This window comes from Pseudomonadota bacterium (assembly GCA_016195085.1).
In the GTDB taxonomy this organism is placed as follows: domain Bacteria; phylum Pseudomonadota; class Alphaproteobacteria; order SHVZ01; family SHVZ01; genus JACQAG01.
The window spans coordinates 57,672-115,342 of sequence record JACQAG010000012.1 but is presented as its reverse complement, the minus strand read 5'-3'; the positions used below and the strand labels follow the sequence as shown (position 1 = coordinate 115,342).

Here is a 57,671-nt window from a genome sequence, read left to right as displayed (position 1 = left end):
CGCCTTGCCGCTGGCGATCGGCGGCGCCGCCCTGGCCGCGCTCGCCATCGGCGCGCTCGCGATCCGCACCAGCGGCGTCTACTTCATCATGATCACCTTGGCCTTCGGGCAGATGCTGTTCTACCTCTTCCACGATACCAAGATCGCCGGCGGCGCCGATGGGCTGTTCATCGCCGCGCGTCCGGTCGTGGCGGTCGGCGGGATCGCGCTCCTCCAGCTCGATCATCGTCCGAGCCTCTTCTATGCAACCCTTGTGGCCATGGCCGCCACATATCTCTTTCTGGGTATCGTCAGCCGCGCGCCTTTCGGCAAGGCGATCGAGGGCATCCGGGTGAACGAGCAGCGCATGCGCGCGCTTGGCTACGACACCTATCTCCACAAGCTCGTCGCCTTCGGCTTGTCGGGTGCCCTCGCCGGCTTTTCCGGCTTCATCTACGCAACCCAATACACCTACGTGAACCCGGCCTTGTTCTCCTGGCACCAGTCCGGATTGGCCTTGATGATGGTGATCCTGGGGGGCTTGCGCTCACGCCTGGGTCCCCTCGTCGGCGCCTTCGCCTTGGTGCTGATCGAGGAGCTGGTGCAGGCCTGGACCACCCATTGGCTGCTTCTCATCGGCGTCTTCGTCATCTCCGTCGTGCTGACGCTGCCCAATGGCCTCGTCGATCTGCTGCCGCGGCTGCTGCCCCGCGACCGGCGTCGCGGGGTCGCCGTGGATGCCTGAGCCCATTCTCTTGGCGAGTGGCCTCACCCGCCGGTTCGGCGGGCTCGTCGCCGTCGATGCGGTGGCGCTGGCGCTGGCTCCGGGCGCAGTCCATTGCATCATCGGACCCAACGGCGCCGGCAAGACCACGCTCATTAATCTTCTCTCCGGCGACCTGGCACCCGATGCCGGCGAGATCCGCTATGCCGGCCGCGACATTGCCGGCTGGCCCACGCATCGCATCGCGCGCCTCGGCATCCAGCGCAGCTACCAGAAGACCAACATCTTTCCCGAGCTGACCGTCAGCGAGAACGTCTGGCTCTCCGCCCAGGCCCGGTTCGCGCGCCAGATGCGGTTCTTCAGTCCGGCCCACCGCCTCGCCGGTGTAGCCGAGCGCGTCGAGGCTTCCCTCGAGCGCATCGATCTCGCCGCCCGCGCCAGCGTGCCCGCCGGGATCTTGAGCCATGGCGAGCAGCGTCAGCTCGAGATCGGCCTCATGCTGGCGGCGGAACCCGATCTCCTGCTCCTGGACGAGCCGATGGCCGGGATGAGCGCCGATGAGACAAGCCGCATGGTGACACTCCTCAATCGTCTCAAAGGCGCGCACACGCTGCTCCTGATCGAGCATGATATGGACGCCGTCTTCGCCGTGGCCGATTCCATCACCGTCATGGTGAACGGTGCCGTCCTGGAGACCGGCCTGCCGGAGACGATCCGCCGGAGCCCGCGCGTGCGCTCGGCCTATCTCGGCGACGGCGAGGGCCCCTGATGACCTCCGGCACCCTCGCCGCGCGCACACCCATCCTCGCAGCCGAGGGTTTGCACGCACATTATGGCCCAAGCCATATCGTGCGCGGTGTCGACTTCTCCGTAGACGCCGGCGAGACGGTGGCGCTGATGGGCCGCAACGGCATGGGCAAGACCACGTTGCTGCGCAGCATTCTGGGCCTGATGCGCCCGAGCGGCGGCAAGGTCATGATCGACGGACGGGCAATGACCGGCGCCAAAACCCATCGCATCGCCCGCGCCGGGATCGCCTTCGTGCCCGAGGGTCGCGGCATTTTCCGCAATTTGACCGTGCGCGAGCACTTGGCGATGGCGGCCTATGGCGGCAGGCATGCCGCGGGCGGCTGGACGTTGGAACGCGTGCTGGAGCAGTTCCCGCGGCTCGGCGAGCGCCTCGGCCATCTGGGAGAGCGGCTGTCCGGCGGCGAGCAGCAAATGCTGACCATCGGGCGCGCGCTCATGACCAATCCGCGACTCCTGATCCTGGACGAGGCGACCGAGGGCTTGGCGCCCCTGGTGCGGCGCGAGATCTGGGCCGTCATCCATCGCCTGAAAGAGGCCGGGATGGCATCGGTGATCGTCGACAAGAATGCAACCACCTTGCTCGGCCTCGCCGACCGCATCGTGATCCTGGTCAAGGGCCAGGCGGTGTTCACCGGCTCCAGCGCCGAGCTCAAGGCCAAACCGGATGCCATGCATGCCTATCTCGGGATTTGACCATTTGCGCGCCGCCGGCCTCGGTGCGGCGCTCATCCTGCTGTTGCCGGCCGCGCTCGCGGCGCAAGAAGCAGGTCCGAAGCTGCATCCGCAGGCGAGAGAAGCGGTGGCGAGAGCGGAGGCGGCGGCTGCGAGCGCGCGGAGCGCCGGTGATCGTGGCCGGCAGGCCGCGGCAGCCGCTTTTGCCGCCTCGCGCGCGGCCGCCAACGCCGCCAGGGAGGCGGAGAGCTTGCCGCCGTCCAGGCGGGTGATCCGCGACTATCCCAATGGCGATCACATCGAAGGCGAGTTCGAGAACGATCGCCCGAATGGGCTGGGCGTCGTCAGCTTCGCCCGGGGCATGCATTATGAGGGCATGCTGGAGGACGGAATGCCCAGCGGCTTCGGTATCATGCAGCTCGCAACCGGTGAGCGTTACGAAGGCGAATTCGGCGATGGCCAGCCCAAAGGCCATGGCATCATTCACTTCGCCAACGGCGAGCACTACCAGGGGCAAGTCCAAGGCGGCGAGCGCAACGGCGTCGGGATCTATTTCTTCTCCGACTCGGAGATCTATGAGGGCGAATTCCACGACACCAAGCCCGACGGCCATGGCGTCATCGAATTCGCCAACGGCCAGCGCTATGAAGGCGAGATGCGGGGCGGCGACCGGGAAGGTGCCGGTGTCTTCTACTTTCCCACAGGCGAGCGCTATGCGGGCGACTATCGAGCCGAAATGCGCCATGGCATCGGCGCCGTCTTTCGTCCCGACGGCACGATCGAGCAGGGTATCTACGAAGATGGCGCGCTCAAGACCCCGCTCCAACCCTGACGGACGATCGTTGCCAGGGGTCGCCCACCCATGAACTTCCGGCAATTCGAAGCGATTTACTGGATCGCCCGTCTCGGCAGCTTCCATGCCGCAGCACGGCATCTCAAGACCTCGCAGCCGGCGATCTCGGCCAGGATCCGGGAGATCGAGCGCGAGCTCGGAGTCGAGCTGTTCGACCGCAGCGGACGCAGCGCTCGGCCGACGGCCAAGGGTCACGAGCTTCTGCACTATGCCGAGCAGATCATGGCGATGTCGGCCGAGATCCAGCAGCGCGTCGGCACCAAGGAGGCGCTCTCCGGCCTGGTGCGTCTCGGCGTGACCGCCGTTCCCGCCGTCACCTGGATGCCCACTCTGCTGAGAAGGCTCGCCCGCACATATCCCGGCATCGTCGTCGAGTTCGCCGTCGATTCCAGCGAGACCTTGCAGGCGCGGATGCTCAGGGGCGAGCTCGACGTCGCCTTCATGGCCGGACCGATCAGCTCGCCGCAGGTGACGGCCGAGTCTTTGGGCAAGGTGGACATGGCCTGGCTCGCCAGCCCCGATCTCGGTCTGCCGCTGGCACCGATGAGCGCTGCCGACATGGCGCTCTGGCCGGTGATCACCGATGCAAGCGGCTCGCATCTCAACGAGCTGGCGACCGAGTGGTTCCGCGCCGAAGGGGTGGAGCCCGGCCGCCACCACAGCTGCTCCAGCCTCTTGACCCGCATCCAGCTGGCGGTGGCGGGTCTCGGCGTGGCGATGGGCCCGGCTTCGGCCGCGAGCCGCGAGCTCGCCGCCGGAACCTTGCGGGTGGTGGCGACGAGGCGGCCCTTGCCGGCGATGGAATACCGCATCGTCTATGCCGGCATCGGCTTGTCGCCGGCCGCAAAGCTGGTGGCCCTGCAGGTCAAGGACTTGATCGGCGAGACGCGCGATCTGCAGCTCTACTATTCGCCGGAGGCCTTCGGGCGCTAGGCTGAAACGCATCGAGGAAGGACCAGACTGCCATGGACAACGCCATCGAGATCGTGCTCGCCGACTACGACGCGCGCGCCGCCGCCGAGCATAAATTGATGCAAGAGCTGCCGCCGAAGGAGCTCGCGCGGCGCATCGATGAGTTCCTGATCTCGGTCGGCCCGAACACCGGCCGGCTGATGAACCTGCTGATCAAGGAGGCGAAGGCGCGAACCATCCTCGAGCTCGGCACCTCCTACGGCTATTCGGCGATCTGGTTGGCGGAGGCCGCAAGGGCGACCGGCGGCAAGCTCATCAGCTCAGACGTCCACCCGGGCAAGCAGGATCATGCCCGCGCCCAGCTCGCCAAGGCCGGTCTTCTCGACTATGTCGAATTCCGACTGGGCGATGCGCGTAAGACCATCGCCGCGCTGGAAACGCCGCTCGACTTCGTGCTCATCGATCTGTGGAAGGAGCTCTACATCCCCTGCTTCGGCAGCGCCTTGAGCCGCGACGCCGCCGAAACGACCGGCTAGCGGCCAGGGGTGGGTCGGGGTGGGGGTGATCCTCACCCCCTCCCAAATCCACCCCCGGTCAAGCGCGAACAGTTCGGCGCTGCCCGAAGCATCCATGCCTCGGAATGCGGCAAGGTGATGGTCCTGCGTGACCTCCAGGGTGCTCGACCGTGACCATCACCGTTTTCATCCGCTACCAGCTCGACCCCTACAAGCGCGACCTGTTCGAGGAGTATGCGCGCAACTGGCTCAGCATCATTCCCCGCTGCGGCGGCCAGCTCCAGGGATATTGGATGCCCCATGAAGGCACCAACAACATCGCCATGGCTCTCATCTCCTTCGACAGCCTGGCGACTTACGAGGCCTACCGGGCTCGCCTCAGAACCGACGAGGCCGGTGCCAAAAACTTCCACTACGCCGAGGAGCACCGCTTCATCCTGGCGGAGGAGCGAAGCTTCCTGAGACCGGTCGGCTGACCCGGGCAATTCCGCTCGCGGCCTCGTGATTGCTGCCGGGTGCGGCCCGAGGCTATGCTCGGCCACGCGGACGGATCGCCGACGACAAGCGAGCGCACCTGATGAGGGGCCGCTTCCGGTCGGGACCTCGCTCGCAGCCCCTGTTGATATCGGGAGGATGTCTCGGATGACGGAGTCATTCTCGCTCAAGGTGAATGGCGTCCAGCACCGGCTCGACGCCGATCCCGACATGCCGCTCCTCTATGCGCTCCGCAACGAGCTCGGCTTGAACAATCCGCATTTCGGCTGCGGGCTGGCGCAATGCGGCGCCTGCACCGTGCATCTCGATGGCTTTGCCATCCGCTCCTGCCAGACCCGGATCGCGGACGCCGCCCAGGGCGAGATCGTCACGCTCGCCGGACTCGGCACGCCTGCCAATCCCCACCCGCTGCAGCGTGCCTATGTCGAGGAAGCGGTGCCGCAATGCGGCTACTGCATCAACGGCTGGATCATGACCGCGGCCGCATTTCTCAAACAGAACCCGAAGCCCAGCGACGCGGAGATCCGCGACGCGCTGACCGGGCTCAAATGCCGCTGCGGCACCCACATGGCGATCCTGCGCGCGGTCAAGCGCGCCGCCGAGATCGGTTAGGGAGGCGGCGATGGCGCCCTTCGATGCTCCCGGTCTGTCGCGTCGCTCGCTCATCCAGGGCGCCGGCTTGTTGGTGGTCTCCGTCGCCTTGCCGCTGCCGCACGGGCGCAGCGCGGCTCTGGCGGCAGCGAGCGGGAAGCCGCCGCTCACCCCTGACCAGCTCGATTCCTGGCTCGCTATCGCCGATGACGGCATGGTGACGGCTTTCTTCGGCAAGATGGACATGGGCCACGGGCTCGACGTGGCCATCTCCCAGATGGTGGCCGAAGAGCTCGACGTGGCGCCGGACCGGGTGACGGTGGTGATGGGCGATACCGCAACCAGCGTCAATCAGGGCGGGGCTAGCGGCTCGACCGGCGTGCAGAACGGCGGCAGGCAGCTTCGCTATGCGGCGGCGGAGGCGCGCCGCGTGCTCGTCGGTCTTGCCGCTGAGCGCTTGGGCGTTCCGGCCGAGAGCTTGAGCGTGACCGACGGGACCGTGCACCCGAGCGGCGATCCGGCGGGCGGGCTTTCCTATGCGGCGCTGCTGGCCGGCAAGAGCTTCGAGGTGAAGCTCGAGTGGAACGGCAAGATCGGCAACGATCTCTTGGCCATCGGCAAGGCTAAACCGAAGGCCCCCCAGCAATACCGGGTGGTCGGCAAGCCCCTCCCCCGCCGCGACGTCGCGGCGAAGGTGTACGCCCAGCTCGATTATGTGACCGACGTCAAGGTCGACGGGATGTTGCATGGAAGGATGATCCGGCCAGCCGTCGCCGGCGCGGTGCCCATCAAGGTCGATGCCGCATCCATCGCCGATATCCCCGGCGTGCGCATCGTCCACCTGAAGGATTTCTTGGGCGTGGTCGCCCCGAAGGAATGGGATGCGATCCGCGCCTCCGAGCGCCTCAAGGTCACCTGGTCGGAGGCGCGCCCGCCCTTCCCGCGCTTCGAGGAGCTCTACCAGCACATACGCCGGGCCCAAGTCACCAGGCGCGAGCAGGCGGGCGATCCGGCGGCGGTCGCGGCCGCATTCGCCCGCGCGGCGCGCGTTGTCGAGGCGGAGTATGAATGGCCGTTCCAGTCCCATGCGAGCATGGGGCCGGCCTGCGCCATCGTCGATGCCGGCACCGACCAGGCGACCTTGTGGACAGGATCGCAGAAGCCGCATTTCGCCCGCGACGGGGTCGCCCGCATCCTCGGCCTGCCGCCTGAAAAGGTGCGCGGCATCTGGGTTCCGGGACCGGGATCATATGGCCGCAACGATGCCGGCGATGCCGCCCTCGATGCGGCCGTCCTCTCCAAGGCCGTCGGGCGCCCGGTCAGGCTCCAGGGGATGCGCCATGAGGGTCATGGCTGGGATCCGAAGGCGCCGGCTTCGATCCACCGGGTTCGCGCCGGGCTCGACCGCGACAATGCGGTCATCGCCTATGAGTTCATCAGCAAGGGCTTCTCGCGCCTCGACATCGACTCGAACGAGAGCAATCCCGGCCACAGTCTCGCCGGCCAGCTCATGGGCTTGCCCTTGACCTCGATCCAAGCCTTCGGCATGCCGGCGGAGTCCTACGGCTTCGCCAACAAGCTCATGGCCTGGGAGACCATTCCGCCTCTCTTGGAGCGTGCCTCGCCGCTCCGCACCTCGCATCTTCGCGATCCCTTGGGCCCGCAGCTGCACTTCGCCAGCGAATCCTTCATCGATGAGATCGCCGCCGCCATCGGCCAGGATCCCCTTCGCTTTCGCCTGGCCCATGTGAAGGATGCGCGCGACGTCGCGGTCATCAAGGCCGCGGCAGAGCGGTCGGGTTGGGACGAGCGGCCGTCACCGAAGCGCGCCGGTGCCAGGGGTGAGGTGGCGACCGGCCGCGGCATCGGCTATGCCCAGCGCGGCGGCACCATCGTCGCCGTCGTGGCCGAGGTCGAGGTCGAGCGCAAGAGCGGCCGGGTCTGGGCCCGCAAGTTCACGGTTGCCCATGATTGCGGCCAGATCATCAACCCCGAAGGCCTCAGGCAATGCATCGAGGGCAATGTCGTGCAGGCGATCAGCCGCTCGCTCTACGAAGAGGTCATCTTCGATGAGCGCAGCGTGACCAGCGGCGACTGGCTCGCCTACCCCATCCTCGACATCGTCGATACGCCCGAGCGCATCGACGTGGCGCTCATTGACCGTCCCGAACTGCCGCCGGCCGGCGCCGGCGAGCCGGCGACGCGACCCGTCACCGCGGCCATCGCCAACGCCATCTTCGATGCCACGGGCGTGCGCTTGAGGCGCGCACCCTTCACGCCCGAACGGGTGCGCCAGGCCTTGTCGTAGAACACACCCCAGCCATCGAGGGTGTAGCGCGACGACTACGACGCCCAATCCTCCCCCGTCGAAGCCGGCGAGGGAGGGTGCGGAGATGCGTCATCTCATCCCCCGCGTATGAACTCCATGAGTTGGTGCTCCATCCGGGGCCGTACGACACCGAATTTTCGCACAAGTCAGGTGCCGGGCGCTTCATGGCAACATGGTCAGAGTGACTGGTTGGCAAACCGCCAAACGGCGGTCCTTGGTTTCGGGCCACGCCATTGATGCTGCGATTATAAATCTTCTTGGCGCCGCGCACCGCAGATGATCGCTCGTCGGCCTTACGCGAATAGAGAATAGGACGACGATAGCGCAGAAAATTCGTGTCGGAATGAGCCTCATCCTTATCCTCATTCGCGTCGATTCCTGCAGATGTTGGAGATGCTTTGCCGCTTGACCTTCCGACGGTGGCAAGGTTTAGCCTCACCTACAGATGTTTCGTCAATCTGCCAGATCGGCGGCGAAAGGCGCGTCAAACCAAGGGGATGACGATGTCGGAGACGTTCGCGGTAAAGGATATTCACTGCACGGGCTGCGCCAAGAAGATCACGCAGGCGATCACGGCGGCCGAACCCGGTGCGCGCGTGGAGGTCAATATCGAGCAAGGCATCGTCACAGTCGATCCGATCAAGGATCGACGTAGCATCGTCGCTGCGATCGAAGGAGCAGGATATGCCCTCGCAGACAATCGACCCTCGGCGGCCGGATGAGAGAGCGGCACGACCTGGGAGAAGAACAACGACAGGAGGCGATCATGCGTGGAACGAGATTGGCATGTGGAGCAGCAATTGCCGTCATGCTCGTCTGGTCCGGTTCCTTAGCTGCGGGCCCGAACGACACAGTGAATGCCGTCAAGCAGCGCGGCCAGCTGCTCTGCGGCGTGAGCACGGGTGGATCGACAGGCATGAGCACCCTCGACAGCCAAGGCAATTGGCAAGGCTTCGAGGTCGATTTCTGCCGGGCCGTGTCGGCGGCCCTGCTGGGCGACGCCGCGAAGGTCAAGTTCGTGCCGCTCGAGTTCAAGAACGCGTTTACCGCGCTGCAGTCGGGTGATGTCGACATCCTCGCGCGCACGGCCACTTGGACCTACACGCGCAACACCGAGCTCAACCTCGATTGGGCCGGTATCTACATGTATGACGGCCAGGGTTTCCTGGTCTCCAAGACGCTCGGGGTGAAAAGCGGTGCGGAGCTGAATGGCGCATCGATCTGCGTCGCGGGGGGATCCACCTCGGAGCTCAATCTCGCGGACTATTTCCGTACACGCCGCATCACCTACACGCCAATCGTCGGCAATACCCGCGAGCAGAGCCAAGCAAACCTCGAAGCGGGCCGCTGCGACGCCTACACGAACGAGCGCGGCGGGCTGGCCGCGAGCCGGACCGCGCTTAAGAACCCCGACGGCTTCGTCATACTGCCGGACGTGTTTTCGAAGGAACCGCTCGGACCCATCGTACGCAAGGATGATCCACGCTTCCGCGACATCGTTGCCTGGACACTCAACATGCTGATCGCGGCCGAGGAGCTGGCCATCACCCAAAAAGCGGTGACGGAGCTGGCGGCTGCGTCGCCCAATCCGGAGATCCAGCGAATGCTTGGCAAGACCGGGAGCTTCGGGCCAAAGATGGGATTGGCTGAAGACTGGGGCGTGAAGGCGATCCTTGCGGTCGGAAACTACGGCGAGATGTACGATCGAAACTTGGGCGAGGGGAGCCCGATCAAGCTGGCTCGGGGCCCGAACCGCCTTTGGAATGACGGAGGACTGTTTTACGCTCCGCCGTTCCGCTGAGGGGCAGCGACCGGTTATCTGTCAGATGAGCCGAGCTAAGATTACCGGCTCAGTCTTGGAGGACCAGCATGCCTGAGGACGGGCATGACTGACGTATCCGCCGGCCCAGGCCGCGATTGGCGACCCGTACGCCGATTGCTGCTCGGGCTTGGCTATCAGGCAGCCGCGGTCGCGGCGGTGGCGGCTCTTCTCGCCTATTTTGCTCTCAATGCGGCGGAAAATCTTGCTACGCGAGGTCTCCATCTCGGTTTCGGCTTTCTCTCGCAAGAGGCGGGATTCCGCATTGGCTTCAGCATCATCGACTTCACCGAAGCCGACTCATATGGGCGTGCCTTCCTCGTCGGTCTCGTCAATACCTTGCTGGCCGTCGCCATCTCCATCGTACTCGCAACCGCACTCGGATTCGCAATCGGCATCGCGCGTCTCTCCACGAATTGGCCGCTGTCCCGCCTGGCGCTCGGCTACGTAGAGCTCGTTCGCAATCTGCCGCTGCTGCTGCATCTCTTATTCTGGTACAACGTAGCCCTGCGCGCGCTGCCACCGGTACGCCAGAGCCTCTCTCTGGGCGGACTCGCCTTCCTCAACAACCGCGGCATCCTCCTACCCCGGCCGGTTCTGGAAGCTGATCTCGCCGGGGCGCCTTGGTCATTCTTGGCCTGGGCTGCCATAGCGGTTTTCGTCTGGGTCTGGAATAAGCGTCGTCAGGCAGTTACCGGCGAGGCGTTCCCGGCCGCTATGGTCATTTTTCTCCTCGTTTCGGGAACGGCGCTCTTACTGCTGGCAAGCGGCCTCGCGTCCTTGACATGGGAGCTGCCCGTACTGAGGGGATTCGATTTCACCGGGGGACTCAGGCTCACCCCCGAGCTCGCAGCCCTCATATTCGCGCTCACGGTCTACAATGCCTCCTTCATTGCCGAGCTCGTCCGCGGCAGCATCTTGGCCGTCGACCAGGGACAGACCGAGGCGGCAAAGGCGCTCGGCCTCGGTCGAGGTCGAATACTTCGTCTCGTCGTGATCCCGCAGGCGCTCCGGGTGCTGATCCCGCCCTTGTCGAACCAATATCTCCACCTCCTTAAAGCGTCCTCGCTCGCGACTGCGATTGGCTATCCCGATCTGGTCAACGTATTCACCGGCACCGTGCTCAACCAGACTGGCCGCGCGATCGAGATCGTGCTGATCACCATGCTCGTCTACCTGACGCTGAGCGCGGTGGTCGCATTGGCGACCAACGTCTATAACCGGCTGGCCGCGATCGTGGAGAACTGAGCGCCATGTCGCAGCTCTCCTATCCGGTCTCGTCCGACACGACACCACGCCCCACCACCGCTTCCCTGAGCATCGGCGCCTGGACCAGCCGCAATCTATTCGCCGGTCCCGTGCATATCGCTCTCACCATTGCGATCGCAATTCTCGCGTTCTATGCCGCCAAGTTCCTGGCTGACTGGGCCTTCCTAGACGCGACCTGGGTTGGCGGCCGACGGAGCGATTGCACCGGTGGTGGCGCCTGCTGGGCTTTCGTCGTCAATCGGTTTGGTCAATTCGTCTACGGCTTCTATCCTCCGCCGCAACGCTGGCGGGTCGACCTCGTGATGGCGGCGCTGGCTGGAGGCATCGCTGCCCTGCTCCTGCCGTGGACGCCGCGCAAGCGGCTGATCGCCGTCACCATGCTGACCGCGTCTCCGTTGGTCGACTTCTGGCTCCTGCGCGGCGGCCTGCTCGGGCTCGCCCCGGTGGAGACCGACCGCTGGGGCGGACTCATGTTGACCTTGGTCGTCGGCGTCACCGGCGTCGTCGGTTCGTTTCCGCTGGGCATCGTGCTGGCGCTGGGCAGGCGTTCCGAGCTACCGGCGATACGCCTGATGTCAGCAGCCTTCATCGAGCTCTGGCGCGGCGTGCCGCTGGTGACGGTCCTATTCATGGCGACGGTGATGCTGCCCTTCTTCCTCCCGCACGGCGTTCGATTCAACGAGCTTGCGTTGGCCCTCATAGGCATCACCGTATTCGCTGGCGCCTTTCTAGCCGAGGTCATCCGCGGCGGCCTGCAGGCGGTTCCCCGGGGCCAGTATGAAGCGGCGTCGGCCCTTGGGCTTGGCTATTGGCAGACGACGGCCATGATCGTGCTGCCCCAGGCGCTGGAGAAGGTCATTCCCGGCATCGTCAACAATGCGATCGCGCTCTTCAAGGACACGACCTTGGTGATGATCGTCGGACTCTTCGACATCCTCAATATCGCCGCCGCCGGCGCCGCGGATCCGCTTTGGCTTGGCTCGAACGCCGAAGGATATGTCTTCGTCGGCCTCGTGTTCTGGCTGATCTGCTTTGGATTATCGCGCTATAGCCAGGCCGTCGAGCGACGGCTCAACGCCGACCAACGCCGATAACGAGCAGATCAAGAAAACCGGCGATCGACCAGCGGGCGGGAGTCGCATGAGACGGCCATGACCTATCAGATCAACAACGGCTTGCGTGGTTTTCAATGCTTGAAATGCGCAACGGTCCTTCCCGTCGCCGACTACCCCACGGGCTGCCCCAACTGCCTGGCGGCGGACTTTCCGGCGAGCGTCAAGCCGGTCTACACGTCGACAGGCAAAGCGCCGAGGGCCGGTGGCAGAGGCGGAATGGCGCGCCATGCCACCCTGCTCCCCTACATCACATTTCCAAGCCTCGGCGAGGGCGATACACCGCTGGTTGAGGTGCCTGGGCTCGCGATGGAGCTTGGCCTGGCGGCGTTGCACGTGAAATGCGAGTCGCAATCGCCGACGGGCTCGCACAAGGATCGAATGAGTTGCCTGGTCGTGGCGCGGGCGGTTGCAACCGGCGCACCGGCCATCGTTGCCGCCTCCAGCGGCAATGCCGGTGTCTCGGTTGCGACCTATGCCGCCGCGGCCGGTCTTCGCTGCGTGATCGTGACCACGCCGGCGATGAATCCGATCTGGCGCCGGGCCATCGAGATCACTGGCGCGGAGCTTGTGGCAACCGAGCGCAGCCTCGATCGCTGGCGACTGGTGTCTGACCATGTGCGGGCCGAGGGCTGGTTTCCAGCAACCAACTTCATCGATCCACCCGTGGGCAGCAATTGCTGGGGCGTCGATGGGTACAAGACCGTTGCCTTCGAGCTCTTCGATGAAGCAGGTGCCGACGGCCACGATTTCGTCCTGGTGCCGACCTCGCGTGGCGACTTGCTTTGGGGAATCTACGAGGGATATCGGGTTCTGCTCGAAGAGCGGCGGATTCAGCGCATGCCGCGCCTGGTTGCCGTCGAGCCGCATCCGCGGCTGACGCGCGTGCTCGCGGGCGAAGACCACCGGGGCGCCTTTCCTGGCGAGTCCGCGCTGTCTTCGATTGGAGGATCGACCGTCGCCTGGCAAGCCGTGCTCGCCCTCAGATCGTCTGGAGGAGCTGCCATCGCAGTCTCGGAGCCGCAGGTACGTCGAGATCAAGAGTGTTTAGCGCACGCTGGCTTGTATTTGGAACTGTCCGCCGCTGCCACGCTCACGGCGCTGCGAGGACTGCGCGAGGATGGCACCATAAAGCCCGGCGCGCGTGTTGCTCTGATCGGAACCGCGAACGGCTTTCGCGAAATGCCGGAGAGCCCGAAAAGACCAATTGAGCTTGCCAACGTCTGAGCCCAGCTGGTCCTAGCCAGCGACCGTTAACCCTGCCATGGAGGCACGCCCGACGGGGTACCCCATGTCCTATCCTGAGCCGCGAAATCCCGGCGGGGTGAGCCTAGCGGCACCCAGCCAATGGCTCGAATGCTCGGATTCCCATTGACTTAGGGCGTCGATGCGCCCATATGTCGTCCAACTTCGCTTCGGCATGTTTTGCCATTTCGCCCCTCTGCCCGCACGCGGATACCCGCATACGGACACCGGGCGTCCAGCCATTAACATTCCGATGAAGCATGGATCGCTGCCCAGCGACGGAAGTCGTTTGTCCGGCGCGTCCACGGCCATGCGCCGCCATGACGGCGGCGCGCGCCGTTCATTACAAGAAAGACTTCTTGAATCATGCAGTCGTTTTCCGAACTCCCCCTCATTCAACCCTTGCTGAGCGCGCTTGCGGCCGAGCAATACACCAAGCCAACGCCGATTCAGGCCCGCGTCATTCCGCTCCTGCTCGAGGGCCGCGACGTCGTCGGCTGCGCCCAGACCGGCACCGGCAAGACCGCGGCCTTCGCGCTGCCGATCCTGCAACTCTTGAGCAAGAGCCCGCGGCGCCCCGCGCCGCGCACCGCGCGCGCGCTCATCTTGGCTCCGACCCGCGAGCTGGCGAGCCAAATCTCCGACTCCTTCGGCCGCTACGGACGCGAGCTACCGCTCCGCCGCGCCGTCATCTTCGGCGGCGTCGGCCAGCGGCCCCAGGTCGATCGGATGGCCCGCGGCGTCGATATCCTGGTCGCCACACCCGGCCGCCTTCTCGACCTCATGAACCAGGGCCATGTTCGCCTCGACGGCCTCGAGCTGTTCGTGCTCGACGAAGCCGATCGCATGCTCGACATGGGCTTCATCCATGATGTGAAGCGGATCGTGGCGAAGCTGCCTGAGAAGCGCCAGACATTGCTGTTCTCCGCGACCATGCCCGATGCCATCGCCAGCCTCGCCAAGACCTTGCTCAAGAATCCGGCGCGGGTCGACGTAGCACCCTCGGCAACCACCGTGGAACGGGTGGAGCAGCGGGTCATTTTCGTCGATCGGCAGCAAAAGCCGGCGCTGCTCTTGTCGGTGCTGGCAGAGCCCGATGTGGCCCGCGTCCTCGTCTTCACCCGCACCAAGCATGGCGCCGACCGGGTGGCAACGCAGCTCGAGCGCGCCGGCGTCAGCTCGGGTGCCATTCACGGCAACAAATCCCAGGGCGCCCGGCAAAAGGCGCTGGCGGATTTCAGGGATGGCCGCGCGCGGGTGCTGGTGGCAACCGACATTGCCGCCCGCGGCATCGATGTCGACGGGGTGACCCACGTGATCAATTTCGATATCCCCAACCTGCCCGAAAGCTACGTCCATCGGATCGGCCGCACCGCCAGGGCCGGTGCGGCGGGCATCGCCATCTCCTTCTGCGATCATGAGGAGCGCGCGTTCCTGCGCGACATCGAGCGGACCATCAGAATGACGCTGGCCCCGATGGAAGGCGGCGAGCCTCAGAGCAATGGACGGACGGCACCGGCGCATCCCGCCTTTTTGACGAAGCCGCGCACCGCAGGCGGATGGCGCCAGTCGCGCGGCGGCGAGCGCGGCCGCACACGGCCGCGCCACCACGCCGGCTGACCTGCCGATCCCGGCGCCCGCACCGGCTCTCGCTTAAGGGTGCAGGTCGGGCCTGGGGGCGAGCGTGTCGGCCTCGGCCGGGGCCGGATCGCCGCCGGGATAGCCCGCCGCGTAGGTTGGCTTCGCCACGGGATAAACGGCACTCTTGAGCTTCGTTCCGGCGACGGCGATGCCGTTGGGCTCGGAATAGGGCGAGCGGTCGAAATGCGGGGTTGCCACCGCCACGCGGTGGCCCTTGCGCTCAAGCGCCGCCTTGACCTTGGCCCCGAACCTCCCGTCGATGAGCAGATCGTCGGTCTCGGCATGGAGGCGCGGTGCCTGCACCGCCTCCTGCAGCGACAGCCCGAAATCGAGATAGTTGACGATCGACTGGGCAACCGCGGTCCAGATGCGCCGCCCGCCCGACGCGCCGATTGCCGCCTTCAGCCGTCCGGCGCGAAGGATGAGGATCGGCGTCATGTTGTTGAGGCCGGCCTTGCCGGGCGCCACCGAGTTGATGGTGCCCGGCAGCGGGCAGAACCAACCCATGGCGTTATTCATCATCACGCCGACCCCGGGATTGACCACACCGGAATAGCCGTAGTTGGTCTGGGTCAGGGACACCGCATTGCGCTTGCGGTCGACGACGGTGATGTGGGTCGTGCCGCGATCGTCGGCGGCACCGGCCGGCTTCGGGAAATTCCGCGGCCGCACCTGGCCCGCCCGGCGCCACGGATCGCCGGCGAGCGGCTCGCCGGCCCGCCGGGTCGAGATCAAGGCGGCGCGGCTTGCCGCATAATCCTTGCTCGCGAGCTCGGTCAAAGGCGCATCTTGGTGGTCGCCCATGAAGGTGAAGCGATCGGCGGCGGCGAGACGAATGGCCTCGGCCACGAGATGCAGCGCCTCGGGCCTGCCCCAGCCGATCCGTGCCAGATCGAAATGCTCCAGGATGTTGAGGATCTCCACCACCGTGGTGCCGGCGGTCAGATGCGGCATGGCGATGAGCCCGTGGGCGCGGTAGCGGCTGCGGATCGGCTCCATGACATGGGCGCGGTAGTGCGCCAGGTCGGCGGCCCTCAGCGTGCCGCCGTTCCTGGCGCAGTCATCGCCGATCATCTCCGCGATCTCACCCTTGTAGAATCCGGCCGGCCCCTTCTTGGCGATGATGCGCAAGGTGCGGGCATGGTCCTTTTGCACGAAGCGGCCGCCGACCGGGATCGGCTGGCCGCCGGGATAGTAGACCTGTGCCGTTCCCTTATAGGCTTGGAAGGTCGCCCGGTCCGCGACCGAGGCCAGCGTGAAATGATGGCCGACGGGGAAGCCCTCTTCGGCCAACCGGATCGCCGGCTGCATCGCCTGGGCAAGATCCATCGTGCCCCAGCGCTCCAGCGCCAAGGCCAAGCCGGCGACGGTGCCGGGAACGCCGATCGAGCCGTAGCCCTTGGTGTTGGCGTTGCCCTTGACCTCGGGCCAAGCGAAGCTGCGGGAGAAATGGCTGCCGGCCGCCTCCAGCTCGCCGCCGGCGGGTGCCAGCTTGTACATATCGGGACGCGCCAGGCCCGGCGCCGGCATGCTGTAATAGACCGACGCCGCGTCATCGTCGGCAAAATGCAGCACCATATTGCCGCCGCCGCCGATGCCGTTCATCAAAGGCTGCAGGACCCCCATGGCGAAGGCGGTGGTGACGGCCGCATCGACGGCATTGCCGCCGCGCTCCAGCACCTCGACGCCGATCCGGGCACCCAGCGGGTGCTGGGCCACGACCATGCCGTCGCTGACGGTGAGCTCTTCATGAGCGAGCACGGGACGGCTGAGCTGCATTGGAGTCTCCGGACGGCGATTGGTGGGAATGAGCAGGGATGCTCGCGACGCGGTCTGCAGCCTATGCCACGCTCTCGGCATCGGGCAACGAGAGGGATCGTGGTCAGAAGCTTGCGAAGCTGCGGCTCTAGCGCGCCGCATCGGCGGCTGCGGGCATTGTCATCGGGACTGGAATCCATCCCAGTCGCTCCCGCCAATCTGCGGGCAGGCCCCGGAAGCGCGCGAGGCTGATCGGGGTCAGATTGGCGAAGGAGCAGCCTCCATCGCGGACCAGCTCCATGATCACCCGTCCGGTCGCCGGCGATAGGCCGAAGCCGACGCTCGACATGGTGGCGAGCACGGCGTTGCTCGGGTCCTGCAGCCGATCGATGACCGGCCTGCCGTCGGGCGTGTTCTCGACGATGCCGCCCCAGCTGCGGATGATCCGGACATGGGCGGCCTTCGGAAACATCTCGGCAAGCCTGCGGCCGAGATGCCGGAGAAGCGAGGTGGTGACCCTGGGCGGGGTCTGCATGCCGTCGATCTCGATCCATTCATGCGGACCGCCGCCATAGGCGAGGTTGCCGCGCAGCGTCTGCCGGCCATAGAGCCCATTGCCGTCGACCCCGCCGTAGCGCATGAGCGGCACCGGCTCGGTCACGATCATCTCGACCCTGGCCGGTGCCAGCGGGAGCTCGGCACCGAGCATGGCGGCGAGAAGACCGGTCTGCGGCCCGGCGGCGATCACCAGGATCTCGCAGCCGAAGCGACCCCGGTCGGTGACCACCTCGCAGACCTTGCCGGCCTTGACGGTGATGCCGGTCACCGTCGCGTGCTGCAGGATGCGACCGCCGTGGTCCTCGAGCGCCCAGGCATAGGCTTGGGTGGTGCGCTGCGGATTGGCGTGGCCGCCATAGTGGCAGAAGAGGCCGCCCACGGCGTTGTCGCCGACCAACGGCACCAGCTCCGCCAGGTTCTTGCGATCCAAATAGTCGCATTTGAAGCCCTGGCCGTCGGCGATGGCGGCGATGCGGTTGAAGCGCTCCATCTGCGCGTCGTCGAGCGCCACGCGGATGCGGTGGCGTTGGTATTCCGTCGGGTAGCCCAGGAGCTCGTCCATTTGCGGCCAGAGCCGCTGCTCCTCCATGAAAAACGGGCTATAGGCGTGGGTGGCGCCGCCGCCATTGCGGCCGGAGGCTTCCCAGCCGACGATGCCCTTGTCCAGCACCAGCACGTCCACGCCCGAGCGCGCCAGCCACCATCCCGCGCTCAAACCGGTGACACCGCCGCCGATGATGACGACGCTGGCGCCGGTCTTGCCGCTGGCGGCCGCTTCGGGATTGCGCTCCGCCATCCTATTTCCCCGAAGGGGTCGAAGGCTGCTTGGCACCCGGCACCGCCGGCGAGACCGGGTCCATCTCCCAATGGGGTGTGAACTGTGTGGGGATGCCGAACCAGATATCCCAATGCTCGCGCATTGCCTCGGTCTCCTCGTGCGGCCACAGCACGCTCAAAGGCAACGGCCGGATCGGCGCGCGGTAGCTCGCCAACGGAATCTGGTCGACCGGCACTCCGGTTGCGCTCGCCAGCAGCATCTGCACCTGCTCGCGGCAGCGACGACCCTGGCAGGGCCCCATCCCGGCTCTGGTCAGCCGCTTCACCTGGTCCTGATTGACGGGTCCGTCTTGGGCGAGCGTCTTGAGCGTGCGCCCACGCATCTGCGAGGAGCCCCATTTGAGGTAGGAAGGCGGCCTGAGCTCGACCAGGTCGCCGCGGCTAACATCCTCGCACTGGCAGACATGAACCTCCCAGCCGCCGACGGCGATCTCGATCCGAAGCCACTCCTGCCAGTAGGGGTGAATGGCCGCGGGCGAGTCGAAGTCGGATGAGGGAATCGCCTGCCGGAGCGCCGTCGCGGCATCCGCGCCGACTGCGCCCAATTCCGCCGCCGCCGCAAGTCCGGCGCGGCGCCCCTCGGCGACCGCGAGCTCCGGATGCAAGACCTTGGCCTCGAAGACGCCGGCGCAGTCGCCGATGGCGCGCACGCAACCTTGCGTGGTTCGACCGGCGTCGTCGATGACCGGCACATAGCCGCCGAGCTCGGAGCGAAAGTGTAGTCGGCAGCCAAGCACGTCCAGGAGCTCGACATTGGGAACGAGACCGATGGCGGTGACGATGCTGTCACAGGCGATCTCGACCTCGCTCGAGGGGATCGGCGCGCCGGCATCGTCCAGACGCACCAGCACGGCGGAAGCGACCTCCGTAGCACCCCGCGCTTGGCTGATCGCATGGCGGGTCATGAGGGGAACGCCGTGCCGCGCGAGCTTCTCTCGTAAGTCCGCCGGTCCGCGCACAGAGGCTTCGATCTCGACCAATGCGGCGACGGTCAGCCCGCCCTCGAGGGCGGCCAGCGCCATCTCCAGGGCGGGTGCGCCCGAGCCCAGGATCACCAGCCGGCGTCCGTCGAAGGCCTTGTAGCGCCGGATGAGAGCCATCGCACCAGCAACGCCCATCACGCCCGGCTTCTCCCATCCGGCAAAGGATAGGCCGAGGTCGCGGGCGCCGGCGGCAACGATGAGATGCTCGAAGCTCACCATCCAGGAGCGGTCCTCGTCGGCGAGCCCCAGCATGGGCTTTTGCAGCGTGCGGACCGTCGGCCCATTGAGGAAGGCGCCCCAGGCATAGGTGCCGAGCTGGACCTCGATGCCGAGCTCGAAGGCTTCAGCCAGGCCGGGATTGCTGTCGACGAGCCGCTCGACGAGCCGCTCTTTGTTCTGGACGGCGGCATTCATCCGCTGGCCGAAATGCAACGGGACGTCGAGCCCCATGAGCGCGCCCGCCACCGGGTTCTCGTCGACGAGCATGGTCTTGACGCCGGCCCGTGCGGCTTCGAGCGCGGCGGCCAATCCGGCGCTGCCGGCGCCCACCACGATGAGCGGCACATGCATCTCCGCCACCGGGATCTTGCCGGCAACCGATTTTGGATCGAGATAAGGCGCCACGGCTCATGCCTCGCGGGATCGACGCGCTTTGAGCCCATGGGACCAGCCCATGGGCGACCGGAGCCATGTGAGCCGAAACCGCTATCCAAAGGCAAGTACGCCGCTCGGGCGTCGAGGGACCGGCGTCGAGAGGCGTCGGGAGCCGGTCGCAGCTCGAGGGGCTAGGCGACCGCCAGGCGGGGCGGCGGCTCGCTCTGAGCCGGCTTCACCAAGGGACCGGTGCGCTGCTCGACCTCCTCGACCACGGCCCGGCGGTAGTCCGGGTCGAGCTCGTCAAAGGCCGCCTGGGCCAAAAGCAGATCGAGCGGATCGTCGGATTCGATGGCACGCGCCAGATAGCGGGCGACATCGGTGTCGGCGCCGACCACCGTCTCGATCGCACCCAGCAGGATTTCTCGGTCGCTCAATCGCATGACGTTACCGTCGCTAGAATTGGCTCTGGGATGATCGCGGGGCGCCTGGAAGCGGTGGAGATTTCCGCCCGCCTCCAGGCACGAACACAAGGGCCGGTCCTTCTGCTCCCGTCCCCGATGCACGATCAGCCGACTGATCCACCGCTCCCCCTACGACCCGCGCTCGCCACCTCGTCGTCACCTGGCCGGACCCTAGGCCGCGCCTGCCGGCGCCATCTCGTTCCCGCCGGCACCGGGAGCCGTGTAGTCGACATAGCGCTCGACCAGCTGGGCCAGGCCACTGATGACCTCGATGGTGATTCCGGAAGGCGCGCCCTTGGCGCGGGAGCGGACGATGGCCTTGAGGGTGGCGAGCTGCAGGCGGATGACGTCGAGCTGGCGCCGGTCCAGATCGTCGGACCCGTCGAATACCCGCGACATGAGCGTTGCCACCTGCGAGACGGCGGGATAGCCGAAGCTGCCGCCCTCGCCTCGAAGGTTGTGGGCGATCTCGTAGGCCTGCTTCGCGGCTGCGCTGTCGGCGGGCTCGAGGATGAGGCGGCTCAGGAGCTCGCTCAAGCGATCCAAGGACGGGCCGGCGATATTCCCGTAGTCGACGCGATTCTGGTGGCGTTTGAAGGCGTCCTCGGCGGTGCGCACGCTGCGCAGCCCGGCGCCGGGCACGCCTTTGCCGGTTTTCTGACGTAGCTCGCGCGGGGGCTGGATAAACTCGACCACGGCATCACTCCCCAAGAAGAACCGGAAACCAACCCTCTACCGGAGGGCGCTTGGCAGGTTCTTCAGAGGGCTTCTGCCTACGGCGATCGCGCTGGCGGACTGGGCGCCCGGCGCGGCGTTGCCCATCGGGCACTGGGCCGGGGATAGCGTCGATCGTCTGCATCAAGCCACCGGGACAGCTGCCATCTGTTACCCGTTCACCGGGCGCCCGCCTTTCGGTTTGTCACCGAAGCTTGTGCGGATCGCCCAATGCCACGCACGCTAGTGCAGGCTCCGCGCCTTAGCAAGCGATTTATCGGTATTTTAACTATATTCGCATTAAAAAAGCGTCGTACCCTTCTTATCCTCTTCTAACACCGGCCAAAATCGGCGCCCCGATGAGGCTTACGGCATCGGCGCCGGACGGCCGAAGAGGTAGCCTTGGCCGAAATCGATGGCGAGGGAGGAGGCGCGCGCGGACTGCTCTTCGGTCTCCACCATCTCGACGATGGTCTTGATCGAGACGCTGCGGCAAAGGGTCACGATCGCCTCCAAGATGGCGCGGTCACGGGGGCCGGCCGCGCGCTCCTGGATGAAGCGGCCGTCGATCTTCACGAAATCGACGCTGAGCGCCTGGATGTAGCGCATGGAGGCAGCCCCGGCGCCGAAATCGTCGAGGCAAACCGCGTGCCCCATCGCTTGCAGGGAATTCAGCACCGATTCGGCCTTGGCGAGATCGGCAAATTCCGTGGTCTCCGTCACCTCGAACAGGAGCCGCTCCGCCGGCACGCCCATGGTCTTGAGGCTCCGCCTGAGATCGCTCATGAAGCGATCGTTCTCGATCGATTTGGCGGAGAGGTTGGCGGCGATCTTGACCGACCGGTCGCTGCTCCTGAGCGTTCTGAGCACCCCTTGCACCACCGCCATGTCGATCTCGCAGATGAGGTCGACTTGCTCGGCGAACTGCACGAACTCGGCGATCGAAGCGACATCGTCGCGGCGCGCCAGCGCCTCGTAGTGGTGCAGCTTTCGGTCCTCCAGACGAACGACCGGCTGGTAGATGAGCTTGATCTGGCCGTCCTTGACCGCCTCGCGCACGGACTGGATGCGACCGGCGGCAGCACTCGTCATTTCCTCGAGCGACTGCCAGAGCGAAGTGCCGGAAAGCCCCGCAGCACCGGAGGCGGCGAATTGCCGGAGCGCGTAGCGCACGGCGCGAACCCGATCGGCCGCCGAACCCGGCGGGTTGGCGAGGTCGAGGTTGCTGACACCGATCGCAACCGGCCCGATCGCCGCCGACACACTGGCGGCGATGGCCTTCAGACTGTCGGCGAGCTCGCCCGCCTCGGCATACTTGCCCTGCACGACCCCAAAGCGCTCCTCGTTCAGCCGTCCAGCAAGCCCGCTATCGGAGGCGATGACCCGCAAGGCGGCGCCGATATCGGCCAGGAGGCGGTCGAGCTCGGGGCCTGGCTCGCTTAGCCGTGCGAGCCCGGGGATCTCGACGAGGCTGAGCTTGCGGCTCATGCCGCCGTCGCTGCTGGCGGCGAGATAGGCCTCCATGCGGGAATTGAACGACTCGGCGGTCAACAGACCGGTCGCGGCGTCGCGCGGCTCCTCCTGGCTGCCGCTGGGCAATTCGCAGAGTGCCACATGGCAGACCTTGTTCTGCGGCAGGCGAAAGACGCTGAGCAGAGCCTGGCCGGCGCCGTCGGTTGCTTGCGCCATCTTGACCCTGGTGGGCGCCAGCCGCTGGCCGCCCTCGAGCTTGAGCAAGAGCGCGGCGACCAGGCGAAAGTCCGGGGGAATGAGCAGCCCCTCGATCGGGGTGCCGACCAAGGCCTCGGCGGCGCGGCCGGTCAGGCGACGAGCTGCGCCGGCGGCAAATATGACAAGTCCGTCGGCGCCGACTTCGAGCAGGAGATCCGCTGCGGCGAAGGCGAAGGCCACGAAGCGGTCGCGCTCGTGCCTGAGTTCGACCGATGCGGCTTGCGTGGGCTCCATGGGCGGCGTGCTCTTCCGGCAATGGCGCTTCCCGCGCTGCGAACGACCGCTGCTTTCCTCACCTTGTTCTTACCGCAAAATCCGGGAAACGCAGCAAAATACCGCGCGCCAGCCGGCGGCGGGCGCGATGGCCGCAGGTCCGAAGCTGGCGTCGGTTCCGCACCTCCGCTAACATCATGAAGAGGGACTTGCCGCTTCTCGTTGGAAGGTCCCAAGCAGAATGGACCGACCCGTGAAGCCTTTGACCATGCGTTCCCCCCACGCCGTGCGCGACATCTCGGTCGATGACCTCTCGCCCGAGGAGGCTCAGGCGCTCCACAAGCTGCGCGCGTTCTACGCCGAGAAGCTCTGCGGCGTGCTTGCCGGCACGCCGGTCGATGAGCGCGTGCTCACCTTCGCGACGGCGACCATCGATTTCGTGTCCCTGCGGCCGATCGGGGCGATCGAGGAATGGCTCGACCGAGCCGACAGGCTCATTGCCGGGCAGGCGAGCACCCAGCCGCATGCCGCGGTGGTGACGTTGCTCTCCGAGTTTTTCGAGCATGTCCCCTCGGACTTTCCCGCCTCCGTCAATTCGACCAAGCTCGCCCGTGGCGCCCGCAACCACGCCGAACGCCGAAAGCTCGTGCAGATCCTGGCGAGCTATGCGAAAGCCGTGCGCGAGGCGGCACCGCAAGCCAAGCCCGGGCTGTTCCTGGTGTACGGCTCGATCGCCATGCTGTTCGGCACGGAATGGGCGCCCTTCGTCATCCAGACCACACGGCAGATCATTCTCTCCGAGGCCAACCGCGCGTTCCGCCAAGCGATCGAGCTTGGCCCCAAGGCGACGGTTCACTAGCCGACGCCGGACCGGCTCGCCTGCGGGCGACGGCACGATGGGTTCGCGCATTCACCCGCCTCCCCAGCTGCTTTCCTTCGACGTCTTCGGCACGCTTATCAGCGTGCGCGAAGGCTCCTACGGGGCATTCCGCTCGATCCTCGCCGACAGCGGTGCGGCTGAGGTCGACGTCAAGCCCTTCTGGGAATACTGGGAAGAGCGCAACATCGCGCGCTATTGGGAGCCCTATCGAAGCTACAAGGAGATCTGCGAGCTTTCCTTGTCGGAGGCGTTCGCGCATTTCGGCCTCGACGGCCGCCCCGGGCTGATCGGGCGCTATTTCGACGCGTTCGGCGGCTTCAGGCTCTATCCGGAGGTGACCGCGACGCTGGATGCCCTGAGCCGGCGGCATCGGCTAGCGATTGTCTCCAACATCGACGACGATTTGCTGGCTCTGACGCCCCTCGGCCGGAGCTTCGATCTCGTCTGTACGGCAGAGCGCGCCCGGGGCTACAAGCCCGACGGCACGTTGTTCCGCTATTTGATCGAGCATGCGGGCGTGCCTAAGGATCGGATCCTGCACGCAGGCCAGTCGCAGTTCACCGACATGGTCGGCGGCAAGCCGTTGGGGCTGAGGATCGCTTGGATCAACCGTCGAGGCGTCGAGCTCCACCGGTCCGTGCCGCGTCCCGATTTCGTCCTGGAGGACATCGCCGGGCTGCTTCCGCTCCTTGGAGACGACGCACCTCCGGCTTAGCCTCAGATCGCAATCGACATGCCGCCGTCGACGGTCAGCACATGGCCGGTGGTGTAGGAGGCCGCCTCGCTCGCCAGGAACACGGCCGCGCCGGCAAGCTCAGCGGCCCGTCCCCAACGCTTCAGGACCGTGCGCCCGGCGATCCAATCGCGAAGCTGCGGATTGGTGCGGAGCGCCGTTCCCTCGTTGGTGGCGATGTATCCCGGAGCGATGGCATTGACGTTGATGCCGAACTCGGCGAATTCGGAAGCCATGGCACGGGTCAGTCCTTCGAGCCCGGCCTTGGCCGCGACATAGGCGGTGTTGGTACCGCGCACGATCCGGGCATTGATCGAGGAGATCATGATGATGCGCCCCCATCGGCGCTCAGCCATCATCGGCACCGCCTGCCTCGACAAGCGCACGCAGGAGGTGAGCGCTACGTTCAGGATCTCGGACCACTCCCCATCGCTCGTCTCCAGGGTGTTCTTCGGCACGCCATAGGCTGCGTTGTTGATGAGGATGTCGAGGCGTCCATGCTCGGCCTTGATGCGTTCCAGCGCCGCCCGGGCGGCCGGTGCATCCATCGTATCGAACGGCGAGGCGCTGACGGAGAGCCCCGCATCCTTGAGGGCGCGTACGGCGGTCTGGAGGCGCTCGGCGCCGCGGGCATTCATGACGACATGGGCGCCGGCGCGGGCGAGTCCCTCCGCCATGGCGGCACCCAGCCCGTGCGATGCGCCGGTCACCAGCGCCACTCGTTCCTTGAGCGAGAAGATCTCCAGCATCGGCATCGCTCCGGAATAGACGGCTAATTGCGGCGCCGGGCCAGTACGGCGCGAATGATGCCAAGCGCCCGGTCGATATCGGCGCGGGCGACGTCGAGATGGGTGACGGCGCGGATGCGCGAAGGGCCGAAGGCACCGAGTCCCACACCTTCACCCTTGAGCACGGCCACGAGATCGCTCGCCTGCCAACCCAGCGCCGCGACGTCGAAGAAGACGATGTTGGTCTCCACCCGGTCCGAATCGATCTCGATCCCGTCGATCTCCGCCAGCCCGCAGGCGAAATGGCGGGCGTTGTCGTGGTCCTCGCTCAGGCGGTCGACGTGGTGATCGAGCGCATAGAGCCCGGCTGCAGCGATGATGCCGGCTTGGCGCATGGCACCGCCCAGGCGCTGTTTCAACCGCCAGGCCTCGTTGATGTGATCCTTGGATCCCGCCAGCATCGCGCCCACGGGCGCTCCCAAACCCTTGGTGAAGTCGATCCATGCGGTGTCGAAGGGTTCGGCGTAACGTCGCGCCGTTACGCCTGAGGCAATGGTGGCATTCAACAGCCGGGCGCCATCCATGTGGAGCGACATATTGCGGGCGCGCGCGACCGCAGCCACATCCTCGATTTGGGCGAGCGGCCAGATCGAGCCGCCGCCGAAGTTCGAGGTTTGCTCGACGACGGCCAGGCGCGAGCGTGGGGTGTAGCGGGTCTCGGTGCGGATCGCCTCTGCGAGCTGTGCGGCGCTGTACATCCCACGATCGCCGTCGATCGAATGAATCATCACGCCGGCAAGCGCCGCCGGCCCTCCGGCCTCGGAGGTGACGATGTGGGCGGTGCGATCGCAAATCACCTCGTCCCCCGGCCGACAGTGCACCGCGAGCGCAATCTCGTTGCACATGGTGCCCGACGGCAGGAACACGGCCGCCTCCTTGCCCAAGAGATCGCAGACCCTCTCGGCCAGCCTCAGCACCGTCGGGTCCTCATCCTTCTGCTCGTCACCGACCTCGGCATTCGCCATGAACGCCCGCATTTCCCGCGTCGGCTTGGTCTTGGTGTCGCTATAGAGGTCGATGAAGCGATTCAGCATAGGCGTTTCCCCTCGGGCGGCTTCGATTGCCGCCGATTTTCCCAGCATTCTTAGGGACTTGCAAACAAGTCCGGGGTGTTCCGCGGCGTGCCTTTTCCTTGCCGCAACGCCGTCAACGAATACACCAGAAGGCGCTTGGAACCTCGCGAAATCTTCGTCCCCGGCGAGGCTCCAGGAGCGGTGGATCGGCTTAACGCCTTGTTTGCCCGAGTCTGCGAATCTGCGAGAGTTGCTGGCTTCGGTGACGCTTCGGGGGGATTGCACCATGTGCCGCTGGCTCACCTATCGCGGTCAACCCATCTATCTGGACACGCTCATCTTCGAGCCGGAGAATTCGCTCATCCATCAGAGCCTGCATGCGCGCAAGACGCATGTCACCACCAATGGCGACGGCTTCGGCGTGGGCTGGTACGGCGAACGCGACATCCCCGGCATCTACCGGGATATTCTGCCGGCCTGGAACGACCCCAATCTGCGCAGCCTGTCGCACCAGATCTCATCACGGCTGTTCTTCGCCCATGTGCGCGCCTCGACCGGGACCGCCACCTCCAGAGCCAACTGCCATCCCTTTGGCCATAAGGGCTGGATGTTCATGCACAACGGGCAGGTCGGCGGCTATGACCGCCTCAGGCGCAAGCTGGAGAATCTGGTGCCGGACGAGCTGTTCGTGCACCGGCTGGGCACCACCGATAGCGAGCTGTTCTTCCTGATGCTGTTCGCCAACGGGCTCGAGCGCGATCCGGTGGAGGCCATCAACCGCTCGCTGGCCCTGGTGCAGGCGACGGCGCGCGCGGCCGAGGTGACCGAAGCCTTCCGCATGACCGCCGCCCTCTCCGACGGCCATCGTCTCTATGCGATCCGCTATGCCTCCGAGGGCAATCCGCCGTCGCTCTACTGGAGCAGCGAGCACGGCAATCTCACCGTCGTCTCCGAGCCGCTCGATGCCGATCTCCACCATTGGAACGAGGTGCCGCCGGACCATGTACTGGCCGCCGAGGCCGGCACGCTGCCGACTGCGATCAGGTTCGCGGCCTGAGCCAAGAGGCGCCTTAGTCGTCCAGATTTCGGTAAAAGCCGACGGATTTGCTCTCGAATCCGACGGCCCGATAGAATGCATGCGCCTCTGTGCGTGATATTCGCGTGGTGAGACCGACGGAGCAGCAACCGTTCTCCCGAGCCCACTTGGTCGCATGTTCGATCATGCAGCGGCCGGCGCCACGACGCCGTGCCCCAGCATGCACGACAAGGACGGTGATGGTCGCAATCGGCAAGGCGCGATGCAGCGCCGGAGCCCGACGGAGTGCAACCAGCCCGAGCGGATCATCGCCTTCGACCAAGAGGTAGACCTTATCGCATCCGGTCGCCAATACAGCTTCAAGCCGGCGTGCTGTCTTTGCGTCGGTGAGCTCATATCCAAGTTCCCGCATGAGCTCGCCGACCGCGGCCGCGTCATCGAGCATGGCCGAGCGGATTTGCATATCTCTCTCCTGACAATGCGCCGGCACGAGCCGAACCCACCCGCGTTTCAGATCGACTGCCTGTATCGACTGAACTAACCTTCCGCTCTTCAAGAGCGCAAGAGCTGGATCGGTCGCCATGGCCTTCACCATCCTCACCGGCGAGTTCTCGCATGAGAGCCATTGCTTCAGCCGGCGCAAGGCCGGCTACCAATCCTTCGTGGATCGCACCTTGTATCTCGGCAACAGCGCCATGGCGGCGCGGGGCGAGGCGAATACCGGCCTCGCCGGCTTCCTCGACGTGGCGCGCCGGCACGGCAGCACGGTCATCCACAGCATCAGCGCGTTCGCCGAGCCGGCCGGTCCGGTGACATCCGAGGCCTTCGAGCGCATCGTCGGCGTGATGGTCGATACCGCGCGCCGCAACAAGGAGCGGATCGACGGCGTCCTGCTGGCCCTCCATGGCGCCATGGTCACGGAAGCGAGCGAAGACGGCGAAGGCGAGACCCTGGCGAGACTCCGCGCAGTGCTGGGCCCCGACGTGCCGATCGGGATCACCCTCGACCTACATGCGAACGTCACCGAGCGTATGTGCGATCTGGCGCAAGTCATCGTCTCGTTCAAGACTTACCCGCATGTGGACATGCGCGAGGTGGCACGGCAGGCGGCGGAAGCCATTCACCGGACCATGGCCGGCGAGATCAAGCCCAGCACCATCCGCGTGCATGTACCGATGCTCGAGGAGCCGAATGGCTGCCGCACCGACATCGGCCCGATGATCGAGTGGGTAGCGAAGGCGCGAGACTATGAGAAGCGGCCGGACGTGTTCGCGGTCAGCATCAATGGCGGCTTCGCCCAAGCCGATATCGCAGAGGTCGGCCCGACCGTGCTGGTGACGGCGGAAGGCGACATGGGATCGCATCGGCAATTTGCCCGGAGCATCGCCAAGGCGATGTGGGATCAGCGCCACGACGTGCTGAACCGCTTCTTCACCATCGCTGAGGCGATCGAGATCGCGCGAGCGCACCCGCTCTCTGCCGGTCCGCTGATCATCGCCGAATACTCGGACAATCCCGGCGGCGGCGCCTATGGCGACGCGACGGAGCTGCTCAGCGCCATGCTGACGGCGCAGCTCGAAGGCGCTTGCTTCGGGCCGATGGTCGACCCTGAGGCCGCCCTCGAGCTCAACCGGCATGCGCCCGGCGAGCGCGTCGAAATCCTGCTGGGCGGCAAGACCGACCCGGCCTTTGGCGGGCCGCCGCTCAAGCTGTCCGGCACGCTTGTCGGCCTATTCGACGGCAACTACACGGGCGACGGACCGATGGTGGGCGGCCTCAAGCTCAACTTCGGGCCGAGTGCCGTGCTGGAGGCGAATGGCGTTTCGATCCTGGTCGTGAGCGTGCCGAGCCAGATGCTGGATCAGCAGCAATTCCGCGCCTTCGGCATCGATCCGGCGCGGCACCGGGTCGTCGCCCTCAAATCCCAGCAACATTTCCGCGCCGCCTTCGGACCGATCGCGGGGAGGATCATCGTCTGCGACGGCACCGGGCTCTCGACGACGCAGGTCCAGCGCTTCCCTTACAGCCATGTGCCGCGGCCGATCTTCCCTCTCGATGCGCAAACGACCTACGACGCGGGATCCTGTGACTAGCAGCTCCTAGTGTCGTGAATCTGAAATTCGTGACTGCGAATTTCCGATTCAGGTCGACACTAGCTTATTGAATATGTCGTGTGCCGGTTCCGAAGTGCGCCGGCGATGCCGGCGAACTTCGGAACCGGCACACTAGGCAACCGGAGCCGGGCGGGGCAGCTCCTCGCCATCGAGGAGGATGCGGTCCACCTTCTCATTGTAGAAGGCAAGGCGTCCCCTGATCGGCGCCACCTCTGCCCGCGTCTCCGCGTAGAACCAAATCAGGTTCTCGTGGCGCTGGCCGTTGACGACGACATGCCAGTAGCTGGCGCGGCCCTTGTAGGGACAGGATGTGCGGTGCTCGCTGGCGGCCAGGATGTCGGCGCGCACGTCTTCCGGCGGCAGATAGAAGCGCGTGGGCAAACCTGTCTCGTAGAGGAACACCGCGCGAGAAGAGTCCGCCACCAGCACGCCCCGGACGTAGATTTGAACCTGCCGGCTGCTCGCCAGGCAATCGATGCGCCGATAGGGATCGCGCGCATGCACGAAGACCTCCTCGTCCTCCTCGTACCAGTGGTCGGCCTTGGTCCAATAGAAGCTGCCATAGTCGGCGATCGGCGGGCAGCCCGGGATCGGATCGGGGTACTGCCACATGATGTTTTCGATCGCCTTGCCGCCGGCAGCGACGGTGTAGTAGCGCGCCGTTCCCTTGTAGGGGCACTGGCTCGCGTGGCCCGTCGCCGTCATCAGGTCCATGCGAATGTCCGCCAGCGGGAAATAGTAGACCGGCAGATGCTCGGTTTCCCACAGCATGAGGGCTCGGGTCGTGTCTGCGATCATGATGTCGCCGACTTGGACCCGGAGCCGCTTGGCCGTGGGTTGGGTGAAAACGACGTAGCCCGGCTCGAACGGGTACTGGACGACCCCGTCCAAGGGGGGAATATGCGGCCCGCGCGCGCGGAATTGCGGCTTTCGCATCTCGGCTCCTCCATGAGACGCCCAGGATAGACCCGGAATGCCGCCGAGGAGCAAGCATTCTCCGCGGACGGCGCTCGTACGGGGAGCCTGGATCGACCGGCCAGCTTATTTACTGGACCGGGCTCGTTATGCGCTAATCTCGGGCGTCGGCATGCTCCATCCACCCACCTGCCGCGCGCTTTGCAGTCGGGCAGGTTAGAGACACTCTTGCCCTAGGTTCTACGGCCGTGCGCTTGCCAGGAGAATCCGCATGAGCATCGATGGCCGACCGCTCGACCCCAGCACGCTCGAGGTGCTCTGGGCGCTCAGACGGCTGTTTGATCCGGCGACGCCGCCGCTCGACGCGGCCATGATGGTCCGCCTGCACGCCGACTGGCCGCGGCGTCAGAAGGAATACGAGCTGGGCGCGTTCAAGGCGGTGCTGTTCTCCGCATTCACCGCCGCCCGCTCCGCGGGCTTGAGCATGGACTATGCGACGCGCTACGCCGCCCGCCGGGCGCAACGGGCCGCCGCCGCGCTCACCATGAGCGAGATGCTGGCCGAGCTGCGCGGCCTGGCGCTGCTGAGCTGAATGCCGCTCTCGTGATATCCAGCGCTTCGACCATTCGATGACAGGGCGTTCCCTTTCCGGCAGAGCATCGGCAGAGGCGCTGGCGGCACTGCTTCGCGACAGCGCCGCCAGCCTCGAAGGGCTCACCTTCGAAGGCGTGTCGGTCAGTTTCGGTGAGGTCGAGCGCGAGGTCTTGAGCGATCTGGCGCTGACCAGGCGCTTTGCGCTGCGGGAACGGGAAAACCTGCTCGTCGGAACCAAGATCCTGTTCAACCTGATCGACGGCAGGGTGAACATGGTCGACAATTTCGGCGTCAAGGGTATCGATTTCATCAAGCATGGCAGCACGACGGCGCTGTTGAAGGAGTACGGCCTCGACGAGCCCTACAACGCCTGCGTGCTGGCGCTCATTACGCGCGTGCTGGCGATGGGAATAACCACCTCCGTCGCCATCGGCGAGCGCCTGCCCGATGAGGTGCTCATTTTCCTGCAGCCGCCTCGCAACCAGGCCGAGTCGGCGAACTCCAGCGTGAACGTCGTGCTCGAGGCCCTGCAGCGCTTTCGCGGCCTCTCCGAGGCGGAGCTGTCGGATTTCCCAGCACGATATCGCTCGTTGGCGGAGCGCCTGGCCAAGTGCGGGATCGCCAAGGAGCGGCTGACCGCCGACCTGATCCTGACGACGATCCAGCAGGAGGCGGTCAGGGCCTGCGTGCGGATCGATCTTTGGCACCGGGTGCTGCGCTCGCTCAATGAGGCGATACAACCGGCGGAGGCGCTGAAGCACAACGACGCAGTCCGCGCCGACCCATCGAATCTGCTCCTGGTCGAGAACCTGGTGCAGGCGCTGAAGCGGCAGATGCTGGTGCTGCAACAGCACCTGCGCAATCTCGATCGGTTGAAGGCGACAGTCACCAACGGCAACCGGCTCTACCTCGACTGCCTGCTCCTCATCGTCTACGTCCACGAGAACCGCCGTGAGGTGGAGCAGATATACGCCAACCGCGTGGCCTGGACCCAGTGCTGGAGCGACCAAGTCAGAACCGGCTCGATTCAAAGCGTCCAGCAGGTCTTCGACCGCCACAAGGGCTCGTTGAGCCGGGCCATCGCCCTGCCGATACCGCCCTCGCTCTGAAGCCGGCACGCCGAAAGGCCGGCCATTTGGGCGCATCTCATGGCGCTGGCCCGCCATCTCCGGTAGCATCCTCGCGGACGGGGCCGTTACCGCGACAACCGTCCACACGGGTCCAGGGGTGCGCGGGCCATGGATGCGACACTGTCACAATCTATTTTGGCGAAGCCCGATCGTGCCCTCCGCAGCTCCATACTCCTGGCCGGCATCTGCCTGATTCTAGGCCTGTGGGCGGCCGTTCTCTATCTGCTCCAGGTGCAGCGCGAGGCCGCGCTCGATCAGGCTCGGCGCGACACGGCCAATCTCGCCCGCGTCCTGGAAGAGCAGCTGATCCGGACCATCGCCGGCATCGATCAGCGCATGCAGTTCCTGCAGCGGGACTTCGAAAAAGATCCGGCCGGCTTCAATCTGGCGCAATGGCTCGGCGACGCGCCCAAACCGGAGGACAGCTCATTCCAGCTCGGCATCGCCGATGCCGACGGATCCATCACCGCGAGCAGTCTCGGGCCGATAACGGCACCGGTCAGCATCGCCGACCGGGACCATTTCCGTGCCCATGTCGAGCGCGATACCGGCCAGCCCTATATCAGCCGCCCGCTGCTGACGCGCTTTGCCGGCAAATGGGCCTTGCAGATAACGCGCCGTCTGAACAAACCGGATGGGCAATTCGCCGGTATCGTCGCCACCTCGATGGATCCGAATTTCCTGGTGCGGTTCTACCAGTCGATCGACCTCGGTCCAGGCGGTATCGTGACGATCCTCGGCAGAGATGGCTTCATCCGTGCCCGCACGGGACTGGAAGGAGAGCGGCTCGCCTCCACGCTGGAGCGTTCGCTCGCCGAAACGCCGATGTTCACCCTCCCCGACCCGGCCGGCACCTACGAGATCACCAGCAGCATCGACGGCGTCGACCACATCCATAGCTATCGGCGGCTGGTGGATTTTCCGCTCATCGTGAATGTCGGGTTCGCGCGCAACGACGTGCTCGCCGCCAATACGCGGCAATCCCGCATCGCGATTCCCGCCCTCGTGCTGCTCTCGCTCATCCTCGCTGCCGTGTTTGCGCAGCTCGCCCGCGTCGCCGGACGGCGGCGGCGCGACCGGTTGGAGCTGGCGGCCGAACGGCGACGCCTGAGCGAGACCATCGACGCGCTCGACGGCCCGCTCGTGCTCTACGACCGCGAGGGCAGGCTGCAGCTCTGGAACGCGGCGACGACCGCATATTTTCCAAAGCTGCTCTCGGTGTTTCGCGTCGGGCTCAGCCGCAAGCAAGCCAGGGACGCCATGGTGCAGCTGGGCTATCTCCCGGGCAACGAGGCCTTGGCGACGAATTTGGCCACACCGGCCAGCTTGGCCGGCCGCACGCGCGACGGCCGGCACATGTACTGGCGCCGCATTGTCATGGCCGATGGCAGCGTCCTGGTGCTGATCACCGAGGTGACGGCGCTTCGGCGTGCCGAGCGCCGACTGGAAGCGGCGATCGCGGCGCTCGACGGCGGGTTCGCACTCTTCGACGTCGAGGATCGCCTCGTGCTTTGCAACGAGTCCTTCCGGCAAGAATCCGGGCCGATGGCGGACAGAATCGAGCCTGGGTTGACCTTCCGCGAGCTTAGCGAGCTCGTATGGGAGTCGGGCGTGATCCGGGAGCGTCGGCCCGGCGAGACCAAGGAGCAGTACATCGAGCGGAGAGTTCAGCAGCATCGCGCCGCGGACGGCACGCCGCACGAGATCTACCGCAGCGCCAGGACCTTGAGGCGCACCGAATACCGCACCGCCGAGGGCGAGATCGTGCGGATTTCGATCGACGTGACCGATCTCAGAACCAAGGAGAACGAGCTACGCCGGCTCCTGGACGAAAACGAGCGGCTGAGCGAAGCGGCACTGGCGCGGCGCACCTTCATCCTGCAAGCGGTGATGGATACCATGCCGGACGGCCTGGTCATTCTCGATGACCAGCAGGGCGCGGTGTTTTGGAATCATGGGTTCCTGCGGCTCGCCGGCCTGGCAGGCTCGGTCGACACCAACGACACCGAGGCGCTCCGGGGCAGCACCCTCGAAGGCGTGCTCCGCCCATTCGCCCTCGCCGGCGGCACCGTCCGCGACCTGGCATCCGGTCGCGACCGCGCCGTGGAGCAGCCGCTTGCCGATGGCAGGTCGCTGCACTTCCAGGTGCTGCGCGCCGGAGGCGGCAACGCGCTCTTGTGGGTCTCGGACACCACCGGCCGTCGTCGCGAGGAGGCGGAACGGCAATCGCTCCGTGACCGAGTGCTACAGGCGCAAAAGAGCGATGCAATCGGCGCCATCGTCGGCACCGTCGCCCACGACTTCAACAACCTGCTGACGGTGATGATGGGGTTCGCCTCACGCAGCCAGGAGCAGCTGGGCGTGCTGGAGACGCTCTCCGATCAGCTTCCTGCGATCGACCCGGCGACGCGCCGCGTGATCACGCACGTCATGGCGGCCGTCGATGCCGTACGCAAGAGCCAGCACGACATCGTCGAAGGTGCCAGTCGCGGCCAGAGGATCGTCGCCAATCTGATGACGTTTGCCAAGGCACGGACGGGAGAGCGGGCGGTCGGCGACGTGGTCGAGACCGTGCGCGGCGCCGAGCGGCTGATCGGCATCGCGCTTCCCTCCTCGGTCAAGCTGGAGATTCTGGGCGGCGTGGGTGCATCGCTTGCCCGTCACGATCGGGTGACCCTCGAGCAAGCCCTGCTGAACCTCTGCCTGAATGGCGCGCACGCGCTCGAAGGGAGGCCGGGACGCATCGAGCTCAAGGTGGAGTCGATATGGACCGACGGCAAGCGCGCGGAGAGCCTGCGCGCCGAGGGCAGCGGCATATCGGAGAGCCGCACCGTGCTCGCCACCGACCGCGATGGCTCGGTGCAGCTTTGGCGCGGACTGCTGCCCGCAGGCCGCTATGTACGTATCGACGTAACCGACGATGGCTGCGGCATGGACGCCGGTACCATGGCGCGCATCTTCGAGACCTTCTTCACAACCAAGCCGCACGGTGTCGGCACGGGGCTTGGGCTGGCCTCGGTCGCAAGCATCATGGATAGCCACGGCGGCGCGATCCATGTCCGCTCCAAGCCCGGCCAGGGTACGACCTTCTCCTTGTTTCTGATGGCAGCGCGCACGGCGGAAGCCGTCGGCCCGGGCGAGATGACGGTTGCCGCAGCCGATACGGCAAAACCGGCGGTCCGGCGCGTCGCCGAGCCATCGGCAAAGCGCGGCGCCCGGATCCTGGTGATCGACGACGAGCGATCGGTTGCCAAGCTCATGGAGATGACGCTCGCCGATGAGGGCTATGCGGTCGAGCGGTTCACCGACCCGGTTCTGGCGATGGCGCGGCTGACGCGCGACCCCGACACGGTGGACCTCGTGGTAACCGACCAAACCATGCCGGTCCTGACCGGCACCATGCTGGCCGCCGAAGTGGCCAGGGTGCGGCCCGACCTGCCGGTGCTGCTATGTACGGGCTATTCGGGCGAGCACATCGACGACCAGGCCTTGCCGCAGGGTGTGCGCGCGGTGCTGCACAAACCCTATAAGCCGCACCACCTGGCCGACTGCGTCAAACGCATGCTCATCGCCTGACGCGCGAATTACCAAGACAGGTCGCACCTCAGACCGGCGCGGCCGGGCCGAACGGGTCTGCATCCAAGGGCCAACGCGGGCGACGCACGCGCTTGTAATCGACCTTGGAATAGTCGAGCGGCATCGGGCCCGGCGCGGCGCAGCGGATCACCTTGGCCGCGATCGGACTGAATGCCGCGCTGAAGTGATTGTGCGACTTCACGACCACGATCCTGCGCGCCCTGGGATCGATGCCGAGATTGCTGAACAGATCCGTGCCGAAGGCCTGGGTGCGGGTCGAGTTGAGCACGACGGCAATCCCATCGAACTCGATCGCGGCCGCATCCCCGAGCGGGTCGACCGCATTGCCGAAGCTCTGCGTGGCGTTGGCAACGAGCCGGGAGACGGTGACCAGCGCATCCACCGGCTCACCCGAATTGGGGCCGATCTTGGCGCCGAAGCGGAGCGGCATGCGGGCGCCCTCGCCGGCGGCGAAGCACAGCTTGACGGCAATCGGGTCCCACAGCGGGCCGACCGCCGCCTCGCGGATGCCGCGCGCCAGCATGCGCTTGATGAGGAACGTGGAGTCGCTGGCATTCCCCGCGCCGGCGTTGTCGGCGCCGTCGGAAATCACCACCGGAGCGCCTTCCGTCGCCAGCGCCTCGTCCAAGGCCTGGTCGATCGACAGGAAGCTGAGGCCGATGCGTTTGCGCATGGCGAAGAGCTCGCGGCCGAGCAGCTCGGCCAGCCGGTCGCCCGCTTCCTTGCGCTCGTCGGTAACGACGAGAATCTTGTAGCCCATATCGGCCACGTCGGAGAGGCCGAAGCAGTGGCCGATCGAAATCGAGAGCACCCCGTCCTTGCCTTCCAAGGCCTTGATCCGGCGAATGAACCCGGCCAGCGGCTCGCGATTGGTCGGCGACGAAAGGATCATGCGGCAGTCGAAGAGCGACATCACCGGCCTTGTTCGTCCTTGCGCGGCGTCGGTTAGGATGGTGACGAGCTCCTCGGCGCGCTCCAGGAAGTCCGTGTGCGGGGATTCCTTGAAGCAGACCAGCGTATCGGCGGCCTCGACCATGGCTTGGGTGATCGTTCCGTGGGGATCGAGCTCGGCGCCGATCTTCACCCCCTTGCCGACGATGGCGCGGGCGCGGGCAAGGATGTCGCCTTCGCAATCCTCATAGCCCTCCGCCGACATGCCGCTGTGCAGGCCGAGAATGATGCAGTCGAGCGGCAGCGCGCTGTGCAGCTGATCAAGGATGGTGTCGCGCAGCTCCTCATAGACCTTGCGCACGACGAGTCCGCCGGTCGTGGCGTTGGCGCACAATCCTTCGATCAGGGTCCAGCCCTCCTCGCGGGCGCGGCGCCTGAGAACCCAGAGCGGCCCGGTATAGAGGGTGGGATGGTCGGGATGGCATCCAGGCGGCGCGTAGAGGGTTTCCTCGAATTGCGCGCGGCCGGTCAACAAGGGCGAGGCGGTGTTGGTCTCGCTCGACAAGGTCGCGGTGAAGATCCGCATTCCGACCCCCGGCTCGACGCTAGCGGCCCCAGCCGAGGACCATGGGATCGAGGCGTTTGGCGATCTCGATGAGACCGGCCCGGGTTGCCGGGTGCAGCGGGGCCAAGGGGTGGCGCCCGGCCTCGGAGGCGATGATGCCGCCCTCCTTCATCAGCGCCTTGCAGGCGAGCAGCCCGCATTGGCGATTCTCGTAGTTGATCAAGGGCAGCAGGCGCTCATAGCCAGCGACCGCCGCCCCGCGGCGACCGGCGGCAAAGTCATCGACGATCCGGCGAAGCAGATCGGGATAGGCCGCGCTCGGCATCGTGCCGCTGGCGCCCGCATCAAGGTCGGCCATGAGCGTGATCGCTTCCTCGCCGTCCCACGGGCCTTCCACGGCATCGCCGCCGAGCCGGATCATCTCGCGCAGCTTCGCTGCCGCGCCGGGAACCTCGATCTTGAAATAAGCGACATTCTCGATCTCCTTCGCCATGCGCGCCAGGAAGGAAGCGGACAATGGCGTGCCGCTGACCGGCGCGTCCTGGATCATGATCGGAATCTTGATCGCATCCGACACGCGGCGGAAGAAGTCGAAGATCGCCCCTTCGCCGGCACGAACGGTGGCGCCGTGATAGGGCGGCATCACCATGACCATGGCCGCACCGGCCGCCTCCGCCCGCTTGCTGCGCTCGGCGCAGATCCGGGAGCTGAAATGCGTGGTGGTGACGATCACCGGCACCCTGCCGCCCACATGCTCGAGGATGACGCGGGTCAGCTCCTCGCGCTCATCATCGCCGAGCGCGAACTGCTCGGAGTAGTTGGCGAGAATGCACATGCCGTTCGAACCGGCATCGATCAAGAAATCGACGCAGCGCCTTTGGCTGGCGAGATCGAGCTCGCCCGCATCGTCGAAGGTCGTCGGTGCGACGGGGAATACCCCCTTGTACCGTGCGCGTGCGGCCATGGCGCGGTGGCTCCTCCTCGTGGTCCGGCAGGCCAGAGGCTACAGGCAAAGACGCCGACGCTCCTACGGGAAAAGCACAGGAAGCGCCCGTCAGCGCTTCCTTCCGTCCTCGGATTCCGGGACGTCGGAGTGCAGCCAATGCAGCAAACGGTGGACCCAGGGACTCACCAGGACCGCGGTACTGGCGATGAACAGAAGGCCGCTGAAAAGCGCATAGCAAGCGGCGAACAGCTTCGCGGCATCGCCTTTCAACGGATTCACCGGCCCCATGCCGCCCAGGATCATCGATGCGTCGAGGAAGGCATCGATCCAGGGCAGGCCGTTGAGGTGATGGTAGCCGAGCACGCCGATGACCAGGGAAAGAGCCACCATGGTGCCGGCGATCGCCGCCGACGCGACGTAGTGGCGCCCTGACGGCGGATGGTGCAACCGTTTCATCGCTGGGCTCCCTCGCTGGCGGACGAAGCGCGCCGCTCGCCCGACCGGTCCGGCGGCGCGAGCGCGGGGGCCCCGCTCGGCCGGAGATGCGCCCGGCTAGGCTTCCGCGACAGTATGCATCTTGGCAAGGGCAATCCGCACCGCATCGGCGCGATTCTTGGCGCCGAGCTTGCGAAACAAGCCGATCAAATGCGTTTTGACCGTAACCTCGGTCACGCCCAGATTGTGCGCAATCTGCTTGTTGGTCCAGCCCTGGACCAGCTCCTGCAGGACCTCGGTCTCGCGCGGCGTCAAACCAGCGAGGCCCCGGGGCGCTTCCTTGCGGGCCACGACGGCGCTGTCATTGCCCGATACCATGAGGAAGCTCGGCACGAACCTTTCGCCCCCCACCATCTTGTGGATGGCCGCCACCAGCTCCTCGAGCGGCAGCGTCTTCGGCACGAATCCGGCTGCTCCCTCCTGCATCACCTGGCGCGCTTCGGCCGGGGTCAGCATGCCGGAGATGATCGCCACCGGCACTTGGCCAAGGAGATCGCGCATCCGCCGCAGGCCCGAGAGCCCGTTCATTCCCGGCATGCGCATGTCGAGAAGCACGAGGTTGAAAGGCTGGGCGGCGCCGACGCGCTTGGTTCCGGCTGCCCGAACCGCGTCATCGAAGTTCCGCACCGTGTGTACGCGCGTATCGGGCTCGCGCTCCAACGTCATCTTGAGCATCTCGCTTACGAGCTCGTGATCGTCAGCGATCAAGATGTTCATGGGCGTCGCCCCCGCCAGGACTTCTGCATGTAACATTGGGAGTCTCTTCCATGAACGTTAACGGCGAATAAATATTACCAATCGGGTCCGGCTGCCACGGTGCATACGCTGGTGTGCCGACGGCGACATCGAGGCGCGCGATGCCGCGATCAAGGCCCTCAATCAGTTGAACAAAGAGTCGATGCTCTGTTGGTCGAGGCCGGCGCCGGCAATCTGCGGGCCGTTCAGCAAGGCGCTCTCGCCGACTGTATCCTCGTCCTTCACCTCGATGGCGATTTCGTTCGGCACTTCGACGTCGTCCAAGAGGTCGAGTACCCGCCCGACCCGGGAGTCCAAGGACTGCAGCAGCTTGGCGACCTTGGTCGAGCGCTGCCCGGTAAGGTCCTGAAATCCGCAGGTCTCGAACAGCCGGCCGAGATGAAGCTCCATGCCGGCGAGGAGGTCCTTGGCGTTGGCCGGGATCGGCAGCGCCCGCAACAGCTCGATGTCGGCGAGAACCACTTCGGCGATCCCCAGGATCTCTTCGGTTGCGGCCGCCGTCGTCGCCTTCAGTGCATCCAGCTCGTCCGATGCGGTCAGCAGCGGATCATGGCCCTGGTCGTGATAGCGGATCTTCGCGACCTCGGCTTTGACGCGAGCGATGAGAGGATCATGCATCGGTGATTTCCTCGAATACGTGGCGGCGAACGCCGGTGAATCGCTGGATTTGGTTCAGGACGTCGATTCCTGCGGCTGCGGCCGCTTCATGGTCCAGCTCTGCCCGGTAGCGATGAGGCAGGACATGCCGCTTGGCAAGGTCATGAAGACGGTCCACGAGCCGTTCTCGGACGTCAGCAGCTCGAGCACGCCACCTGAGGACGCCAGCCCGATCGCCGTCGGCGCTTCGGCATAGCCCTCGGAGAAAGCTTGGAGCAGCTCCTGGCGTGCCGCGCACATCGGTCCGTTGGCTGCTTCAGCCTGACGGCCGAACGGCGATAGCGCGAAGCCGAGGGCTAAAAGCGACATCACCGCCACATGAGAAAAGCTCTTGAGCATGATCGCCTCCTTGGGTTCGAGTCTCCGGCCACATCAATTCGGGCATCAGCGCCAACGCACGAGCGAGAGGCTACGGGGAGGATCGGTCGAGGAGTATCAGACGAAAGTATGAGGCTGAGCCGTTGCCGCGGCCGCATTGCCAATGGCCTTGTCCTGGACGAGAGCCAGGGGCCACGAAAGCGAGGCCGCCCCGGAGACATTCGAATCGAGGCAGAGGCAGGCATGAGCCAGAGAATTGCAGCGCGCGCGCTCGGCCGCGCGCTATGCCTTGACGGTGATCGCTAGGCCGCGGAGGCCAGAAGCATAGGCGCCAGGGCGTCGTCGTTCTTCTCGCAATGCCCGGCGACGCAATCCATCAGCCGAAAGTAGGAGAGGGCCTGGAACGCCGATTTCTTGGCTTCTCATGCTTTCGAGGGATATCGGCCGAGACGTCTTGGAACCACTCTTGGCAAATGCACGCATCGATAGACGGCACTCCCCTAGGATCGCCGAGCCGCTCATGCATGTTAGCAGCGACTTCACCGGCTGCAGGAACAGATCTCGGCGGCACGCTCGATCTTAGAACGTAGTCAACTCAAGGGCTTGGCAGAATCGAGGCCTCATACTTTCGATTGATGGCCGCGGGCGCCGCAACGCGGCTTAATGAGGCCATGGCATGCCTCGGGAGACGCACGATGTCGCAGATTCCAACGCTCGACGACGACGAATATCTCGAGATCGAAGAGACGATCTCGACCAGCGTGCGCGGCCGGGCATTTCTCAGGATGCGCGACCAGCGCGCCAGCGTCATCGCCAGCGACCAGGTCCGGCGCCTCGTCGGCAAGTTTCAGACGTGGTTCCAGTCGCGCGAGCACGCCCGCTCCGATATGCCCGGAATCGATCTGCTGCACCATGATTTGCGGGATTTGCGCGACCATATCGAGCGCAGCAAGGGAGAGATTGCGGCGATCGTCGGCAAGGGCAACCCGATATCGGGAGCGCGCCTGAACGGCGCCACGGAAGAGCTCTACGAAATCGTCGCGTCGACCGAGCGCGCGACCTCCGAGATCCTGAGCGCGGCCGAGCGCATCCAGGAGCTCTCCGGCGAGCTCGGCGGCTCGGACGTGCAGCGGCAAGAGCTCGAGAATCGCTGCATGGAAATCTTCACCGCCTGTTCGTTCCAGGACATCACCGGCCAGCGGATCGCCAAAGTGGTGGCCACGATGGCCTATATCGAGCAGCGGGTGAACACCATGGTCTCGATGTGGGACAGTCAGAAGGACTCGACGCCCGAGCGAGGTTTGCACACCGGCATCACTTCGACTCAGCCACGCTCAGGCGAAGACCTCGTCGAAGTGAACCACGAAGAGGCACACCTCCTGAACGGACCGCAGATGCCGGGCAAGGGATTGGAGCAGGACGCCGTCGACGCGCTGTTCGGAGCCGCCCTGGGCGACGGCGGCAGCCCGCCCAAGGCGGCCGGAGACGATGCCTTGGCAGCGACGATCGCCGCCAATGGTGCCGGCAGCGCTGCCAAGGCCGTCAAGCCCAAGGCCGCCCCCCTGCCGCGCAAAGCCGTAGCGCCTGCCGCGAAGGCACCCGCAGCGCCCGCTGCGAAGGCACCCGTCCCGGCGAAACCCGCTAACGGCATCACCGCGGGCGGCGCCCCCGGCGCGGCCAAGCTCGACCAGTCGAGCATCGATGCACTTTTCAACTGAGCCTACCGCGCCAATCGACGGCTCGAGCGGCGCACGCGCGAAAGCGAGGCGCCGCCCACCAGAGGGTCTGCCATGTCGGTTGCAACTCTTGCCGACCGATGCTCCAGAAAGCTCTTCGGCACCACAGCCGCCCTCCTAGGCCTGCTTTGGGCAGCAATCGCCGCCTCGCTGCAGCTGGAATACGGGGCTGTGGTCGCGCTACCGGATCCGGCAGCGGCGGTCATGCTTTGGCAGCAATGCCTTGATTGGACCGTGGGAATCGGCCTCGCCGTTACGACGGTCGCTGTCATCACTGCTTGGCGATTCGGCGCGGTGCTGCGGCGCCACCGGGAAGAGGAACGACGGCTCGAGGACACAAGACGCAAGCTCATCGATACGCTAGAAGCCACCGGCGAAGTCTACTTCGAGCTCGACTCCGAGCTGGCGATCACCGATGTCGCGCCCAGAATCTGCGAGATCGCCGGCCTACAGCCATCGGATCTCATCGGCCTGAAAACCGACGATTTGCGTGCATCGACCGCCGACAACAAGAGCTCGGCCGAACTCAAAGCTGCAATCGGCGGACGCAAGCCGATCCGCAACATTGACCTTCCCATCGTCTTGCCCGGTGGCAGGCAGTACTGGATCCGCAGCAGCGGCGCGCCGATCTTCGACGATACGGGAGCGTTCCGCGGCTATCGCTGTATGGCTTCCGGCATCACCGAAGCTGAAATCGACAAGTCGCGCGAGCTTCAGCAAGATCGCATGAGCGCTCTCGGTCACCTCGCAGGCGGCATTGCGCACGACTTCAACAATCTGCTGACGTCGATCATCGGCTTTGCCGCGCTCTTGGAGGAGGATCTCAAGCACGATCCAAGCAAGCGCAAGCTGGCCGAGCGCATCCTCCATTCGGGCAACCGGGCCAAGCAGCTTGTCGAACGCATTCTAGCCTTCGCGCGCCGCAGCAGCGTCACTCCCGAAGTCGTCAGGATCGGAGACGTCATTGCCGAGCTGGTTCCGCTCCTGAAGGCGACATTGCCGGCCACGGTCGACCTCGAGAGCGCAATCGAGGTCAAGAACGAGACTGTCTTGATCGCGCCTTCGCAGCTGAATCAACTCGTGCTGGCACTTGGTGCCAATGCCGGCGATGCCCTTGGCGGGAGCGAGGGAGCGGTCAGGCTGTCCTTGACGCGGGTTGACCCGCATGGCCCGGCATGCCGACAGCTCGCAGCCGCGCCGCTGACCACGGCCGAGCGCATCATGGTCGTGACGCTCGAGACCGGGCAGCACCAGCTTCTGCTGGGACAGCTGAACCCGGCGAGGCCTCATGTGTGTCTCACCGTCGAGGATTCCGGCGCAGGGATCGCACCCGAACTGCTCGGAAGCATCTTCGACCCCTACTTCACCACCAAATCCACCGGAAAAGGCGCCGGACTCGGCTTGGCCGTGGTGCATGGGGTGGTGCTCGATGCCGGGTGCGCGCTTCGTCTAACCACGGCGCCGGGGCTGGGCACCACCGTTGAGATCTTCTTGCCGATTGAGCCATTGGCGCCAGCCGGTCCCGGCACGGCGGAGGCGTCTTGGCGGGCGAGCGGCGCGCGCGTTCTCCTGGTGGACGACGAGCCGGTCGTGCTCGAGATGCTAGGGATGACCTTGCAACGCATCGGCATGCGCGTGCGCGCTTGCCGCGACCGAGCCGAAGCCTGGAGCGTCTTCGAGGCCGATCCGCAGGCTTGGGATGCGGTGATGACTGACCAGGGCACGTCCAGCATGCGCGGGGTCGAGCTGATCCGGCTGATCAAGGGGCGCCGCCCCGACATCGGCTGCGCGCTCTATACCGGCTCGACCGATGCGGTGACCGAAGACGTCGCCTATGCCGGCGGTGCCGACATCTTTTTACGCAAGCCCATGCCACCGGTGATTCTACAGCAGGAAATTGCTAAATTAACCGGCGCACGCCCGCCGGCGCCACTCCCGTGATGGCGCTCTCCCGCGCGCGCCTCCGACGGATACCTGCCGGTATTTTCGACAAAAGCTGCAAACAGGCGTTCAATGCGGTCATTCATTGGCATTGAGCCGACGGAGCAGCAACTGGAGTCCCGAATGGACCAAGCCGAGCTGCGACCTGATGAGGTCGATCCTGCCATGTTGCGCGAGACGCTGGATGCGCTCGACATGGCGGTCACGGTTTATGGATCCGACAACCGTCTCGTCTACTGGAATGGGGCGGCGGCCGAATACTTTCCCCAAGCCGCGGAAAGTTTGCAGCGCGGAATAAGCGCCGAAGAACGGGACCGATCCAAGGCGAGAGCGGGCTATGTCCCGCTGAATAGGCCATTCACCCCCGGTGCCGACGGGGCCAGCCGGGAGGAATGGAACCTCAGGGATGGCCGAAGGCTTCTTCGCCGGCAATATCGAACCCGCTCCGGCGGCCTCATCACCACCTACATCGATCTCACCCGCAGGTTCGAGGCCGAGATCCGCACGGTCGCCGCGCTCAGCGCCGAAGTCGAGCGCGACGGCTTGATCATCGATGCGACCCGCGAGGGGATCTATGATCACGACTGCCGCCAGGACTCGAGCTGGTGCTCGACCCGCGCGCACGAGATCCTGGGCCTGGGCCCCGACGCTCTCAACGGACAGAGAGAGCGGTTTTTCGCGCTCATGCATCCCGATGACCTCGCCTCGTATCGGGCGCTCCTCCTCAAGGCCGAGAGCGAGCACTCGCGCTTCTTCTCCGCCTCCATGCGCATGCGCCACAGCGACGGGACCTGGCGCTGGATCGCGGAACGGGCCCGGCTGGTCTACGCCGAGGACGCAAGGCTGGCGCGCATGGTCGGCTCCTTCGGCGACGTGACGAAGCAGCATGAGGCCGAGGAGGCGCTGCGGCGAACCAATGAAGAGCTCGAACAGAGGATCGCCGAGCGCACGGCACATCTCCAAGTGGAGATCGCCGAGCGCCGCATCGCCGAGGAAAGCACCCACCAGGCCGAGCAGAAGCTGATCAAGCTGTTCGAGATCCTGCCCGTGGGCTTGGTCGTCTTCGACGCCAACGAACGGCTGGCCGAGGCCAACGAGCAATTCTTCGCGATGTATCCCGAGATCGAGCGCGATGCGTTCGCCAACGCCACGGCGGCGGAGCGGATCCGGGCTCTGGAGTTCACCTATATCCTCAACCACCCGGGCGGCCGGCCCTATAGCGCCGCCGAGCGCCGAGAGTGGCAGGAGCGGCGGGCAGGTCAGGTTCGTGCCGGTATCCCAGACCAGTGCGAGGTCAGATCGCTGAGCGGCAGGATCAGCCGTCTCATCAGCGCCAGAACCACCGACGGCCGGCTTATCCAGGTCCACCACGACATCACCGATCTGCGCCAGGCAGAGGCAAGGCTGCAGGATGCGATCGACAATATTCCCGCCGGCATCGTCATGTTCGACCGGAACATGCGCCTGTCCATGATCAACAAGGCGACACGGGAACGAACCGGCACGGATGTGGACCGCATCTATGTGCCCGGCATGCCACTGGAGGAGCATGTTCGGCTGTGGTGGAGCACGCAGCCCGCGCAGAGTCAGCCATCCGATGCCGAGCTCGAGGCCCTGGTGGCAAACCGGCTCAGGAGCTTGAACTCGGCGCAGCCGGACACGGTCGAGACCCGCACCAAGAGCGGCCGCCTGTTGCGGCTCTTCACCGCGCGCACGAGCGAAGGCGGTTTGGTTCAGGTCGGGTTCGACATAACCGAGACACGCCAAGCCGAAGAGCGCCTGATCGACGGCATCAACGCCCTCGACGATAGTCTGGCGATCTACGACCGCGACGACCGGCTGGCGATCTTCAACGAGGCTTATCGTCTCGAGCTGGCGCCCATCGCTCACCTGGTGACAACGGGCCGCCACTTCCTGGAGATTCATGACGCCATCTGGGAGGCTGGCATCGCGAATAGAAGCGAGCGCACCAAAGAAGAATGGCTCAAGGTCCGAATCAACGCGCACCGTGCCGCCACCGGAGTCCCCGTCGAGTACACGCGCCTTGGCAGACATTATCGGAACGCCGTGTTCCGCACCCGCGGTGGCGAAACCGTGCGCCGCACGACCGACATTACCGACCTGCGCGATGCCGAGCAGAAGCTGAGAAAGCTGTTCGAGCTCATGCCGGTGGGCGTGGCACTGTGCGAAGGCGATGGCCGTATGTCAGAGGCCAATGACTTCTACTTCGCCATGTATCCGGAGCTGTCGAGCTCGGACGTGATCGGCAAGACCATCGAAGAGCGGGTCACGATGCCCGGTTACCATTATCTTCTTCGGCATCCCGATGGTGACCCGTTCACCGACGCCGAGGCCGCTCGTTGGAAGCAGCGACGCATCAGCGATCTGCGGGAGGGCACGCCGGCCACCGTGGAGCTGCGCACGCCAAGCGGCCGCATCGCGCGCGTCACCAGCGCCCGGACGGAGGATGGAAAACTCATACTCGTGCACCAAGACATCACCGAGCTGCGCCAAGCGCAGGTTCAGCTCAGCGATCTCGTCGATGGCCTCGATAGTTCGATCCTGCTGTTCGATTCCGACCAACGCTTGGTGCTTTGGAACGCGTCCACCCGCCGGCTGTTTCCACGCTTTGCTGAGCTCCTACAGCGAGCGATGACACATGATCAAGCCTACACGCTCTTCCGAGAGACCGGCTATGGTGCCCCGGGCGCGAGCGCCAATGCCGCGGGCGCGTTCAAGCCGGGAACACGCATATGGCAGCTCGAGGACGGACGCTCGATCGAAGCGAGACGCATGCGCACCGGGGATGGCGCATTTATCATCACCCACACCGATATCAGCGCCATCAAGCAGGCCGAGAAGCGTCTGCACGATGCGGTCAGCGTGCTCAATGACAGCTTCGCCTTGTTCGATGCCGAGGATCGGCTGGTCATGGCGAATGAGGCGTGCCATCACGAATTGCTGTCCTTTGTCGGCAATGTGGTCCCGGGCACGACCTACGAGGAGATCCTGGGGAAGTTTTGGGACGCCGGCGTGGTGCCGGCCACGTCCGGAAGAACCCGGGAAAAATGGCTGAACAAGCGCATGGCCGAGCACCATGCCGCAGATGGACAGCCGATCGAGGTCAGGCGAAATGGCCGCGTGCTCCGGGTGACGGAATACCGGACCGGCCAGGGCGAGACCGTGCGCCTGTCCATCGATGTGACCGACCTCCGGCGCGCCGAGGAGCGGTTGCAGACGGCGATCAACGCCATGAGCGACAGCTTCGTGCTGTTCGACGCCGACGAACGGCTCGTTCTCTACAATGACGCGGCCATGCGGGAGTTCGCGCCGATCGCAGACACAGTCGCGCCGGGAGTTGCCCGCAGGGATGTCAGCAACGCCGTCTGGAACTCGGGCTTGATCTTGGTTCCGCCCAACATGACCCGCGATGAATGGTTCGAGAAGCGCGAGGCGCTCTACCGTGCTGCCGACGGGCGGCCCTTCGAGGTTCGCCGTCCCGGGCAGATCCGACGCGTGAGCGAAACGCGCACGCCCACCGGCGAAACTCTCTACCTCTCCTCGGACATCACCGATCTTCGGCGCGCCGAAGAGCGCCTGGTCGAGGCGATCAATGCGATCTCCGACCGGTTTGCGCTGTATGACCGCGACGACCGTCTAGTTCTTTGCAACGAGCCCTATCGGCAGGTCTTGAATGAGATCGGCGTCGAGATTACGCCCGATCTGACCTTCGAGGCGATCCTGCGCAGCATCTGGCGCTCAGGGCGAGCGACTGGCGACGGGATCGCCGATGAAGAGGGGTGGGTTGCGCTCCGTATGCGGCCGCATCGCGAGGCGACCGGCGAGCCCTACGAGGTGTATCGGGCAGGGCGCCACGTTCAGAACCGGGCGTTCCGCACCAAGGGCGGTGAGACGGTGCGGCTGACGACCGACGTGACTGTTCTGAGACACGCCGAGACGCGCCTAATCGAGGCGGTCAACGCGCTGGATAACAGCTTCGCCCTCTTCGACGAGAATGACCGCCTGGTCCTGCACAACGATGCCTATCGCCGCTCTTTGGAGGCGGCAGGCCCGGCCTTTCGCATCGGCATGACCTACCGGGAGCTATGCGAAGCATTCTGGGAAGGCGGCGGCGCCGAGGTCGACGGCATGGAGAAGGAAGCGTGGCTGGAGGATCGCCTCACTCGACATCGGGAAGCGACCGGCCAGCCGCTCGAGATCCGCCGCGGGGACCATCGTATTCGCAGCATGGCCTTCCGGACCCGCAGCCGCGAGACAGTACGGCTCGTCGTCGACGTCACCGATCTACGCCGGGCCGAGGAACGCCTGGTCGAGGCGATCAACGCCATGACCGGCCGCTTCGGACTCTACGACCGGGACGACCGCTTGGTTCTCTGCAACGAGGCCTATCGCGAGGAGCTTATACGGCTGGGCGCCGTCGTATCGCCGGAGCTGACCTTTGAGCAGGTTCTCCGCTGTATCTGGCGATCGGGCGAGGCCTTCACCGACGGGGTCGCCGATGTGGAGGAGTGGGTTGCCACTCGGATGCGATTGCACCGTGCGGCGAGCGGCATTCCCTACGAGGTCGTCCGCGATGGCCGCTATATCCAGAACATGGTCTACCGGACGACGAGCGGCGAGACCGTGCGGCTCACGGCCGACGTGACCGATCTACGCCGAGCCGAGTCGCGTCTCGTCGAGGCGATCAACTCGATCGGAGACGGCTTTGCGCTGTTCGACAATAACGATCGTCTCGTCCTCTACAACGACGCCTACCGCCGTCAGCTCGCCGCCGCCGGCCCGGCCCTGCGCCAGGGAATGAGCTATCGGGAGTTGTGCGAAGCCTTCTGGGACGCCGGAATGGCCGCGGACGACGGCATGGACAAGGACGCATGGATGGAGCTGTTCATCAGGCGGCATCGAGAGGGCTCCGGAAAGCCGATCGAGATCCGGCGGAAAGGCCGCAATTTTCGCTCGAAGACGTCCCGGACGAGCAGCGGCGAGACCGTCCGCTTGTCAACCGACATCACCGACCTTCGGCGTGCCGAGTCACGTCTTCTGGAGGCTATCAATTCGCTCGGCGAAAGCTTCGCACTTTACGACGAGAACGACCGCCTGGTTCTCTACAACGACGCCTACGCCCGCGAGATCGCGCCGATCGGACCGGAATCTCATCATGGCATTACCTACCGGCAATTGTGCGAGCGGTTCTGGGAGCACGGCCTCGTCTCCGCCGAGGGCATGAGCCGGGAGCAATGGCTCGAGGATCGATTGCGCCGTCACCGCGAGGCTTCCGGCGAATCCTTCGAGATTCGCCGCGGCGATCGCCAGTTCCGCAGCATGGCGTTCCGGACCTTGAGTGGCGAGACCGTCCGGCTGACGGTCGATGTGACCGATCTCCGGCGCGCCGAGGAACGGCTGATGGAGGCCATCAACGCAATGACCGATCGGTTCGCGCTCTATGATCGCAGCGATCGTCTGGTGCTGTTCAACGAAGCGTTCCGCACGGGCTTCGCCCGCGTCGGCATCGACATAACCCCGGGTCTGACCTTCGTCGACCTGGCCCAGCTGTTTTGGAAATCCGGCGGCGGAGGCGAGGACCCGAACGAGGGCGATCCGGCGATTTGGCTGGAAGAGCGCCTGAAGCCGCATCGCGACGCGAGCGGCATCCCCCATGAGATCTCCCGCAACGGCCGCCATCTCCGCAACACGGTGTCGCGCACCAGGAGCGGCGAGATCGTCAATCTGATCTCGGATGTGACCGATCTAAGGCAGATCGAAACCGAGCTCAGGCGCTCGCTGGCGGAGATCGAACGGCTGAGCCAGGCGGAGCTCGCCAAGCGTAGCTTCCTTCTGCAATCGGTCATGGATACGTTGCCCTCCGCGCTCGTCATCCTCGATGGCGACGGCAAGGCGATATTCTGGAACCACGGCTTTCTCAAGATGGCGGAGCTCATCGACCGTCTGGATAGCCAGAGCGGCGGCCCGGTGCAAGGCTCGAGCCTGGCCGCGCTTCTGCGGATGCTGCAGGCGCCCGACGACATGGCCGATGCCTTGCTGACAGCCGGCACGACCGCGGTCGAGGCGAACTTGCCGGGCGACCGAACGCTGCATTTCGAGCTGCTGGATACCGAGCGCGGCAACCGGCTCCTGATCGCTCAGGACGTGACCTTGGAGCGCCGCGAGGCGGCCGACCGCATGGCCGTGCAGGAAAGACTCCTGCAAGCGCAGAAGGCCGAAGCCATCGGCACCATGGCCGGAACCGTCGCCCACGACTTCAACAACATGCTGACCGTGGTCATGGGCTTCGCCTCGCTGTCGCAGGGCCAGGTCGGCGTCGCCCGGTCGCTCGTCGACAAGCTGCCGGTCGGCGATCCCAAGGCCGCGCGGAAATCGCTCCGCATCTTGGCCGATGCGATCGCCCCGCTCGATCGCTCGCTCGCCAACATCGTCGAGGGGGCGGCGCGCGGCCGCGCCATCGTCGACAATCTCAACAACTTCGCCAAGGCAAAATCCGGAGCCTTCGAGTGCAGCGATCTCGCCGTCACCGTGCGCGAGGCGGGCAAGCTCGCCCGGATTTCGCTGCCTAGCAGTGCGGCGCTGCACATCGAAGCCCCGCCCGATCAGAGTCTGGTCCTCCATGACAAGGTCAGGATGGAGCAAGCGCTCATCAATCTCTGCCTCAACGCCAGTCACGCCTTGGAAGGAAAGCCCGGCACGGTCACGTTGAAGCTCGAGCGGATCGAGGTGGATGGCTCGCGGGCCGAAGAACTGCGCAAACGCGACATCGAGTCGAGCCCTCTCCACCACATCATGGACGAGCATGCCGACGGCGCGGCCGAGCTATGGCGCGGTACGCTGAGCCAAGGCCCGCACTTTCGCATCGAAGTCTGCGACTCCGGTAGCGGGATGGGTGCCGATGTCCTCGCTCATATCTTCGAGCCGTTCTTCACCACCAAGCCTGCCGGTACCGGCACCGGCTTGGGCCTCCCCTCCGTGGCCGGCATCGTCGAGAGCCACGGCGGAGCCGTGCATGTGCGCTCGAAGAAGGGACAAGGTACGAGCTTCAACTTGCTGCTGCCTTTGAGCGCCGAGACGATACCGAATGGCAAGGCGGCGGAAACTGCCGCCCCGGCCGTGACGACGGTGATGGTGGCGGCCTCCGGAGCCTCGCCCGCAAGCGAGGAAGGCGCTTTGCGTGCGCTTGCCGCCGATGTGGCGGTCGGCTTGACGCGAATGGAAAGGCAGTCCCGGGAAGCGCGCGAGCAGGCGCCCCGCATCCTGGTGGTCGACGATGAGGAGCACGTCTGCGAGCTCCTGGAGATGACGCTGCTGCGAGCCGGTTTCGAGGTCGAAGCCTATTTGAACTCGACCAAGGCCTTGGCGCGGATCAAGGAAGATCCTGCCGGCTTCGACCTGATCGTCACCGACCAGACCATGCCGAACGTCACCGGAACGATGCTGGCCGAGACGGCGCACGCGCTCAGGTCCGACATGCCCGTGCTCATCTGCACGGCCTTCTCAGCCAAGGTGCTGGATGACCGCAATCCGCCGCCGGGAGTCGTCGGCATCATCCGCAAACCATTTGCGCCCAAGGACGTGGTTGACCGGATCAGGGTCGTCCTGGCGACGGCCGAGGCGGCGCGCCGCCGGCGCTGATGGTCGGCCGTCGGCGCGCGTCGAACGATTCGCGACGAGCGCGGACCGGCTCAGCCACGGGCGTTTTGTGCGGTCAGCAGCGCATCGACGGAAAGGCGAGGCGTGGGGCTTGCGTCCTTCGGCAACGGCACTTCGCCAATCTCGCCCGTGCTGGGCTTGCTGTGGGGCACAGCGTGCTGCAGCCGAGCCGCCGCCTCGTTGGCGCTGAGGCCGATTGCCGTCAGATGCTCGATTGCCTTCCGCTCGTCGATATAGCCATTGGTGAAGCGGGCGATGACGTCGCTTGCGCGAATTTCCTGCTCCGGGCGCAGCTTGGGGCGCTGACCGGCTGCGGCGGCACCGTCCGCAGGCTCGGCCGACCGCGAAGGCGACGGCGCCAGCGGAACCGATGCAGTTGTATTGTTCACGGTCGGCACGGTCATCGATCGCTTCTGGATCAGGGGTCTGCGTGCAAACGGCGACGACGCTAGCTTATACCAGCCTGGCGAAGGCGTCTGCACAAAGGCGCCCCCACGTAATTTCGTTGCGCGAGGAGCAAGGCAGCGCCGTTCGAGCCCGGTCTCCGCTCGGTGGCCCCACTACGGCCCGCCTCGAGCATAATGGACGAAGTAGGCTTCGATCTCCCGTCGCTTCTCCGGCTGCAGAAAGATGAAGCGGCCGGCGATTTCTCCGCCTTCGATCCTGACGACGACCGCTTCGGCGTCGAAGGCAATGTTGAAATGGTCCTGGCGGACGGCGATGGCAAGCTTGATGCGCTGCTTGACGATGAGATCGCCCTCATAGGATCCGGCCAGGAACCCGAGCGTGCTCCAGTTGCGCAACGGATAGATCTTGCTGTCGATCTTGACGACGCACTGGGGAGGCGTCGGCACGCGCGGCGCTTGGCGCATCTCCGCGGACCGTCGGTCTGGTGGCGCCGGGTCTTTGGCGTAAAAAAACTCTTTTACGGCTGTCAACATCATGATCTCCCGACGATCCCGTCAGCGTATGGAGAGAGACCAATCGGAGGTCTGCGGGAAGTAGCGGGCGACGAAGCGGTAGGTCTGGCGGATTCGCCGCTCGTTGTCGGCGCTGCGCTCGATGGTTACCTCATCCCAGGCGGCGATCAGCTCGTCCCAGCGCATCAATTGCTGATGCAGGTCGTCGCGCATGCGGCGAATGTATTCGATCGTCTCCTCATGCTTGCGCAGCAAGGAAAGGATTTCGCCGGTGTTGGCGTCGATCTGGTCGAAGAGGGAACCGAGCTTGCTGACGGGAATCCCGATCAAAGATTGCGCGCGGCCGATTTCCTCGTAGATCGACCGCTCCCGCTTGTAGGTGGCGCCGAGGGAACGCAGATTCGAGGAGATCCGCTTCACTTTGAACGAACGGCTGCGCAAGGCCTCGATATAGGAGAACTCGCGGACGAGCTGGTCGATCTTGTCCACGACCTCCTGCCTGCGATCCGAATCGAGACCGAGCTTCTGCGCGATCGCGCCGAACGCGTGCTGCACCTTTGCCTTGACTTCGGGGTCTTCGAGCATGTCGGCGAAGGCGTGCCCGTCCAGGGTGTCGAGCTGCTTGCCGTTGAGCCAGGAGACAAGCTGCATCGAGAACCGCGCCTGCGAGGCTTCGAGGTGTCGACTGGTCACGGTCCACGACGCCGAGCCGTCCAGCAGCTCGGAGGGCACCGTGTCGCCCGGACGGATCTCGCGGACGAACCGCAGCCCCTTCTCGACAATCGCCAGCAGCTCGATGTCCGGGCTGCCCTCCGCAATGTCGAAGGACCCTGTCAACCGCGCGATGGGAATGGCGGCCTGCATGTCGCCGAGATTTACGTAATAGACGGGGGTCGAGTCGTCGCGGGCCAGCCTGAAATACGAGCCCTTGATCGCGAATACGGGATGACGAAAGGTGAACTCGGTGGGCTGCTTTGCTTCCTTGGGCGCCGGTATCTCGGCGAGCGGGCTCGCATCCAGGCTGTCGGCGTCTAGCAATGTGTCCATGGGTCATCCCCGGTGACTTGTGTCACAAGCCGGACCCTATGCGGACGGGCAATGCCGGACCATCAGACAAAAGTATGAGCCTCCGGGCAGACGCTCCCGCACTCCCTCCACCTTTCGGCTGATACCGAGACGATCGCGACCCCGGTAGGCTCCCTGCGAGATCGGGCCCGTTTCACTCGGAGGGTGCGAGGAAACGGCTCTTAAGGAGATTTCGAATGACCATCTCCCCGCCCCGCCTTGCCGGCGGGTCCGAAGATCGCGGTATCGAGGCGGAGATGCCCCGATCGGCCGGGGTCCATCGCCTCGCCTGGGGCCTGCTCGGAGAGGTCGAATGCTACGAGGCATGGCTCTATGCCCCCCGATCGGCCGAGACCGGCTCCGAGCGCGAGCCCGACCACTACATGTTCTACCGCGGGCGGGACGAGATGATCGAGGAGATCAAGAATCTACCTTGGGAGCTGGCCGCCAGGGTGGTCGTAAAAGCGATGGTTGGGGGTGATCCCTGCCCGATCGACCAGGACGGCAATGCGCTCGACCCCGACGACCTCCACGTCATCGCGAATGCGATCTGAGCGCCGGCGCGGCAGACCAATGATCCAGCCTCATACTTTCGTCTGATATGACGCGCCCGACCGGGCAGCCATGATCGTCGTGACATCGGCACAGGAACGCCAGCGTCTAGAGGGAGCGCAATCATGGACGACTTGATCCGGGAATTTTTGACGGAGACCGCCGAGAGCATGGTGCAGGTCGACAACGACCTCGTCGCCCTCGAGCAGGATCCCGGCAACGCGGATCTCATCGGCCGAATCTTCCGGCTGGTGCATACGATCAAGGGAACGTGCGGCTTTCTAGGCCTGCCACGGCTGGAGAAGCTCGCCCATGCGGGCGAGAACGTGCTGGGACGCTTCCGCGAGGGCAGTCTCACGGCTGCTCCGGCCTCGATCGGCGTCGTGCTCGAATCCTTGGATCGCATCAAAGGCATCTTGGCGGCCATCGAGCAGGCTGACGGCGTCGAGCCGCAGGGCGACGATGCCGCCCTCATCGCCCGGCTGGACGCGATCTACAAGGGCGAGACCCCGGCGGAGACCGCCGCCGTCGCGACTCCGTCGGCCGAGGCGCCCGCCGCAGGAGCCGAAGCCGAGGCCGAGCCCGTTTCCGATCCGACGCCCGCCGCACCGCCGAACGCGGCCACCAAGCCCGAGCCCGTCGAGCCGAACAGCAAAGCCGCCGGCAGCGAGACCTCGAGCGTGCGCGAGAGCGCGGTCGCCAATCAATCCATCCGGGTCGCAGTCGAGCTGCTGGAAGGCTTGATGACCACCGTCAGCGAGCTGGTGCTGACTCGCAACCAGCTGCTGCAGGCGTTGCGCAGCCAGGACATCCCGGCCATCCAGGTGCCTCTCCAGCACCTCTCGAAGATCACCTCGGAGCTGCAGGAGGGGATCATGAAGACCCGCATGCAGCCGATCGGCAATGCCTGGAGCAAGCTGCCGCGCCTGGTGCGCGACCTCACGGTCGATGTCGGCAAGAAGATCGACCTGCAGATGAACGGCGCCGAGACCGAGCTCGACCGCCAGGTCTTGGAGCTGATCCGCGATCCGCTGACCCACATGGTCCGCAATTCGGCCGACCACGGCCTCGAGCGCCCGGAAGACCGCCTCGCGGCCGGCAAGCCGGAGACCGGAACCATCACGCTCAACGCCTTTCACCGCGGCGGCCACATCATTATCGAAGTCAAGGATGACGGACGCGGCCTGCCGGTCGAGAAGATTCGTCGCAAGGCGATCCAGAATGGCCTGGTGACCGAGGCCGCCGCAACCCAGATGACCCCCCAGCAGATCCAGTCCTTCATCTTCAAGGCGGGATTCTCCACCGCGGAGAAGGTGACGGCGGTCTCCGGCCGCGGCGTCGGCATGGACGTCGTGCGCACTAACATCGAGCGCATCGGCGGCACCATCGAGCTCGCTTCCGAGGAAGGCAAGGGAACTGCGTTTTCGATCAAGATCCCGCTCACCTTGGCGATCGTCGCGGCGCTGATCGTGGCCGCGTCCGGCCAGCGCTTCGCCATTCCGCAGATCGCCGTCTCCGCGCTGGTTCGTGCCAAGCCGGAACAGATCGAGCATCTGCACGGGGCTGCGGTGTTCCGCTTGCGCAACCGCTTGCTGCCGCTCGTCGATCTCGGCCGCGTGCTCGGGCTGAAGGACGAGTCGAAGCTGGAAGGCGGCTTCATCGTCGTAACCCAAGTCGGCAGCCAATGCTTCGGCATCGTCGTCGACCGCGTCTACGACACCGAGGAGATCGTGGTGAAGCCGGTTGCGCCGATCCTGCGCGCCCTCACCGTTTACGCCGGCAACACCATTCTCGGCGATGGCAGCGTCATTATGATTCTCGACCCCAATGGGCTCGCCTCCACGATCGGCGGCACCACCAGCGAGGAGGAGGTTCGCGACTCGAAGGCAGCACAAGTGAGCTCCGGCAGGACCATCGCCCAGCTCATCCTGTTCCAGACCGAGTCCGACCCCGCCCCCAAGGCGGTGCCGCTCGGCTCGGTCGCCCGGCTGGAAGAGCTCGAGTCGAGCCGCGTGGAGATCGTGGACGGCGCGCCTGTGGTGCAGTACCGCGACGAGCTCATGCCGCTCACGACGATCGATCCGCGCGATCAGATCCCGACCTCCGGGAACCTGTCCGTACTGGTCTTCGGCGACCAGAAACGCACGATGGGCCTGGTGGTGCAGAAGATCCTCGACATCGTCGAGACCCCGCTCGACATCAAGCTCGCCTCGAAGCGGCTGGGCATGCTCGGAACCGCGGTCATCGCCGGTAAGGCGACCGAGATCATCGACGTTGAGCACTTCGTGAGCCGCGCCTTTGCGGATTCCCTGCCGCTCTCCGCCATGCCGGAGGAGAGCCAGGCATTTCGCATGGCGGCCGAGTAGTTGAGGCAAGCATTCCAAGGAGCCTTTGTGCCATGACAGACTCGCTCTCCAGCATCGATACCGAACAGGTCAAAGACTACGTGACGGTATCCCTGGCCGATCAGCAATTTGGCATTCCGATCCTGGCCGTCCACGACATCCTGAACGAGCAACGGATGACGCAGGTGGCGCTTGCGACCGGTGAGGTCTCCGGGGTGATGAACATCCGGGGTCGGATCGTGACGGCGATCGACGCGCGGCGTCTCATGGGGCTGCCCGATCGACCCGCCGGGCAGAAGAGCATGAACGTCGTCGTGCATTTCCGCGGCGAACCCTATGCGCTGGTGGTCGATGCCGTCGGCGAAGTTCGCGGGATGGCAATGAGCGCCTACGAGCGCAACCCCAGCAACATGGACGCGGCTTGGGCCGGGTTGAGCCAGGGCGTCTATCGCCTGGACACCGGTCTCGTGGTCATTCTCGACGTCGAGCGGATCATCGGCGGCCTGCTCATGGAAAAGGCCGCCTGATCGGCGGGCCGGAACCGGCGGATCGAGCTGAACCGCCGCCCGGCCGCGGCATTCCCTAGGGCGGCCGCCCGGCCTATAATCGGCTGGCGATGACGGGCCCCATTTCCACGCTCACCTCGAGCCTTCTGCTACACAGCCAGATCGGCAAGATCCAGGGCCGGCTCAACACGCTGCAAACCGAGGCGGCGACCGGCCTCGCCGGTTCGTCCTTCGCCGAGCTAGGCGCCGGCGCCGCCGCCAGCCTCGAGCTCGGCACCCAGAAGGCGGTGCTGCAGAGCTATCAAACGAGCGTGCAGACGACCCAAGGACGAATTGCGACGATTGGCCAGGGGCTTGTGCAGATCGCCCGCGTCGCCGCTGATTTCAAGTCCGCCTACATCCAGGCGAGACCCTATCTCGAATCCGACCCGACGCAGCGCTCGCTCCTGCAGGACCGTGCCGTAGAGGCGCTGGGGCAGATCCAAAGCGTGTTGAACACCGAGTTCGACGGCCGTCACCTCTTTGCCGGCCGGGCGGTGTCGACGCCACCCTCCGTGCCGGCGAATTCGACCCTTTATGGCCCTTCGCCCTTGAGCGTCGCCGGCAATGTCATCAATACCGCTCCCGGCACGAACTACGTCGCCAATGGCGCCGCCGTCGCCTTCAATGCCGCTGTCGCGACC

At 65.6% G+C, this 57,671-nt stretch carries 48 protein-coding genes (2 of these 48 cut by a window edge); 29 read left to right on the top strand and 19 right to left on the bottom strand.

The annotated features are described in order from the left end of the window. From HY058_03690 to HY058_03620, 15 genes are all read left to right on the top strand, one after another. Positions 1-724, top strand: partial view of a branched-chain amino acid ABC transporter permease gene (locus HY058_03690; GenBank protein MBI3496390.1) — the 3' portion only. It extends 257 nt beyond the left edge of the window; only the last 724 of its 981 coding nucleotides appear in the window; its start codon lies off the left edge, out of view; it ends in the stop codon at positions 722-724. Beyond that, positions 717-1,472, top strand: coding sequence for an ABC transporter ATP-binding protein (locus HY058_03685; GenBank protein MBI3496389.1), 756 nt, complete (start codon positions 717-719; stop codon positions 1,470-1,472). The genes HY058_03690 and HY058_03685 overlap by 8 nt, the downstream gene beginning before the upstream one ends. Beyond that, positions 1,472-2,206, top strand: a complete 735-nt coding sequence (locus HY058_03680; GenBank protein MBI3496388.1) for an ABC transporter ATP-binding protein — start codon at positions 1,472-1,474, stop codon at positions 2,204-2,206. The genes HY058_03685 and HY058_03680 overlap by 1 nt, the downstream gene beginning before the upstream one ends. Continuing rightward, positions 2,187-3,017, top strand: coding sequence for a hypothetical protein (locus HY058_03675; GenBank protein MBI3496387.1), 831 nt, complete (start codon positions 2,187-2,189; stop codon positions 3,015-3,017). Before HY058_03680 ends, HY058_03675 begins: the two co-directional genes overlap by 20 nt. Before the next feature lie 30 nt (positions 3,018-3,047). Next, positions 3,048-3,971 (top strand): LysR family transcriptional regulator, encoded by a 924-nt coding sequence (locus HY058_03670; protein ID MBI3496386.1) that lies wholly within the window; start codon positions 3,048-3,050, stop codon positions 3,969-3,971. A gap of 32 nt (positions 3,972-4,003) precedes the next feature. Continuing rightward, positions 4,004-4,486, top strand: coding sequence for a class I SAM-dependent methyltransferase (locus tag HY058_03665; GenBank protein MBI3496385.1), 483 nt, complete (start codon positions 4,004-4,006; stop codon positions 4,484-4,486). 149 nt (positions 4,487-4,635) lie between these two features. Continuing rightward, entirely contained in the window at positions 4,636-4,941 is a 306-nt protein-coding gene (locus tag HY058_03660) for an NIPSNAP family protein (GenBank protein MBI3496384.1), read from the top strand. Between the two features lie 166 nt (positions 4,942-5,107). After that, on the top strand, positions 5,108-5,572 hold the full coding sequence (locus HY058_03655) for a (2Fe-2S)-binding protein (GenBank protein ID MBI3496383.1): 465 nt from the start codon (positions 5,108-5,110) through the stop codon (positions 5,570-5,572). Between the two features lie 10 nt (positions 5,573-5,582). Further along, positions 5,583-7,859 (top strand): xanthine dehydrogenase family protein molybdopterin-binding subunit, encoded by a 2,277-nt coding sequence (locus HY058_03650; GenBank protein ID MBI3496382.1) that lies wholly within the window; start codon positions 5,583-5,585, stop codon positions 7,857-7,859. A gap of 524 nt (positions 7,860-8,383) precedes the next feature. Continuing rightward, positions 8,384-8,602, top strand: coding sequence for a heavy-metal-associated domain-containing protein (locus HY058_03645; GenBank protein MBI3496381.1), 219 nt, complete (start codon positions 8,384-8,386; stop codon positions 8,600-8,602). Positions 8,603-8,646: 44 nt separating this feature from the next. Continuing rightward, positions 8,647-9,681 carry an amino acid ABC transporter substrate-binding protein gene (locus HY058_03640; protein ID MBI3496380.1) on the top strand — a complete coding sequence of 345 codons (1,035 nt, stop codon included), beginning with the start codon at positions 8,647-8,649 and terminating at the stop codon, positions 9,679-9,681. Positions 9,682-9,765: 84 nt separating this feature from the next. Then, positions 9,766-10,947 carry an ABC transporter permease subunit gene (locus HY058_03635; GenBank protein ID MBI3496379.1) on the top strand — a complete coding sequence of 394 codons (1,182 nt, stop codon included), beginning with the start codon at positions 9,766-9,768 and terminating at the stop codon, positions 10,945-10,947. 5 nt (positions 10,948-10,952) lie between these two features. Next, entirely contained in the window at positions 10,953-12,062 is a 1,110-nt protein-coding gene (locus HY058_03630) for an amino acid ABC transporter permease (GenBank protein ID MBI3496378.1), read from the top strand. A 57-nt stretch (positions 12,063-12,119) separates the two neighbouring features. Further along, complete coding sequence (locus tag HY058_03625) at positions 12,120-13,307, top strand: pyridoxal-phosphate dependent enzyme (GenBank protein MBI3496377.1); 1,188 nt, start codon at positions 12,120-12,122, stop codon at positions 13,305-13,307. 384 nt (positions 13,308-13,691) lie between these two features. Beyond that, positions 13,692-14,945 (top strand): DEAD/DEAH box helicase, encoded by a 1,254-nt coding sequence (locus HY058_03620; GenBank protein MBI3496376.1) that lies wholly within the window; start codon positions 13,692-13,694, stop codon positions 14,943-14,945. Positions 14,946-14,978: 33 nt separating this feature from the next. Here the strand turns inward: HY058_03620 and ggt are convergent, their stop codons facing one another. From ggt to HY058_03590, 6 genes are all read right to left on the bottom strand, one after another. Continuing rightward, positions 14,979-16,745, bottom strand: coding sequence for a gamma-glutamyltransferase (gene ggt / locus HY058_03615; protein MBI3496375.1), 1,767 nt, complete (start codon positions 16,743-16,745; stop codon positions 14,979-14,981). 127 nt (positions 16,746-16,872) lie between these two features. Further along, complete coding sequence (locus HY058_03610) at positions 16,873-18,078, bottom strand: FAD-binding oxidoreductase (GenBank protein ID MBI3496374.1); 1,206 nt, start codon at positions 18,076-18,078, stop codon at positions 16,873-16,875. A gap of 1 nt (position 18,079) precedes the next feature. Further along, complete coding sequence (locus tag HY058_03605) at positions 18,080-19,726, bottom strand: FAD-dependent oxidoreductase (GenBank protein MBI3496373.1); 1,647 nt, start codon at positions 19,724-19,726, stop codon at positions 18,080-18,082. A 161-nt stretch (positions 19,727-19,887) separates the two neighbouring features. After that, the gene (locus HY058_03600) at positions 19,888-20,139 is read right to left on the bottom strand and encodes a hypothetical protein (protein MBI3496372.1); all 252 of its coding nucleotides are present in this window, start codon (positions 20,137-20,139) and stop codon (positions 19,888-19,890) included. 192 nt (positions 20,140-20,331) lie between these two features. Then, positions 20,332-20,856 carry an Hpt domain-containing protein gene (locus HY058_03595; GenBank protein MBI3496371.1) on the bottom strand — a complete coding sequence of 175 codons (525 nt, stop codon included), beginning with the start codon at positions 20,854-20,856 and terminating at the stop codon, positions 20,332-20,334. A gap of 384 nt (positions 20,857-21,240) precedes the next feature. Then, a complete protein-coding gene (locus tag HY058_03590; protein MBI3496370.1) occupies positions 21,241-22,839 on the bottom strand; it encodes an EAL domain-containing protein in 1,599 nt (532 codons plus the stop codon). Between the two features lie 247 nt (positions 22,840-23,086). Here HY058_03590 and HY058_03585 point away from each other — a divergent pair, with 247 nt between their 5' ends. Together HY058_03585 and HY058_03580 are read left to right on the top strand one after the other, a co-directional pair. Continuing rightward, entirely contained in the window at positions 23,087-23,677 is a 591-nt protein-coding gene (locus tag HY058_03585) for a hypothetical protein (GenBank protein MBI3496369.1), read from the top strand. Positions 23,678-23,714: 37 nt separating this feature from the next. Beyond that, entirely contained in the window at positions 23,715-24,413 is a 699-nt protein-coding gene (locus HY058_03580; GenBank protein MBI3496368.1) for an HAD hydrolase-like protein, read from the top strand. Positions 24,414-24,415: 2 nt separating this feature from the next. On the opposite strand, the gene HY058_03575 is transcribed toward HY058_03580, so the two are convergent. Continuing rightward, positions 24,416-25,180, bottom strand: a complete 765-nt coding sequence (locus tag HY058_03575) for an SDR family oxidoreductase (protein ID MBI3496367.1) — start codon at positions 25,178-25,180, stop codon at positions 24,416-24,418. A 23-nt stretch (positions 25,181-25,203) separates the two neighbouring features. Further along, positions 25,204-26,301 (bottom strand): DegT/DnrJ/EryC1/StrS family aminotransferase, encoded by a 1,098-nt coding sequence (locus tag HY058_03570; protein MBI3496366.1) that lies wholly within the window; start codon positions 26,299-26,301, stop codon positions 25,204-25,206. Positions 26,302-26,518: 217 nt separating this feature from the next. Between HY058_03570 and HY058_03565 the strand changes: the two genes are divergently transcribed. Then, entirely contained in the window at positions 26,519-27,289 is a 771-nt protein-coding gene (locus tag HY058_03565; GenBank protein ID MBI3496365.1) for a class II glutamine amidotransferase, read from the top strand. 13 nt (positions 27,290-27,302) lie between these two features. Here the strand turns inward: HY058_03565 and HY058_03560 are convergent, their stop codons facing one another. Continuing rightward, positions 27,303-27,851: a GNAT family N-acetyltransferase gene (locus HY058_03560; protein MBI3496364.1), complete on the bottom strand. Its 549-nt coding sequence runs from the start codon at positions 27,849-27,851 to the stop codon at positions 27,303-27,305. Between HY058_03560 and HY058_03555 the strand changes: the two genes are divergently transcribed. Beyond that, the gene (locus tag HY058_03555) at positions 27,850-29,361 is read left to right on the top strand and encodes a M81 family metallopeptidase (GenBank protein MBI3496363.1); all 1,512 of its coding nucleotides are present in this window, start codon (positions 27,850-27,852) and stop codon (positions 29,359-29,361) included. The genes HY058_03560 and HY058_03555 overlap by 2 nt on opposite strands. Positions 29,362-29,493: 132 nt before the next feature. Here HY058_03555 and HY058_03550 read toward each other — a convergent pair whose 3' ends face one another. After that, positions 29,494-30,318: a DUF427 domain-containing protein gene (locus HY058_03550; GenBank protein ID MBI3496362.1), complete on the bottom strand. Its 825-nt coding sequence runs from the start codon at positions 30,316-30,318 to the stop codon at positions 29,494-29,496. A 250-nt stretch (positions 30,319-30,568) separates the two neighbouring features. On the opposite strand from HY058_03550, the gene HY058_03545 reads away from it, so the two are divergent. The 3 genes from HY058_03545 (at position 30,569) to HY058_03535 (ending at position 35,597) form a co-directional block, all read left to right on the top strand. Continuing rightward, positions 30,569-30,889: a hypothetical protein gene (locus HY058_03545; protein ID MBI3496361.1), complete on the top strand. Its 321-nt coding sequence runs from the start codon at positions 30,569-30,571 to the stop codon at positions 30,887-30,889. 37 nt (positions 30,890-30,926) lie between these two features. Beyond that, complete coding sequence (locus HY058_03540) at positions 30,927-32,000, top strand: hypothetical protein (GenBank protein MBI3496360.1); 1,074 nt, start codon at positions 30,927-30,929, stop codon at positions 31,998-32,000. A 129-nt stretch (positions 32,001-32,129) separates the two neighbouring features. Further along, positions 32,130-35,597, top strand: coding sequence for a PAS-domain containing protein (locus HY058_03535; GenBank protein MBI3496359.1), 3,468 nt, complete (start codon positions 32,130-32,132; stop codon positions 35,595-35,597). Between the two features lie 28 nt (positions 35,598-35,625). Here HY058_03535 and HY058_03530 read toward each other — a convergent pair whose 3' ends face one another. The 6 genes from HY058_03530 to HY058_03505 all read right to left on the bottom strand — a co-directional run bounded on the left by HY058_03530 (position 35,626) and on the right by HY058_03505 (position 40,267). Further along, on the bottom strand, positions 35,626-37,095 hold the full coding sequence (locus HY058_03530; protein ID MBI3496358.1) for a M81 family metallopeptidase: 1,470 nt from the start codon (positions 37,093-37,095) through the stop codon (positions 35,626-35,628). Positions 37,096-37,114: 19 nt separating this feature from the next. Then, a complete protein-coding gene (locus tag HY058_03525; protein ID MBI3496357.1) occupies positions 37,115-38,038 on the bottom strand; it encodes a dihydrodipicolinate synthase family protein in 924 nt (307 codons plus the stop codon). 90 nt (positions 38,039-38,128) lie between these two features. Further along, positions 38,129-38,476, bottom strand: a complete 348-nt coding sequence (locus tag HY058_03520; protein MBI3496356.1) for a hypothetical protein — start codon at positions 38,474-38,476, stop codon at positions 38,129-38,131. 96 nt (positions 38,477-38,572) lie between these two features. After that, positions 38,573-39,232 carry a response regulator transcription factor gene (locus tag HY058_03515; GenBank protein MBI3496355.1) on the bottom strand — a complete coding sequence of 220 codons (660 nt, stop codon included), beginning with the start codon at positions 39,230-39,232 and terminating at the stop codon, positions 38,573-38,575. A 162-nt stretch (positions 39,233-39,394) separates the two neighbouring features. Then, on the bottom strand, positions 39,395-39,889 hold the full coding sequence (locus tag HY058_03510) for a hypothetical protein (GenBank protein MBI3496354.1): 495 nt from the start codon (positions 39,887-39,889) through the stop codon (positions 39,395-39,397). A 54-nt stretch (positions 39,890-39,943) separates the two neighbouring features. After that, positions 39,944-40,267 carry a hypothetical protein gene (locus tag HY058_03505; protein ID MBI3496353.1) on the bottom strand — a complete coding sequence of 108 codons (324 nt, stop codon included), beginning with the start codon at positions 40,265-40,267 and terminating at the stop codon, positions 39,944-39,946. 614 nt (positions 40,268-40,881) lie between these two features. Between HY058_03505 and HY058_03500 the strand changes: the two genes are divergently transcribed. The 3 genes from HY058_03500 (at position 40,882) to HY058_03490 (ending at position 51,582) form a co-directional block, all read left to right on the top strand. Next, a complete protein-coding gene (locus tag HY058_03500) occupies positions 40,882-41,964 on the top strand; it encodes a protein phosphatase CheZ (protein ID MBI3496352.1) in 1,083 nt (360 codons plus the stop codon). A gap of 72 nt (positions 41,965-42,036) precedes the next feature. Then, positions 42,037-43,923, top strand: a complete 1,887-nt coding sequence (locus tag HY058_03495) for a response regulator (GenBank protein MBI3496351.1) — start codon at positions 42,037-42,039, stop codon at positions 43,921-43,923. Positions 43,924-44,046: 123 nt separating this feature from the next. Continuing rightward, positions 44,047-51,582: a PAS-domain containing protein gene (locus HY058_03490; protein MBI3496350.1), complete on the top strand. Its 7,536-nt coding sequence runs from the start codon at positions 44,047-44,049 to the stop codon at positions 51,580-51,582. Positions 51,583-51,632: 50 nt separating this feature from the next. Here the strand turns inward: HY058_03490 and HY058_03485 are convergent, their stop codons facing one another. The 3 genes from HY058_03485 to HY058_03475 all read right to left on the bottom strand — a co-directional run bounded on the left by HY058_03485 (position 51,633) and on the right by HY058_03475 (position 53,384). Next, the gene (locus HY058_03485) at positions 51,633-52,004 is read right to left on the bottom strand and encodes a hypothetical protein (protein ID MBI3496349.1); all 372 of its coding nucleotides are present in this window, start codon (positions 52,002-52,004) and stop codon (positions 51,633-51,635) included. 156 nt (positions 52,005-52,160) lie between these two features. Next, entirely contained in the window at positions 52,161-52,454 is a 294-nt protein-coding gene (locus HY058_03480; protein MBI3496348.1) for a hypothetical protein, read from the bottom strand. A 108-nt stretch (positions 52,455-52,562) separates the two neighbouring features. Beyond that, positions 52,563-53,384, bottom strand: coding sequence for a hypothetical protein (locus HY058_03475; GenBank protein MBI3496347.1), 822 nt, complete (start codon positions 53,382-53,384; stop codon positions 52,563-52,565). Positions 53,385-53,782: 398 nt separating this feature from the next. On the opposite strand from HY058_03475, the gene HY058_03470 reads away from it, so the two are divergent. The 4 genes from HY058_03470 to HY058_03455 form a co-directional block, all read left to right on the top strand. After that, complete coding sequence (locus tag HY058_03470) at positions 53,783-54,139, top strand: hypothetical protein (protein ID MBI3496346.1); 357 nt, start codon at positions 53,783-53,785, stop codon at positions 54,137-54,139. A gap of 123 nt (positions 54,140-54,262) precedes the next feature. Further along, entirely contained in the window at positions 54,263-56,503 is a 2,241-nt protein-coding gene (locus HY058_03465; GenBank protein ID MBI3496345.1) for a chemotaxis protein CheA, read from the top strand. 32 nt (positions 56,504-56,535) lie between these two features. Then, entirely contained in the window at positions 56,536-57,009 is a 474-nt protein-coding gene (locus HY058_03460) for a chemotaxis protein CheW (GenBank protein ID MBI3496344.1), read from the top strand. 89 nt (positions 57,010-57,098) lie between these two features. Continuing rightward, positions 57,099-57,671 carry the 5' end (the start) of a hypothetical protein gene (locus HY058_03455; protein MBI3496343.1) on the top strand. It continues 573 nt past the right edge of the window, so 573 of the gene's 1,146 nt are visible here — the first part of the coding sequence; it begins with the start codon at positions 57,099-57,101; its stop codon lies off the right edge, out of view.

What these genes read in the sequence shown, in the direction of transcription:
- HY058_03685 (MBI3496389.1), top strand. Translation starts at nt 717, where the DNA reads ATGCCTGAGCCCATTCTCTTGGCGAGTGGCCTCACCCGCCGGTTCGGC.
- HY058_03680 (MBI3496388.1), top strand. Translation starts at nt 1,472, where the DNA reads ATGACCTCCGGCACCCTCGCCGCGCGCACACCCATCCTCGCAGCCGAG.
- HY058_03675 (MBI3496387.1), top strand. Translation starts at nt 2,187, where the DNA reads ATGCCTATCTCGGGATTTGACCATTTGCGCGCCGCCGGCCTCGGTGCG.
- HY058_03670 (MBI3496386.1), top strand. Translation starts at nt 3,048, where the DNA reads ATGAACTTCCGGCAATTCGAAGCGATTTACTGGATCGCCCGTCTCGGC.
- HY058_03665 (MBI3496385.1), top strand. Translation starts at nt 4,004, where the DNA reads ATGGACAACGCCATCGAGATCGTGCTCGCCGACTACGACGCGCGCGCC.
- HY058_03655 (MBI3496383.1), top strand. Translation starts at nt 5,108, where the DNA reads ATGACGGAGTCATTCTCGCTCAAGGTGAATGGCGTCCAGCACCGGCTC.
- HY058_03650 (MBI3496382.1), top strand. Translation starts at nt 5,583, where the DNA reads ATGGCGCCCTTCGATGCTCCCGGTCTGTCGCGTCGCTCGCTCATCCAG.
- HY058_03645 (MBI3496381.1), top strand. Translation starts at nt 8,384, where the DNA reads ATGTCGGAGACGTTCGCGGTAAAGGATATTCACTGCACGGGCTGCGCC.
- HY058_03640 (MBI3496380.1), top strand. Translation starts at nt 8,647, where the DNA reads ATGCGTGGAACGAGATTGGCATGTGGAGCAGCAATTGCCGTCATGCTC.
- HY058_03635 (MBI3496379.1), top strand. Translation starts at nt 9,766, where the DNA reads ATGACTGACGTATCCGCCGGCCCAGGCCGCGATTGGCGACCCGTACGC.
- HY058_03630 (MBI3496378.1), top strand. Translation starts at nt 10,953, where the DNA reads ATGTCGCAGCTCTCCTATCCGGTCTCGTCCGACACGACACCACGCCCC.
- HY058_03625 (MBI3496377.1), top strand. Translation starts at nt 12,120, where the DNA reads ATGACCTATCAGATCAACAACGGCTTGCGTGGTTTTCAATGCTTGAAA.
- HY058_03620 (MBI3496376.1), top strand. Translation starts at nt 13,692, where the DNA reads ATGCAGTCGTTTTCCGAACTCCCCCTCATTCAACCCTTGCTGAGCGCG.
- ggt (MBI3496375.1), bottom strand. Translation starts at nt 16,745, where the DNA reads ATGCAGCTCAGCCGTCCCGTGCTCGCTCATGAAGAGCTCACCGTCAGC.
- HY058_03610 (MBI3496374.1), bottom strand. Translation starts at nt 18,078, where the DNA reads ATGGCGGAGCGCAATCCCGAAGCGGCCGCCAGCGGCAAGACCGGCGCC.
- HY058_03600 (MBI3496372.1), bottom strand. Translation starts at nt 20,139, where the DNA reads ATGCGATTGAGCGACCGAGAAATCCTGCTGGGTGCGATCGAGACGGTG.
- HY058_03590 (MBI3496370.1), bottom strand. Translation starts at nt 22,839, where the DNA reads ATGGAGCCCACGCAAGCCGCATCGGTCGAACTCAGGCACGAGCGCGAC.
- HY058_03585 (MBI3496369.1), top strand. Translation starts at nt 23,087, where the DNA reads ATGCGTTCCCCCCACGCCGTGCGCGACATCTCGGTCGATGACCTCTCG.
- HY058_03580 (MBI3496368.1), top strand. Translation starts at nt 23,715, where the DNA reads ATGGGTTCGCGCATTCACCCGCCTCCCCAGCTGCTTTCCTTCGACGTC.
- HY058_03575 (MBI3496367.1), bottom strand. Translation starts at nt 25,180, where the DNA reads ATGCTGGAGATCTTCTCGCTCAAGGAACGAGTGGCGCTGGTGACCGGC.
- HY058_03570 (MBI3496366.1), bottom strand. Translation starts at nt 26,301, where the DNA reads ATGCTGGGAAAATCGGCGGCAATCGAAGCCGCCCGAGGGGAAACGCCT.
- HY058_03565 (MBI3496365.1), top strand. Translation starts at nt 26,519, where the DNA reads ATGTGCCGCTGGCTCACCTATCGCGGTCAACCCATCTATCTGGACACG.
- HY058_03555 (MBI3496363.1), top strand. Translation starts at nt 27,850, where the DNA reads ATGGCCTTCACCATCCTCACCGGCGAGTTCTCGCATGAGAGCCATTGC.
- HY058_03560 (MBI3496364.1), bottom strand. Translation starts at nt 27,851, where the DNA reads ATGGCGACCGATCCAGCTCTTGCGCTCTTGAAGAGCGGAAGGTTAGTT.
- HY058_03550 (MBI3496362.1), bottom strand. Translation starts at nt 30,318, where the DNA reads ATGCGAAAGCCGCAATTCCGCGCGCGCGGGCCGCATATTCCCCCCTTG.
- HY058_03545 (MBI3496361.1), top strand. Translation starts at nt 30,569, where the DNA reads ATGAGCATCGATGGCCGACCGCTCGACCCCAGCACGCTCGAGGTGCTC.
- HY058_03540 (MBI3496360.1), top strand. Translation starts at nt 30,927, where the DNA reads ATGACAGGGCGTTCCCTTTCCGGCAGAGCATCGGCAGAGGCGCTGGCG.
- HY058_03535 (MBI3496359.1), top strand. Translation starts at nt 32,130, where the DNA reads ATGGATGCGACACTGTCACAATCTATTTTGGCGAAGCCCGATCGTGCC.
- HY058_03530 (MBI3496358.1), bottom strand. Translation starts at nt 37,095, where the DNA reads ATGCGGATCTTCACCGCGACCTTGTCGAGCGAGACCAACACCGCCTCG.
- HY058_03525 (MBI3496357.1), bottom strand. Translation starts at nt 38,038, where the DNA reads ATGGCCGCACGCGCACGGTACAAGGGGGTATTCCCCGTCGCACCGACG.
- HY058_03520 (MBI3496356.1), bottom strand. Translation starts at nt 38,476, where the DNA reads ATGAAACGGTTGCACCATCCGCCGTCAGGGCGCCACTACGTCGCGTCG.
- HY058_03515 (MBI3496355.1), bottom strand. Translation starts at nt 39,232, where the DNA reads ATGAACATCTTGATCGCTGACGATCACGAGCTCGTAAGCGAGATGCTC.
- HY058_03510 (MBI3496354.1), bottom strand. Translation starts at nt 39,889, where the DNA reads ATGCATGATCCTCTCATCGCTCGCGTCAAAGCCGAGGTCGCGAAGATC.
- HY058_03505 (MBI3496353.1), bottom strand. Translation starts at nt 40,267, where the DNA reads ATGCTCAAGAGCTTTTCTCATGTGGCGGTGATGTCGCTTTTAGCCCTC.
- HY058_03500 (MBI3496352.1), top strand. Translation starts at nt 40,882, where the DNA reads ATGGCCGCGGGCGCCGCAACGCGGCTTAATGAGGCCATGGCATGCCTC.
- HY058_03495 (MBI3496351.1), top strand. Translation starts at nt 42,037, where the DNA reads ATGTCGGTTGCAACTCTTGCCGACCGATGCTCCAGAAAGCTCTTCGGC.
- HY058_03490 (MBI3496350.1), top strand. Translation starts at nt 44,047, where the DNA reads ATGGACCAAGCCGAGCTGCGACCTGATGAGGTCGATCCTGCCATGTTG.
- HY058_03485 (MBI3496349.1), bottom strand. Translation starts at nt 52,004, where the DNA reads ATGACCGTGCCGACCGTGAACAATACAACTGCATCGGTTCCGCTGGCG.
- HY058_03475 (MBI3496347.1), bottom strand. Translation starts at nt 53,384, where the DNA reads ATGCAGGCCGCCATTCCCATCGCGCGGTTGACAGGGTCCTTCGACATT.
- HY058_03470 (MBI3496346.1), top strand. Translation starts at nt 53,783, where the DNA reads ATGACCATCTCCCCGCCCCGCCTTGCCGGCGGGTCCGAAGATCGCGGT.
- HY058_03465 (MBI3496345.1), top strand. Translation starts at nt 54,263, where the DNA reads ATGGACGACTTGATCCGGGAATTTTTGACGGAGACCGCCGAGAGCATG.
- HY058_03460 (MBI3496344.1), top strand. Translation starts at nt 56,536, where the DNA reads ATGACAGACTCGCTCTCCAGCATCGATACCGAACAGGTCAAAGACTAC.